The organism is Plesiomonas sp., assembly GCF_051652165.1.
Taxonomy (GTDB): domain Bacteria; phylum Pseudomonadota; class Gammaproteobacteria; order Enterobacterales; family CAMTGL01; genus Plesiomonas.
Map to the genome: position 1 here is coordinate 1 of NZ_JBOFTR010000018.1, position 45,764 is coordinate 45,764.

Genomic DNA, 45,764 nt, shown 5'->3' on the forward strand with positions numbered 1-45,764 from the left:
CCCATGCCGAACTCAGCAGTGAAACGCCGTAGCGCCGATGGTAGTGTGGGGTCTCCCCATGCGAGAGTAGGGAACTGCCAGGCATCAAATAAGTAGAGAGCCCATCCGAAAGGATGGGCTTTTTGCGTTTGGGGTTTTATATTGTTTAGTATCTTAACGTATTTTAGCCGTTTACTGATGATGTTAAATGAACAACCTGCTTGGTGTTAGTTCTTCTTGTTAGGATCACGTAGAATAGAATCATTATTTTTTTCTGAGCTTGGTTATACATGTCTTTACCTGAATGGTCTTCATTACAGCCTTATCATACTTTTGGATTACCTACTAAAGCTCGCTGGATAAAACCAGTGACGCAGGTAAGTGATTTGTTGTGTTTTACACAGTCTTCTGCTTATCAAGGATTGCCTCTTTTAGTATTAGGAGAAGGCAGTAATGTTCTTTTTACTAATAATTTTGCAGGAGTAGTGATCTTAAATCAGCTCAAAGGTATTGATATTCAAGAAGATGATATTGCATGGCATATACATGTAGGAGCCGGTGAGTCATGGCATGAGTTGGTTACATTTACCTTAGAACAAGGCATTGCTGGAATGGAAAATTTAGCATTGATCCCAGGTTGCTGTGGTTCAGCCCCAATTCAAAACATTGGAGCATATGGTGTTGAATTTGAACAACTGTGTGCATATGTTGATGTGCTTGAATTAAGTACAGGTATTTTGCTGCGTTTAAGTAAAGATGAGTGCCAGTTTGGTTATCGTGACAGTGTATTTAAACATCAGTATCAAAATGGCTATGTGATTATAGCGATAGGCTTATGTTTACCAAAACAGTGGCAAGCTGTGACTCACTATGGTGAATTAACGAAATTAACTGGGAGTAATATTACTCCGATGGCTATTTTTACGATGGTTTGTGATATTCGTAAGCGAAAATTGCCTGATCCTAAACAAGAAGGAAATGCAGGAAGTTTTTTTAAAAATCCACTCATTAGTGCATCACAGTCGATGCTGTTACAAGTTGATTTTCCACAGATCCCGTTATATTTACAGCCCTCTGGTGAATACAAAGTTGCTGCAGGATGGCTCATTGATCAGTGCGGATTAAAGGGGTATCAAATTGGCCAGGCTCGTGTGCATCCTCATCAAGCATTGGTTTTAGTGAATATGGGTAATGCGTGTGCAGACGATGTTTTGCAATTGGCTCAATATGTTCGTCGGTCAGTCTTTGCTCGCTTTTCTATTTGGCTCGATCCGGAAGTCCGTTTTATTGGCGATTTAGGTGAAATTGATGCGATACATGCACTGGAGCAAAAATGAAAAGCACAGAAACACCGTTGCAAATTATACATTGGTTAGCTGATGGGCAATTTCATTCCGGAGAACAACTTGGAAAACGTTTAGGTATTTCTCGCGCAGCGATCAGTAAACATATTCGAACGTTGCAAGATTGGGGATTGGATCTCTTTAGTGTTCCAGGAAAAGGGTACTGTTTGGCTGAACCTATCGAATTATTAACAGTTGATGCGATTAAAGCGATTACGCCTTCTAGTCAGTTTACATTGATCCCCATTATTGGTTCAACTAATCAGCATTTACTCGATAGAATTGGCCAATATCCTTCGGGTTATGCATGTATTGCTGAGTATCAGCAAGCTGGGCGTGGTCGACGGGGTCGGCCTTGGGTCTCTTTGTTTGGCGCTAATCTCTATTTATCAATGTACTGGCGTTTAGAACAAGGTCCGGCTGCGGCTGTTGGCTTAAGTTTGGCTATCGGCGTAATTGTTGCTGAGGTTCTACAGCAGTTAGGTACTGATGCTATTAGGCTTAAATGGCCAAATGATCTTTATTTAAATGATAAAAAAGTAGCCGGTATTTTAGTTGAGTTAACTGGACAAACAGGTGATGCCGCACATATCGTAATGGGAATGGGGATTAATGTCTCACTGCCTGAGTCTGTTCGTTGCCGTATTGACCAGCCAATTTCGTGTTTAAAAGATGTCTGTCCAACATTGCCGCGTAACCAACTTGCGGGATACTTATTAAAAGCATTAGAAAAAAATCTTCCGCTTTATGAGCAACAAGGTTTGTCGGCATTTTACGAGCGTTGGAACGCATTAGATAATTTTACCGGTAGGCCCGTACGATTGTTAATGGGTGAGCAGCAAATTGAAGGTGTTGCTTGCGGTATTGATTCACACGGCGCATTACGCTTACGTTTAGCAAGCGGTGAGCTAAAAAGTTTTGTGGGTGGTGAGATCTCACTGCGTCCACTTTAAGTCATCAAGTTATTTTCTTCATTATAAAAAAGGCCACCACAAATAGAATTATGGCGGCCTTTTTTAGATCAGAGCAATGAGTTGTGTGGTGTTATATTAAAATAACTCCTCTTTCGTGCCTGAATTATCAATAACCGTTGTTCCAACCTCACGTGTGGGTTGTTCAGTTGGCTGAGTACCTGGAATAAAATACTCTACGCGAGAGCGGCCTGAACCATCGGCTAACTTACCGGTTTTCATATCAATGGGAATACTTAAAATACCTTCAGGGATCTGTTTAGGTTGCTCAGGTATACCATTGAGTGCAGCTTGCATAAACGCATTCCATGCTGGTTGAGCTGATTTTGCACCACCTTCATAACCTGAAATGGTTTGGCTACTTAGGTTTGGATTTTGTGTCGAACGCCCAAGCTCACGGCGATGATCATCAAAGCCTACCCATACGGTGGTTACAGTATTAGGACCATATCCTGAATACCATGCATCTTTCGAATTGTTAGTCGTACCGGTTTTTCCACCAATATCGTGTCGTTTGAGCAATTTAGCTGCTCGCCAACCGGTACCTTGCCAACCCGCGCCAGGTTCTCCCCAAATAGCAGATTCGAGTGCATCACGAATTAAGAAAGCCAACTGTGAACTAATAACATGTGGTGCATAACCCTCAGATGCTTCTTTTTGCTCAAGCAGTGGTGTATCAATATGCTCAATCTGAGGCATAGGCACAGTACTGTCTTGTGGGGGAAGATCTTCAGTCAGTGCATTGTTCAATACTGCTGCTTTTGTGGTTGCACCATAGACAACAGGGGCATTACAGTTATTAGTACAAGCAACAAGCGGTTTCGCTTCTTCTAACAGCTTTCCATTTGAGTATTCTATTTTGCTAATAAAATAAGGTGTGATTAAATATCCACCATTAGCAAATACAGAATAACCACGTGCGAGTGCAAGTGGAGTAAAATCAGCAGCACCCAAGGCTAAAGAGTCATAACGCGAAATATTGGCAGGATTAAAACCAAAACGCTCAAGGAAATCAGCCGCAAAGTTCACACCAATAGCACGCAGTGCTCGAACCATCATCACGTTTTTGGATAAGCCTAAGCCAACACGTAATCGTAATGGACCATCATATACCGCCGGTGAGTTTTTCGGTCGCCAATTACTGCCTGCACCTGAATCCCAACGAGTGATAGGAGCATCATTAAGAATGGTCGCAAGTGAAAATCCCTTCTCTAACGCAGCTGCGTAAATAAATGGTTTAATATTAGAACCCACTTGGCGGATAGATTGTGTAACTCGGTTAAATTTACTTTGGTTATAACTAAAGCCCCCAACTAATGCTTTTACTGCACCATTTTCAGGGTTAAGTGAAACTAAAGCAGAGTTAACATCTGGAACTTGACCAAGCCACCAAACATCATCAAGCGATCTGACCCAAATTTGCTCACCTGTATTCAGTATTGTGTGTGCGTTTTTAGGCGATGGGCCTTGGCGTGTATCACTAATAAATGGACGGGCCCATTTCATGCCATCCCAATTGAGAGTAATACTTTGGCCGTTACCTAATACAGCGGTAGCACTCTGGTTTTGTACTGCAGTAACTACTGCCGCTTGGAATGGGCCATAAGTAGGTAGGTTTTTCAAACTATTGACAATTTTATTGGTATCCCATGCAGGTTGATCATTTGTCCATAGTTGGTTGGCAGGGCCTCGATAGCCATGGCGCATATCATAAGCAATGACATTATTTTGCAATGCATTATCTGCGGCAGCCTGTATGTTAGAGTCAACAGTGGTATAGACCTTAAAGCCGTCAGTATAGGCACTTTCACCAAAGCGGTTAAACATCTCTTGGCGCACCATTTCAGCCAGATAAGGAGCGTTAAGCTCAATTTCAGCACCATGGTAGCTTGCGACAATCGGTTGTTTAATGGTCTCTTGGTATTGGCTTTGCGTAATGTAGTGCTCTTCGAGCATTCGAGAAAGCACCACATTCCGACGATTTTCTGAACGACTCAATGAGTAAAGTGGATTGAGTGTTGATGGTGCTTTAGGCAAGCCAGCAATGACAGCCATCTCACTTAAGGTTAGCTGATCGACATCTTTACCAAAGTAAACACGTGCTGCTGCACCCACACCATAAGCCCGATATCCTAAGTAAATTTTATTTAGGTAGAGATTGAGAATTTCATCTTTAGTGAGCAGTTGTTCTATACGCAGCGCCAAAAAAACCTCTTTGACTTTACGCATAATTGTTTTTTCTGGGCTTAAGAAAAAGTTGCGAGCTAACTGCTGAGTAATGGTACTTGCACCCTGTTTTGCATGCCCGGCAGTTAAAGAAACAAAGGCAGCTCGCAACATTCCAATCGGATCAATGCCATCATGTTGATAAAAGCGGCTATCTTCTGTTGCAATAAAGGCATTTACCAGTTGAGGTGGAATTTGTTCGAGTGTTAAAGGAATGCGGCGCTTTTCGCCAAACTGAGAGATCAGTTTGCCGTCAGCACTGTAAACCTGCATAGGAGTTTGTAATCGGACATCACGCAACGTTGCAACATCGGGCAACTGAGGTTTGACGTAAACATATAAGCCATACACAGAAGCGCCCCCCAAAAGGATGCAACTAAGTGCAACGACAAAAAAATACTTTATGAGCTTCACCTGAGAATTCCCGCGATTAAAGCAGCTAACGGTTTATTAACAATAAGTGCGTAGTATAAAGGCATGGCGTAAAAGGGTAACCCCTTCGCTGTTTTTTTCTTCGCACTTTCGTCTGATTGCTTGGTTTTTTGAACTTTCGTCATAAACACATCAACAAGATGTATGGGAGAGTCATGTTTGCACGCTCTGTCAGTGTAGGGTTAGACATTGCCAGTGATGCGGTTCGGGTTGTGTGGTGCCGTTCGCGTCGACAAGGCTGGGAGCTGTTAGGGTGGCATAGTATTGTCTTACCTACAGGTACATTTCAAGGTGATCGTTTAGTGCAACCTGAATTACTGAGCAATGTGTTGCTTCAGGTGCATAAAATAGTGCCACGCCGTCGAGCTCGTCTTTGTATTGCATTACCTGGTGCTGCGGTGATGCAAAAAACGTTAATGGTCGATGCGTTTTTAACTGAGCAAGAGCGTCTATTTCGTGTTGAGGCTGAGTTACCCGCTCTATTTCCATTGCCGCCCCATGAATTGGCGTTCGATTTTTGTGTAGAAGGTGTACCTACTACGAATGGCCGAATCAAACTGGTGGTTACTGCAGCACGTCGTGAGTTGATGCATGAGTATCTCTCTATACTGACACAAAGCGGATTAACAGCCGATGTTGTGGATATTACCCCGTTGGCATTAAGACGCGCGATGAGTTTAGCGCGCAATGCATTACCTGCAGGTATTGAGTTTGAGCAACAATTACTCGTGCATTTATCACCCCGTAGCATTCTGGTCTCTTCAGTACCTGACTCACCCCTTTTTTTTCGTGATCAGCCATTAAGTATACCGCAGCAAGATGATACTACGCCGTTTTTGCCTGAGAACTTATTGCAAGAGCAGTGGCTCAATGAAGTGACTCGACAAATTAACTTAATTCGCCAGATGTACCACTCAACAGGCCGACAATCAAATGGGTTGCTCGTCAGTGGGCGGATTAATGAGAGTGATGCACGCTTGTTGAGTACTCAGCTTTCTATTCCTGTTCAAGGTTGGTCACCTTTTATGGGGCTCTCTTTAATTGTGGGCACACCACAACTTGAAGATGTTTGGCCCTTTACGTTGGCATGTGGCTTGGCGGTATGGGAGGCAAACGAGTGAAAGGAATTAATTTACTGCCATGGCGTGAACTAGAACGGCAACATAAACAGCAGCTATTTTTACAGCAAGTTTCTGTCTGGGTAGGTGTTTGGTGTGTGTTGTTGGCCGCCGTATGGTTTGGTATTTCGCAACTGACTAATACACAACAAGATCGCTTATTGCGCTTACAATCTGAAATTACGACTCTCGATACCAAATTGGCAGAATTACGTGATATCAAAGCAAAAGAAGAGTTGGTAAATAAGCGTATTGCGGCTGTTTCCGCGTTACAACGGCAACGTGATCAGGTTACTCGTCTATTTAACCTCTTGCCTCTGGTTGTTCCTACAGGCGTATATATTGACAAAATCACACTAAATGGTGAGCGTGTTGAGATTACGGGTCGTAGTGAGTCTAATGTGCGTCTCTCCTCGATGGTTCGACAGGTTGAATCCTCTTATTGGCTAGATGCAGTCTCAATTGATGCGATTGTCGCGAACAAAGAGGGCTCAAGTTTTGATGAGTTCAAAATGCGTTTTCAGTTGTTATCTGAAATGAAGCAAAAGCTAGGAGAGATCAAAGGATGAGCCAATGGAATGAACTTGATCTTGATCAGATAGCCTACTGGCCACGCAAAATGCAGTGGATATTTATCACATTAGTCACAGTGATTATATGTGTTGGTATGGCATGGTTCATTTTGTTACCTGACTGGCAAGAGTACCAAGATGCAAAAGCAAAAGAACAAGAGATGCTGCTGCAAATTCGCAGTAAAGCCAATCTCGCCGCTCAACTCCCCATTGCACGTGAGCGTTATCGCCTATTAGCCAATCAATTAGCACAACTGAGTCGTCAGCTTCCTTCACAAGATGAATTGGCCTCATTACTTGACTCTATCACGATGGTAGGAACACGTAATGGTATGCAGTTTGACCGTATTAACTGGATGACACCACAGCCACAAGGATTGCTACAGGCATTACCATTACAGTTAGAGCTCAAAGGTTCGTTTTCAGAACTCGGACAGTTTTCAAGTGATATTGCTTTATTACCGCGCATTATTACTCTTAGCGATCTGACATTAGAGCGTAAACAAGAAGAGCATTTGGGGTTTTCGGTACGCGCCACGACTTTTCGTTTATTGAGTGCAGATGAACTCAAAGCATTGCAGTCAACTGAGGTGAAGCCATGATGAGTCATCAGCACGGTCTTCACTGTATTGCACTGTTTGGTCTCAGCTTATTACTGGCAGGATGTGGAGATAACAGTGAGCAGCAAGATTTAGAGCAGGTATTGCAAGAGATCTATAGTGGTGTGCCGTTTGAAAAAATGACACCGCCAAAGGCACTTGAGCGTACCGGCCGCTTACTGTTTGTTGCCGCCCCGCTACGTAACCCGTTTATGACACCTCAGATGGAGGTGGCCGGTGATCGTGGATTTGATTGTGCGCAACCGAATACTGAACGTAAAAAAACAGCCTTAGAGCAGTATGGTCTGGAAAAACTCAAGTTTCGTGGTGTGATTGGTGATAAAGCGCAGTTATGGGCATTGGTAGAAACACCCGATGCCGAGTTAGTCCGTGTTGGCACAGGTGATTATCTTGGATTGAACTGGGGCAATATCAATAAAGTGAGTGCATCAGTCATTGAGCTGCATGAAATGGTTAGTGATGGTCGGGGTTGTTGGCAACAACGACAAGTTGCGTTGGCGCTGGATACATCGCCTTTTGGTCGCTGATAAGTTATACAACACACAGGATAGAATAATGATGAAGGGAGTCGTTCGTAGTATCGGGTACTGGTTAATGGCCGGAGCCTGTTTTAGCATTGATGCTAACGCCTGGGCTGCCACACTTGAAGATATTAAATTACGTCAGGAAGGCGATCGTCTTGCTGTCAATATGGTGTTTGATCAACCCGTTGCCACTCCTGCCCAGCAACGCGATATGCTGGCTAATACATTATCGTTAACATTTTCAGGTGTTGATAAAACCCGTGTTAGAAATAGCGTACGGGTGAATAATGCTTTGCTACGTACTATTGGTGTGAAAACATCCCATAATGGTACAGAGTTAGCTTTTGACCTCGGCCGCCAAGCACCGTATGAAATCAGGGCAGAGGGTAAAAGTTATGTGCTACTGCTGGGTAAACCAAGTGGTAATGCTGCGCAATCTTTGCAAAATAATCCCGCCTTAAAACCGACAGGTAGCACGCTGCTATCAATGGATTTTGTACCGCGTGGTGATGGTCAAGCTGAACTGAATCTAAATTTTGTACAACCACCGGCGGATTTGGCTATTCGGCAGAGCAGTGGCCGTTTAGTGATAGACTTGCCTCGTACACAGCTCTCAGGTGATCCCTATAAAATGGATGTCAGCCGCCGAGGCACGGCAGTGAAAAATATTCGCAGTGAGAGTACAGGGCAAAGTACACGGCTGATATTGGACCTGAAAGGGCCGGTGGATTACGATCAACAGCGGATTGGTCAGCAAGTAAAAGTGCAGATCCGGCGGGCCAACTCTGCGCGCGCCCAGACCAGTAATCCAGCGCAATACAGCAAACCTATCTCATTAAATTTCCAAAATGTACCGATTCGTACGGTGCTGCAGGTGATTGCCGATTATAACCAGTTCAACTTGGTGACGACTGACAGTGTGCAGGGTGAGATCACTTTGCGTTTAGATAATGTACCTTGGCAACAAGCGTTAGATATTATCTTGCGTGCAAAAGGGCTAGATAAACGCATTGATGGGAATGTGTTGCTGGTGGCCCCAAGCGATGTCTTAATTGATCGTGAACGTCGTGAAATGGAAGCCGATGTGCAGGTTAATGATCTCAAACCGTTGCTTACCGAGTATATCGACATTAACTTTGCCAAAGCCTCTGATATTGCTGCAATGTTGACCGCAGCCAATGGCCGGATGCTCTCTAGTCGCGGTTCTGTTTCTGTCGATGAGCGTACCAATACCTTACTGGTTCGTGATATTGATAACGTGCTTGATACCGTTCGCCAGATGGTTGCATCACTGGATAGGCCCGTTAGTCAGGTACAAATTGAAGCGCGCATTGTCACCATTAACGATGAAAGTTTAGATGAACTGGGTGTGCGCTGGGGAATGCTTGCACCACAAGGCCAGGGCGATGTAGGTGCATCACTCGAAGGGTTATCTGACTCTACAACGCCGCTAACAACCGAAAATTTCCTGAACGTGAATATGCCCGCGTCAGCAGGGGCAGCCTCTATTGCCTTCCAAATTGCTAAAATTAACGGCAAATTGCTGGATTTAGAGCTATCAGCGTTAGAGCGTGAAAACAATGTGGAAGTGGTTGCCAGCCCACGCTTACTGACTGCCAACAAAAAGCAAGCTAGTATCAAACAGGGTACTGAGTTGCCGTATGAAGTAGCCAGTTCCAGCGGTGCATCTACCATTGAATTTAAAGATGCGGTCCTCGGTTTGGATGTAACACCACAGATTACGCCTAATGGCCAAATTATTTTAGATCTAAAAGTTAGCCAAAACTCACCGGGTAAAGTATATAAGATAGGGAGAGGAGAAGCAGTTTCGGTGGATAAGCAAGAGGTTGAAACACAAGTTCTGGTTGATGATGGTGAAACAGTTGTACTTGGCGGCGTATTCCAGCACACTACTATCAAAGGTGTAGATAAGGTACCGGTACTGGGTGATATTCCTATCATGGGACATCTATTTAGACGTGATATGGATAAATCTGGCAAGCGTGAGTTAGTGATTTTTGTTACACCACGTGTTGTCCAGGGTAACATGAATCGTCCGGTCAGCACTGATCCTATCAGTGGTTAACCTCTCTCCTTGATGATTGCTTTCGGAAATTACCGCCGTAGTTTTCGAAAGCATGCCTTTATGCTGTTGCCAAACTAGCCCCACTCTTGAGATAATTTTCAGTCTGATCTCGTACTACGTTCTTATTGAGGATTCAGGTCATGTCTCGTCGTGGTGTTTTTTTTGACGGGGCGAGGTGTATTTAAACGTTGTTTTAAGCAAAAACCGAAAAACATGGCAGAGAAACGTAATATTTTCCTAATCGGCCCTATGGGTGCCGGTAAAAGTACTATCGGCAGATACCTTGCGCAGATGCTGAATATGGAATTCTTCGACTCCGATCAAGAAATTGAACGTCGTACCGGTGCGGATATTAGCTGGGTATTTGATGTTGAAGGTGAAGAGGGCTTCCGTGTTCGTGAAGAGAAAGTGATCAATGATCTGACTGAAAAGCAGGGCATTGTACTGGCGACGGGGGGCGGTTCTATCCAATCCCGTGAAACCCGTAACCGTCTTTCTGCGCGTGGTGTTGTTGTCTATTTAGAAACCACTATTGAAAAGCAATTAGCGCGAACACAACGCGATAAAAAGCGTCCGCTATTGCAAGGTGATGTTGAGCCACGTGAAGTGTTAGTTGATCTGGCCTCTGTACGTAATCCTCAGTATGAGGAAATTGCTGACATTACCATCCGCACCGATGATCAAGGCGCAAAAGTTGTTGCGACACAGATCATTGATATGTTGGAAAAGCAGTAAGCTATCGGGTAATAAACCATCAGGAAAGTTATGCCATGGAAAGGATTACCGTAGAACTCGCGGCGCGTAGCTACCCTATCACGATTCAAGCCGGACTGCTCATGCACCCGGCTTCTTTTCATCCGTTGTCTTCCGGTGACAAGGTGATGGTCGTGACGAATGAGACACTCGCTCCGCTGTACCTGAGCTGCGTCACTGCAACATTAAAAACGTTGGGGTGTCAGGTCGATACACTGATACTGCCTGACGGTGAGCAATATAAATCACTGACAGTGCTGGATCAGGTATTTTCGGCTCTGCTGCAGCACAATCATGGTCGGGATACGACCTTGATTGCGCTAGGTGGCGGAGTTATTGGTGATCTTACTGGTTTTGCCGCGGCGTGCTATCAGCGTGGAGTGGATTTTATCCAAATCCCAACAACGTTGTTAGCACAAGTAGATTCGTCAGTTGGCGGGAAAACGGCGGTAAACCATCCATTAGGCAAAAACATGATTGGTGCTTTTCATCAGCCCATCTCAGTGATTATTGATATTGAGAGTCTGCAAACCCTACCGGAAAGGGAGTTTGCAGCGGGGCTGGCGGAAGTGATTAAGTACGGTGTCATTATTGATGCTGATTTTTTTCAGTGGCTTGAACTCAATCTCGAACGTGTTCAAGCCCTTGAGCCACAAGCAATCACTTACTGTATTCAGCGATGCTGTGAGCTGAAAGCTCAGGTCGTAGCAGCGGATGAGACAGAGCAAGGGCAACGAGCCTTACTTAATTTAGGGCATACATTTGGCCATGCTATTGAAGCTGAAATGGGCTACGGTGTGTGGCTACACGGTGAAGCAGTTGCTGCTGGAATGATGATGGCTGCACAGACAGCGGTAAGACTAGGCCAGTGTTCAGTCGATGATGTTGCACGTTTGCGCGCGTTGTTACTGCGTGCAAAATTGCCAATCAGTGGCCCTGCAAGCATGTCACCAGAGAGCTATATCCCCCATATGATGCGGGATAAAAAAGTGCTAGCCGGCACATTACGGCTGGTGTTACCACAAGGTATTGGACAAGCTAACGTGGTCAGCGGTACTGAACCGCACCATGTATTGGCTGCAATTGGCGAATGCCGAGGTTAACAGACATGGAACATACGCCTTCCCGTTTTTGGGTTGAGCTTGATTCACAAACTCAGGTACTTTCACGTACACGTTTTCTAAGCCGTTTTGGTTCACCTTTTATCCATGTCAGTGCTCCACAAGGTGCGGGTAAAAGTTTTCTAGCCCAGCAACTGCTTGATGAACAAGATGCTGAACGGGTTCGTGCCGCACTGCTAGTGGGGCGGCAAGGGCAATCTGATGCACTGGTACGCTCATTATTGGTGCATCAATTAGTCGATAAAGCGGCTTATGATGACGCTATGTTGTTGGCTGATTTTCTACCGGAATTAGCACGTGCCGATCGTCGTGATCTGCTGATTATTGTTGATAATGCGGAGTTGTTGTCTGACGCGATGCTGATGGAGCTCTGGCATCTTGCAGGAACAAGTAAACAACAAGATAACCGCCGCTGTGCTGTTATTTTGTTTGCGCAGGCAGAGGTATTAACCGATCAGATTAAAGCGTTACCCGTGCAAGCGGGTGTTGCACCGATGACGATTGATATCCCATCATTGCCAAAAGAAGAAGCGTTAGCACTACTTAAAGCAGCATTAGTACGTGCAGGCCGACCAGCACAAGAGGCAGAGGCTCTGCTAGGAACCGTATTGCGTCCAGCAGCTATTTTGGCAAACGCAGAGAAGCCGTCTGTGCCTGTGCACGATGATGAGTCCGTTGTCGTACCAGTGGCACGTCGTCAAGATGAACCGCGCCCAGCGTGGGGGATGATCTCACTGGGTGTGATTGTTGCACTTGCAGTCGCTGCAGGAGGCTGGGTATGGTGGTCTGAACATGCAACCCCTTCTTCTGTCGATGTGGTTGCAGGTGATCGTGCGCCTTCTGTCAGCAGTGATGCCGGTAATGACAGTACTGATCACTCAACAGCAGTAACGTTACCATACGTTGAAGGAACAGCGTTGAATCCAAGACCTGATGTTCAAGGGCGCTTAGGAAATGGGGAAGTTGCACCCATTCAGGCAAATGAAAAATTTCGCCTGCATGAAAACAGTACAGTAACACAGTTATCAACGCCCGCAACGGCAGGCTCAACAACGCAGGCAGCTATTTTGCCTGAAAGTAATAAGCGTGTCGTTTTACCTGGAAATGTTGTTGATGCGCTGTTAACTGTCGATAAAACAGGAAATACGGTATCACCTCGCGCTGATCATCTTTCACCTGCATCTCATGCAACGGAGCAAGCGCCTACGGTAAAAAAGCACGAGCTAAACGCAGTTAAAGAGTCAGAGAAACAACAGGCGACAAATCGTCACGCCGCCCGTGAGCAAGATAAAAAAACCGTTGCAGAACAGACTAAAGAGAGAAACAAGAGTCGTGAGGCTGCACATAAATCCAGTGCTCGCGAACCGAGTACACGTGTTCAAACTGCACGCAAAACATCACATAAAACTGAGCTTGAAAAAATCTCACCACAACACTATACCGTGCAGTTATCTGGCTCACATTCATTGAGTGATGCTTGGAAACTTGTCGAAAAAAGTGGCCGAGCATCCACGCTGACAGTTTATGAAACGCGGCGTAACAATAAGCCTTGGTATGTGATCATCAGTGGTAATTATGCTAATGCAAATGCAGCAAAACAGGCTATTGCTGCCTTGCCTACAGTGCTGAAAAAAGAGCAACCGTGGGTAAAATCATACCGCTTGGTTCAAACTGAATTGAAACTGGCACAATAAGAGATGAAAGCGGCGCAGTAATCTCAATACAGTGCGCTGCTTTAACGCAGAACGAGAAGTGGCAAAAAATAGCATGAAGAAGTATCGCGCTTTTCTCAAATGGGCCGGTGGAAAATACAGCCTGGTTGATGAGATCCGCCGCCACTTACCATCAGGAAAGAGACTGATCGAACCGTTTGTAGGTGCAGGATCTGTTTTTTTAAATACTGATTTTGATGAATATTTACTCGCGGATATTAATAGCGATCTGATTAATCTCTACAATTTGGTCAAACAAGATGTAGAGCATTTTATTCTTGATGCACGCGTGTTATTTACCCCTGAGTATAATAATGCGCTGGCTTACTATGCATTACGTGAAGAGTTTAATGGCACGGTTGATCCCTATCGTCGTGCGGTGATTTTCCTCTATATGAATCGTCATGGGTTTAACGGTTTGTGCCGTTATAATCTAAAAGGAGGGTTCAATGTTCCTTTTGGTTCTTACAAAAAGCCCTATTTTCCAGAAGATGAGCTGCGCTATTTTTCCGAAAAAGCGAAACGAGCCACCTTTATCTGTGAAAGTTATACCGAGACATTAGCCAGAATTACCGCAGACAGTGTAGTGTATTGCGATCCACCCTACGCACCGCTCTCGACCACGGCAAATTTTACGACTTACCACAGCAATGGGTTTTCATTAGATGATCAGGCCACATTGGCTGAGTTAGCTGATCGTGCTGCGGCAATTCACCATATTCCTGTCTTGATCTCGAACCATGATACTGCGCTCACTCGCCGTTTATATCAGGGGGCTAAACTCAATGTGGTGCAAGTGAAGCGGACTATCAGTCGTAATGGTAGTGCGCGTAATAAAGTGGATGAGTTATTGGCACTGTTTCAGCCAATCAAGGTCAAACATAAGCGATAAACAGAACGCTTATCATGTAGCAAAAACGGTGTGTGATAACGTCATTATAAGCGATGTGACACATTGTAGGTATTTAAAGGCCACCTTACCGGTTGGCTGGTGAATAACAAGGTTCTTGGTTTCTTGATATCTTGCTGGAGAGTAACACATGAAGGATTACATCATTGCGCCATCAATTTTATCGGCTGATTTTGCCCGTTTAGGGGATGATGTGGCTCAGGTTCTGGCAGCAGGTGCAGATGTCGTGCATTTTGATGTAATGGATAACCATTATGTGCCGAACTTGACTATGGGCCCGATGGTTTGCCAAGCATTGCGTGATTATGGGATTACAGCACCGATTGATGTGCACCTGATGGTTAAGCCGGTTGACCGAATTATTCCTGATTTTGCCAAAGCAGGCGCCAGTTTTATCACGTTCCATCCTGAAGCCTCTGAGCATATTGACCGAACACTGCAATTGATTAAAGATCAGGGCTGTAAAGCCGGTTTGGTCTTTAATCCGGCAACACCACTGCACTACCTTGATTATGTTATGGATAAACTGGATGTCATTTTGCTGATGTCAGTTAACCCAGGGTTTGGTGGGCAGAAATTTATTCCGGGAACACTGGATAAACTGCGCGAAGCGCGTCGTCGTATCGATCAAAGCGGCCGTCAGATTCAGTTGGAAATTGATGGCGGTGTAACGGTAGACAACATTCGCCAGATTGCTGATGCTGGTGCCGATATGTTTGTCGCAGGTTCAGCTATTTTTAATCAGCCAGATTATCGTGCGGTGATCGAACAGATGCGCGCGGAGTTAACGCGATGAATCTGCTGACCGGTATTCGCGGTATTGCGTTTGATCTTGATGGTACGTTGGTTGATAGCGTACCTGATCTTACCGTTGCGATCGATTTAATGTTACACGATCTACAATATCCGAATGCGGGTGAAGCGCGTGTCCGCGAATGGATAGGTAATGGCGCAGATACGTTAGTCAAACGTGCATTGACTTGGGCACAAGAGGGTTTTGTGCCTGATATTGTGAAGGTGAGGGCAGCACGTGCACGTTTTGATCAGCACTATGCTGAGAATTTGTGTATCAATAGCCGCATTTATCCTGGCGTAATTGAGACATTATCTAGCCTAAAAGCGCAAGGGTTGTCTTTGGCCGTTGTGACCAATAAACCGACTGCGTTTGTTGCTCCGTTACTACAGGCTTTGCATCTTGATCTCTATTTTGCATTAGCCATTGGTGGTGATGATGTTGTTGTTCGCAAGCCACATCCTGCAGGTTTATATCAGGTACTTGGTACATTTGGTTTACGCCCACATGAATTGTTAGTGGTGGGTGATTCAGAAAACGACATTAACGCAGCAAAAGCGGCAGGTTGCCCAAGTGTCGGGCTGACATACGGCTATAACTACGACGAGCCCATTGCACACAGTGAACCTGATTGGGTCTTAGATCACCTTTCTGGTCTATTAAATGTGTTGAGTGTGACACACGGATTACCGTAAGTTGAGCGGGCTACACATTGATTTAGCCCAAATTGACTATTTTTAAGTAGTAATCATGTTTTAGTTTTTTGTTAAGCCATTGCTTTTAATGGTGAATACTACTTTTTAAGATGATCGTTGCTGCGCGATGATCATACAAGCACGATGGCGTGGATCTTGCGCAGAATACTCAGTGATTATCTATATTTTTAGGAAACGTTGTGATGAGTGAACCCACTGTAAATAAAAAACCGGTTGTCTTTAGCGGAGTACAGCCGTCTGGTGAACTGAGCATTGGTAACTACATGGGAGCTTTGCGCCAGTGGGTAAAGATGCAAGATGAGTATGACTGCCTATTTTGCATCGTTGATTTGCATGCCATTACTGTGCGCCAAGATCCAACAACACTGCGTAAAGCAACGCTTGATACGTTGGCGTTATATCTGGCCTGTGGTATTGATCCGGCGAAAAGCACTATTTTTGTGCAGTCACATGTGCCGGAACATACCCAGCTTGGTTGGGTATTGAACTGCTATGCCTATTTTGGCGAGCTTAGCCGCATGACCCAATTTAAAGATAAATCATCACGCTATGCGGAAAATATTACCGCCGGATTATTTGATTACCCTGCGCTGATGGCGGCCGATATTTTGTTGTATCAGACCGCACAAGTGCCAGTAGGGGAAGATCAAAAGCAGCATCTTGAACTGACGCGTGATATCGCACACCGCTTTAACACTCTGTACGGTGATATTTTCCGTATTCCGGAGCCATTTATTCCGAAAGTGGGCGCGCGCGTGATGTCTTTGCTTGAGCCGACCAAGAAAATGTCGAAATCCGATGACAACCGCAATAACGTGATTGGTTTGCTTGAAGATCCAAAATCAGTTACTAAAAAAATTAAGCGCGCGATGACCGACTCGGCCGAACCGCCGGTGGTGCGTTATGATGTGGCCGAAAAACCGGGTGTCTCGAATTTGCTGGATATTCTGTCTGGTGTCACCGGCAAGAGTATTAGCGAGTTAGAAGCTGAATTTGAAGGGAAAATGTACGGCCATCTGAAAGGTGCAGTGGCTGATGCAGTTTCCGGTATGCTGACGGAGCTGCAACAGCGTTTTGCAACATTCCGTGCTGATGAAGCCTACCTTGAGCAGGTGATGCGTGAAGGTGCGGAAAAAGCCTCAGCGCGTGCACAGGCAACACTTAGCAGCGTTTACCAAGCGGTCGGATTTGTCGCTCGCCCAAAATAAACGCAAATAAAATGAGTACGAGTAACAATCAGAATGGATAAAATCAGGGCTGGTTGCTCGTATTCTAAGCAAATTGACGGGCTGTGTTGATCAATACTGCCGTTTAGCTGCCTCAATATTTAAAAACCACCGTCATGCTTACCTGCTGCGGTGGTTTTTTTATGTAATACACTGAGTTAGCATTATTGTCTGGTTTTTACTGCTATTTGTCTGATGTAGAAAACAGACGAAAACGTTTGCGTTTTATTCTTAACGCTATAATATGCGGCAGATTTTTTTGGCCGGATGATGCGGGAGGGGTAATGGCAAGCGATAACAATTACAGTCTGGGGGTCGTCCCTCAGTCGGCGCGTAAAGGGGTCATGTCATTAACATTCGTTATGTTGGGGCTGACCTTTTTTTCTGCCAGTATGTGGACGGGCGGCACACTCGGCACCGGATTGGCTTTCAACGATTTTTTCCTCGCAGTACTCATCGGTAATCTTCTTCTCGGCATTTATACCTCCTTTCTTGGCTACATCGGTGCAGACACCGGCCTTTCGACCCACCTTCTCGCGCGTTACTCATTTGGCATTAAAGGTTCATGGCTACCTTCGGCACTGCTCGGCGGTACACAGGTTGGCTGGTTCGGTGTTGGTGTGGCAATGTTTGCTATTCCGGTCGGCAAAGCGACCGGGTGGGATGTGAATTTACTGATTGTGCTCTCCGGCCTGCTGATGACCGCTACCGTGATGTTCGGTATTTCAGCACTGATGATCTTGTCGGTTATCGCCGTACCTGCGATTGCCATTTTGGGCAGTTACTCGGTGTGGCTGGCAGTGAGTGGTGCAGGTGGGTTGACGGCGGTACAGGCCATTGTTCCGACTCAGCCGCTCTCATTTTCCACCGCACTGGCTTTGGTGGTGGGGTCATTTATCAGCGCAGGAAGTTTAACGGCTGATTTTGTCCGTTTCGGGCGTAGCGCAAAATCGGCTGTTTGGATCACCATGATTGCTTTTTTCATCGGCAACACCCTGATGTTTGTATTTGGTGCGGCAGGCGCTGCTGTGCTGGGTAAAGCGGATATCTCTGATGTGATGTTGGCACAGGGCTTACTGATCCCGGCCATTATTGTACTGGGGCTTAATATTTGGACCACGAATGATAATGCTCTGTATGCCTAGGGCTTAGGTTTTGCCAATATTACCGGTTGGTCGAGTAAAAAGCTGGCCATCGCAAACGGGCTGATTGGTACATTGTGCGCCCTCTGGTTGTATAACAACTTTGTTGGCTGGCTGACATTTTTATCGGCCGCCATTCCGCCGATTGGCGGCGTAATTATTACTGACTACCTGCTGCGCCGTAAGCACTATCAGGATTTTGCTACCGCGCATTTCTTGCAGGTGAACTGGGCGGCAATTGCAGCGGTTGCACTCGGTGTTGCGGCCGGTCATCTGTTGCCGGGTATTGTTCCGGTTAACGCGGTATTGGGCGGCGCACTGAGCTACTTAGTGCTGAACCCGTTAGTTAACCGCCAACTGTGTGCGCAATACGGTGTGTCATAGCGAGGGTACGCAAGCTAAAATCAGGCGGTGGCCAGATAACAGGATACCGAAATAATCGGTTTACTCTCTACAAACGGTGGCAGGTGGTATCAGCAATAAGCCAGACGGCCACCGTATCTACTTGTGATAGGCGACTCTTCGCTGTAAAAAAACAGAACACCCTAATTTGAGGCTAACCATGTTCATTCAGAATGCACGTCTCACTGACCGCGAAGGCTTGTGGCAGTTGGTAATTCATCAGCAAAAATTTCAGCATATTGTGCCGATGGAACAGGCAGTGCCAATCCCTGAGGGGGCAGAGGTACTGGATGCTGAAGGCGGATTAGCTTGTGCGCCATTTATCGAACCCCATATTCATCTGGATACAACTCAAACCGCCGGTGTTCCACGCTGGAATGACTCAGGCACACTGTTTGAAGGCATTGAGTGCTGGGCAGAGCGTAAAGCCTTTTTGACACATGAGGACGTCAAGCAGCGTGCATGGCAGACACTGAAATGGCAGATAGCCAACGGTATTCAGCATGTGCGTACCCATGTGGATGTGTCTGATCAGCAGTTGACTGCACTGAAAGCGATGCTGGAAGTGAAGCAGGAAGTCGCCGACTGGGTTGACTTGCAAATTGTTGCCTTCCCACAAGAGGGGATCCTCTCTTATCCGAACGGTGAGGCTCTGCTGGAAGAGGCGCTGCGTCTGGGTGCTGATGTGGTCGGGGCGATTCCGCACTTTGAATTTACCCGTGAGTATGGCGTTGAATCTCTGCATAAAATGATGGCGTTGGCCACTAAGTATGACCGCTTGGTGGATGTGCACTGTGATGAAATTGATGATGAACAGTCACGCTTTGTTGAGACGCTGGCTGCACTGGCACACCGAGAGGGGATGGGCGAACGAGTGACAGCCAGCCACACGACAGCGATGCACTCGTACAATGGCGCGTACGCTTCACGGTTGTTCCGGTTGCTGCGCATTTCAGGCATCAACTTTGTTGCCAATCCACTGGTGAATATTCACTTACAAGGGCGATTTGATACTTACCCTAAGCGCCGTGGTGTTACACGCGTGAAAGAGATGCTCGAGTCGGGCATTAATGTCTGTTTCGGGCATGATGATGTGTTTGACCCTTGGTATCCACTCGGTACTGCTAATATGTTGCAGGTGCTGCATATGGGCATGCACGTGTGTCAGTTGATGGGCTATGGTCAGCTTAATGATGGTTTGAAACTGATCTCTGACTACAGTGCGCGAACCCTGAATCTGCAGGATTATGGTCTTGACGTGGGTAAACGCGGCAGCGTGCTTATTCTTCCGGCCGAAAATGGGTTTGATGCGTTGCGCCGCCAAGTGCCGGTTCGTTATTCGGTACGTGATGGTAAGGTGATTGCAACAACACTGCCAGCACAGACGCATATCTATTTGCCTAAGGCCGAGAGCGTGACCTTTTCCCGCTAGTTGTATTTACCACCCACCTATTCGCCTTCATTAACCGAGATCGGTATTTGTGTTAACGAACACAATGCCCTCTCGGTTTTTTATTGTGCGGTGAACGTCAAGAATAATGTTAATTAATGTTGGTGATTGTGTTGTATTGTGGGTATGGTGCGTGAAGGTGACTCGTATTTTGTTGTATCACTGGGTTTTTATATTGCTGTATTCGTATGTTGCTGCAAACTAAATAAACCATATTTTCTTGCAATATCACCATGTATTGTACTGTTGTACCCGTAAAGTTAACGCCAATATTTTGCTGCTTGTTATAGATTGATACTGCGTATAGGCACTCCTATTTTATAGGGGGCAGGGTAAAGCAGAGGCTCAAAGGAAGTGTGCTTAATGTTCTCTTTACCACAAGGCGAACGCTTGAATAGCCGTGTTAGCCGCTTGAATCATCACTTATGTGAAGGCGTATACGAACGCCAAAATGCCTTTAAATTGAGCTTATTAGCCGCATTATCTGGTGAGAGTATTTTTTTACTTGGGCCACCAGGAATTGGAAAGAGCTTAATCGCCAAACGATTAATGTGTGCATTTAATGCTGCCAGCACCTTTGAATATTTGATGACCCGCTTTTCAACCCCTGAAGAGGTGTTTGGCCCACTCTCAATTTTGGCACTCAAAGAGCAGGGATTGTATGTACGCTTGACTGAGGGCTATCTTCCGGCTGCCCATATTGTTTTTTTAGATGAGATTTGGAAAGCCAGCCCTGCTATTTTAAATACGTTGTTGACCGTGCTGAACGAAAAACTGTTTCGTAATGGTACGCAAATGCTTAAATTGCCGATGCGCTTGCTGATAACGGCCTCAAATGAGTTACCTGATCCCAATGGGGGGCTTGATCCATTTTATGATCGCATGTTGCTGCGAGTATATGTGGGCAAAGTAGAGCAAAAAGAGAATTTTCGATCAATGGTGGTGGCGGCTGATGATGTCTACCGTGACCCTGTGCCAGATGACTTGAAAATTACAGAACAAGAGTATCTAGCATGGCAACAGCAGATCCCCCACGTTGATCTGCCTGATAGCTGCTTTGAAAAAATTTACTACATTAAAATGCAGTTAGAAGAGAAACAGCAGCAAGACCCAGAGATCGATCTGTATATCTCAGATCGGCGCTGGAAAAAATCCATTCATCTGCTGCGGGCGTGTGCGTTTTTTAACGGCCGTGCGCAGATCACCCCGACTGATCTGCTGATTTTGGTTAACTGCTTGTGGCGTGATCTGCCAACCCGTAAATTTGTTCGTACATTGATCAGTGATTATGCGGAAAACATGGCCTACGATCAGCATGAGTTTCGCGAGCAAATCGCCCATCTGCATGATCAGATTGTGGATCAATTGGCAACTCGCATGGCAGCTGTTCGGCCTTTATTGATCAAAAGCAATGGCTTGCGCGGTGAGCGTTATCAATTGGATTTGAGTTTAGCCACTGAATTTCGCCATAGGGCACACAAAGGGTTAATTTGCCTGATCCCGCTGGTGGCAGATCCGGTTTTAACGCGCACCATCTCTGAGCCTGTTTATCAGCTATTCGTTGATCCAACAGAGCTACAAAAGGTGTTGGCTAAAGGGCAAGGCACAATACCCGTATTTATTAATACTCAAACATGTTCACAGCATGTCAGCTTTGCGCTTGATAGCCAAATGCAACTGGTTGTACGAGACAGTGCTAATCACGATATTCCGCTTGGGATCTGTGGCGTTTGGCCGATCAGTGCACAGACTGAATTACAGTGGCAAGCGGCACTCATAACACTTGAGCAGCAACAGCATATGTTGGTTCAACGTTTGCAAGCACAGCGTGATCAGTTCTTAAAAACCGTACCACACCATTTTGTTGATCAGCAGTATATTGATCAGATCCAGCGTAGTTTAGATGCGCTATTAGATGATTTAGCACAAGTAAAAAAAGAACTTCAGACACTAGAAACCACATATCAGCGGATCAAACACCATGCCGGTGCGTGATCCTGACGTATTAAATGCCGCGCTCAAACAGGTTGAGCGAATTGTTGAGCATGCAGAAAAGCAGTGGTTACATGCTCCCCTGCTACAAGCACAAATAACCCGTCAGCCGTGGTTAAAAGGGGTACTACAGCGTGAAGCTGAACGCTGGAAAACGCGGATGAGTATGGTGATTTTGCACCAGAATTTATCACAAACGGCTATTCATTCTCTTGGTCTATTTCATAGCTATGAAACACTCGATATGGGGGAATTTCTGACCCATCTTGAAGCTTTACGATTACAAATCAAAGGTGTAGCCCTGCTTGAGAGTGCATTAAAACCCCTGATCAATGCTTACAAATCACACGGTTCTGAGAAAGGGTTAACCGAACTGCGTCGCGAGTTTATGGCGCGTTGGGAGCAGTATTTAGATCAAGATATATTGGCAGAACAAATTATCTGGCTAGATGAAGCGCGCGCAGTGCAATTGCACGCGTTATATCAGCAAATGCAGCGTACCGCACAGTTAGCACAACTTGTTCCTCTCGGAGAGCGTGAACAATCAGGCCGTCTGTGGGATATGGCCGATGCCACACTGAGCCGGCAAGAGATGACCGAACTGGCTGCACTCGCACAGTGGTTAAGTCGCCAATCGGCATTGAAAACTATTGCAGCCGAGCTTGGCCGCAAAGCTGCAGATGCCATTAGCGCACAGCAACGCCAACAGGCTGCACCACAACGTACAATACAAAAAATGCCTCAGCCTGAAGAGATTGCCGGTATTCGTTTTGGTCGCGATCTTGAGCGGTTACTGACCAGTTCAGCCATTATGCTCTCAGTAGATGAACTTGAATTTCTATTTTATAAGCAGCTCGCAGAGGGGCAACTGCTGAGTTATCAGTTAGATGGAAATACATCTGCGATTACGCCACAGCATCATCGTGTACCACAGTTGCAACCTGCAGGGTGGGTACGCGGTGGCCCGTTTATTATTTGCGTAGATACCTCAGGTTCGATGGCGGGTTATCCGGAACGCTGTGCAAAAGGGATGTGTTTGGCACTGATGCAACAAGCCATTGCACAAGGGCGTAGTTGTTATGTACTGATTTTTTCTACTCATGTTATCTGCTTTGAGCTAAATGGCGCACACGGTATGAGCCATGCAAAAGCGTTTTTATCGTATCGCTTTTTAGGGGGAACCGATTTAAATGCCTGTATTGCCCGTGCACTATTGTTACAAAAAGAGTCGGCTTATCATAATGCCGATCTGATTGTGTTATCTGATTTTATTACCCACCGTTTATCTGACTCGATTATTTATCAGCTTGCTCATTTGCATCAAGCCGGTAATCGTCTGCATGCAATTAGTCTCTCTAGGCATGGAAATCAATGCGTTATGCAATACTTTGATTATCATTGGCAAATTGATGCTTCACTGACTGGCCGAATGCTGCAACGGGTACGTTAATCGACAGCCTGATACATACTGTGCGTTATTGTTATTTTCTTACCGTTTCTTTCTTGTTGGTATTGTTAAACTTACCTCTGCTATCTCTTTTGTTGGGGAAGTAGGGGGTGATTGCTAAAAATAAATTTTACACACAGAAACTTCCCGAACTATTTTTATTAGGAGAGGAAATGGTAAAGATAAGACAGTCAGTGATGGGGTACCAACGGCATATAACCCCATAGACAATACAATAACAGACGTGAGGGTGGAGCATGATCGGGCATTTTGAGCTGAAAAAAGCCTCTGATGGGCAGTTTGTTTTTAATCTAAAGGCCAGTAACGGAGAGATTATTCTAAGTAGTGAGCGTTATACATCAAAAGCGGCTGCTCTAAATGGTATTGAATCAGTACAGAAAAATGCACCCGATGTGGCCCATTTTGAGTTAAAACATTCGAGCTCAAATAAGCCTTATTTTGTACTAAAAGCTCGTAATCATCAGATTATCGGTCAGAGCCAAATGTATGCGTCAGAGGCTTCAGCCCAGCACGGTATTCAATCGGTAATGAAAAACGGGTTAAGCACAGATATTCGTGATTTAACGTTACATGATAAGAGCTAAGATTGACTGACTCTGCAATATAATAACGCTCACCAATAAAGGGAGCGTTATTATCTCAGCATGTAATGGATACGCTTACTTAAACATGACCATGCGTTCGGTGTTGAGTGAATGCACCGAGTAATAAGGTAAATACAAACACCGCAACATAGAGGCTATTTGCTACCCATAGCGCAGTTTTAGTTCCAAACTGATGAATAATAGGGCTACTGATAATAAACGTCAGCATAGTACCTACAGTGCCACAAGTCAGAATAAAATTAACTAGCCGGGGTGATGCTGTTTTCGTTTGCTGTGAACCAAGCGTAATTAGTGAGGTATAAATAGCACTGGAAATAAAACCAAGCGCAATAATTGAAATATGCAGATAATGGCCAAGTGTATCACCGATAAACGTATACATGGCTATAGCCGCTAAAAGCGTCAGTACCAGAACTAAGCGATATAGCTCAAGTGCCTGCACGAGTAAGCTAAATATCCACATACCAATCATGTATGCCATCCAGAAACTGCCTACCAGCGTACCGGCTTTTTCAACGCTCATTGCAAAACTGTGCTCTACATAATCGGGCAACCAAGAGATAAAAATCATCTGCCCTAAGATATAGCACAGCGCAGCGCAAGCAATCAGGTAAACGCTAACCCCCCAGTGCTCTTTGAGTGAAGGTTTACTGTTTTGCTGTTTTTCCAGATGCAACGGTGGAAATTCAGAGGTCAGCGTGAGAATGAAAATCGCCAGATAAATCACCGCAATCAGTGCATATACCCAGTACCATTGGCAATGCATTGCCAGAATATAGCCTGCTGCGATAGGGAAAATCATACCTGCCATACTGAAAAAAGAGTCAGTAATCAGCAACATAGAACCGCGTTGGCGGCCATGATAAAGGTGGGTAATTAAATACGTGCCAATTGACATGGTAATACCACTGACAATGCCCAATACAAACATGCACAGTGAAAATAGCACTAAGCCTTGGCTAAACATTAACCCCAGAACACTGAGCAGCATCAGTACAAAACCAAAACTTAACTGCCGTTTGAGCGAGATAATATCAACCAACCACGCATTTAAAAATATTGCGACTAAAATACCGGTGTTTAGGCAGGTAAAGGTATTACCCATATTAGCCAGTGGAATCTGGAAAAAGTTAGCCACTGTGTTCATCACAATGCCTGTGACAACAATCAGAGCGCCGGTTAGCCCAAATGACAAAAAGCTAATCCAGGTTAATCGGATTCGGTTCATTGTGCTCATCGCAAGTTACCGTATTTGGAGTGAGGAAATAAAAGCGCGCAGTCTATGTAAAACGTTTGCGTGGTTTTGTGTGTTAGATCACTAAATCTTAGTTTTAAATCATACTAAATTGTATTTAAATGTGATCTCTGTATCGTTTTTTTCGCTTTTATTGTGGGAAAAACAGAGAAAATGCCACGAAATGTTAAAACAGGCGCTTACACACCTTGTATTGTGTGCGGCAGTTAAGCTGTGCATTATTGTTCATACCGCATACAAAATAGGAGAAAAGCGCATGGTAGCCAAATTAGGGGTTCGTATACCGCGTTTGCTGATTGTACTGTTAACATCAGCATCATTATTGACCGCGCCAGCGGCATTTTCAGCAAGCCGTATGACCAAAGGGGCTATGGTGGGTGCTGCTGTTGGCTTGATTTCTGGTCATGGTATTGATGGCATATTTAAAGGTGCAGCGTTAGGTGCAGGTGCAGGGGCTCTGACCGATAAAGGAAGACGAGGCCACGACTCACGTAAAGGTGCTGAAATTGGGGCCGTTGTGGGTGTTGCTGCAGGTTTGCTTTCAGGTAATGGCATTAACGGTGCACTTAAAGGTGCGGTTGTGGGTGGTGCTGGTGGCGCAATTCTTGGCCGTATTCGGTAATTTCTACTCAACCTTACCTTCTGTTTAATAAATATTATTTTGCTTTAATGGGATAAAAAATGAAAAAGATGGCATTGTTTGCTCTAGCACTAACCGCTGCACCTGCAGTATGGGCCGCTGCACCAGCAGGTTTACCGGCTGAAATGTATATGACCTGTGCTGAAGCTGGCGAAATGGCAAAAGCAAACAGTCAAGATGTTGCAAGCCTTGTGGCGATGATGGGTAATGCTAGCGTAGAGACCCGTGGCCTGAAAATTGCAAAATCTGCTGATGTTGATCACAAAGCCATTGCGAATTTGAATGCTTTTTGTGCAAAAGACCCACATATGCTGTTAGTGACAGCAATGGATAACGCAATGCGTGAACTGGCCGGCGAGAAAATCGCAAAATAAGTTGCCACGTTAGCGTGTTATCCGGCATACAGTCATTACTTTTTGTAAGCTGTGTGCCATAAAGAACCGTTCAATATGAATTAAGCTTACTATGTTGAGCTATTCTATTGTGCGGTTTTTTTTATTGTAGCGGTATGTAATTGAACGCACATTTCTTGATATTCGTGTTTGATCTGGGTATAACGCAAAGCATCTTTTGTTGTTTACCGTGGTGTTTTTGTACCACGGTATGATTCTGTTATTGCGGACATTTATGCTGCTGCTTATCGATAATTACGACTCTTTTACCTACAACTTGTACCAGTATTTTTGTGAGCTGGGGGTTGAGGTGTGCGTGCGGCGTAATGATAGCCTGACATTGGCGGATATTGAGCAGCTTGCCCCGCGTCATCTGGTGATATCTCCCGGCCCCTGTACACCAAATGAGGCCGGTATTTCACTGGCTGCAATCCGTCATTTTGCCGATCGTTTACCGATTTTAGGTGTCTGTTTAGGGCATCAGGCGATGGCGCAGGCATTTGGTGCCGATGTGGTCAGAGCCAGACAGGTGATGCACGGTAAAGTTTCAGCAATCAGGCATACCGGTCAGGGGGTGTTTGAGGGGCTGAATAACCCGCTGAAAGTGACCCGTTACCATTCGCTGGTGGTTGATCATACCAGCTTACCTGCTGAGTTTGAGATCACCGCATGGAGTGAGCGTGAAGGCCAGTTTGATGAGATTATGGGCATTCGTCACCGTACATTGCCGCTGCACGGCGTGCAGTTCCATCCGGAAAGTATTCTCAGTGAACAGGGGCATGCAATGCTGGCAAATTTTATTGCCGGATAATTTTATGTGTAAAAAGTCAGTGCTACCAACTCTTGCGCTGAGGCTAATGAGGCCTCGCTAAAACTGACATGCCGTTATGCTGCGGATCATTATTTTCTGTATAAAACCCAGATTATTGCTTTTTAGCTCGTCTTTTATGGCCGTACTTTTTTTACTATTTCAGCCAGAGGGTAGCATAAATACTCTGACGGTTTTGGTCCTAAACTGGTTGATATCATGCATGTTCCTTTTAATGATCTGGCGGCTGTGCGCGTGGTAATGAGCAGTCAAATCTGTGCAGTGATTGTTAAAGCTGTACAGGGGAAAGGGGACATTATTCCGGTTGACACTGCATTTTCGTACCAAGTAAAAAGCCCCTATAGCGAGGCTTATTGTGAGCGTTATCTCTAAGTAGGCATATGGGCTATAAATTTCGTGAGGTTACTGCAAGCCCAGATAATGCATACATTTCGTTTAAATGTGAGATGACCCGATAGAAGTGGTGATCAAGTGCGCTATGCTCTTCTGGTAGAGGTGGCATAGGCAATGCAGATAAACTGCTCTTGGCAATGGGGGTACGATGAGTGAGCTGTTGTTGACAGGCTTGAATCGCAAATTCAATAGCAGCCCGATACTGCTGCAATGCGTTCTCAGGTAAACTTGCGCCTTCACGGACTTCAACCGTCATGCTGTTGAGGTGTTCAACCACTTGCTGGCTGTGCGATTGCCACAATAAGATCTCTTTCAGGTATAAGCTATTATATCTAGGCTCTTGCAAGGCTTGGGTATAAGAGTTGTTCATATCCATTTGAGCCTGATTCATTGCGATACGCGAAAGGCTAAGATCTCCTGAGCTCACGGTTTGCTGCGCAAGAACATGGGTTAAACGGTTAACATGTTGCCAAACTGTGCCGAGTAGAGTATCGGCATAATTGAGTAAACGGGTACTTTGCCACTGTGGCCACAGTAACATAGTGCTAAGAAAGGCCAGCACACATCCTAATAGGGTATCTTCTAACCGAGCAACTAAGAAAGCAGCACTATTATGAGTGAGCAGTTGTAGCAAGCACACTACCATCACCGTCAGTAATACCACTGCCCAGCCATAGTGATTGTGTACCAGTGAAAAACCAATCAGCGTACCAAAAAACATAAACGCAAGTAGCCACGTTGCGGGAAGGTTTAGCATCAGTACACCTGTGCCAAGCACTAACCCAAATAGCGTACCGTACGCCCGATGCTGAATACGCACTTTGGTGGCGTTATAGCCACTTTGCATTACCAGTACAATCGTCAGTAACACCCAGTAAGCGCGCGGTAACGAGAGCAGAGCCCCAATTTCTGCGCCAATGGCTAAGGTTAACCCACTGCGAGCAGCCATACGTAATGAGGCGGATTGCCAGTTCAAATAATTACGAAGAGCGGTTAAGCGGGGTGGATTAGGAATACGTGGGCACAGATCGCGCTGGTACAGTGGATGTAATGCATTAAGAAGTTGCGCGATTCGGCTAAAATGATAATGGCAGAATGTCAGTACTTCACTGTCGGGTGAAGCCTGTTGCAACGTTGTGAGTTCATCGAGAGTGGCTTGCATTGCAAAAGGTGGGACGGTTTCATTGTATAAAATAGAGTCAGCCACTTGGCGTAAGCGTTGCACCATCAAAGAAACATTCCCCAAAATAATGGCATCAGCCTGATAAGTGCGGATCTCCTCTTGTACCCGTGCGGGCTGGTTTAAATTACTGGTAATATGCTCTTGCAGATCGAGCGCGGCTTGAAAGCGTTGCAGCATTTGCTGCCCACCATGCCAGTGTTGAGCATCAAGCTGTTGCAACATTTGGCTGCTTTGCGATAACAACTCCATCAACGTCTGTTGTTTACTGAGCAACTGTAAGCTGGCTTGTTCAGGGTCATGGGCACTGACTAAAATATGGTATTTTGCCTCTAAGTAATCGGCCAGTGCATTGAAGGTTTTATGTAAGCTATCGCGCAGTGGAACAAATTTCCACAGATGAATCCAGCAAAAGGTAAAGAGCCCAAACCAGAGTGCGCCGACAAAAAATACACCGGCTGCGCCCCAAAAAGGGAAGGTTTTTAACAATGCCAGGGTTAAGATCCCTGCCGCTAAACACGCAGGCATTAAGCGGGTATTTTGGCTACTTATCTCACGCACAACACCAAAAAGGAGTGCAAGCAGCAGCAAAATCAGCGGTTCAGGAACATGGACAGTGGTTAATATGCCGACAAACAAGCTTGCACCTAAAAACGTTAAGGCAACACGCAATACGCGTTGTAGATAGTTTTGTTGTGGTGCATCAAGGCCGGCAACGGTACAGCAGGGCACTGCCATAAACAACAATAGCCCTAATTCCATATGGTTAAACGCTAAAGCGATTAATACTGGAATAGCAACAATCAATGTTTGGCGTAGGCCAAAATTAAATTCAGGGTGGAGCAGTAGGCGTTTTAATGATCTCATGAATACTTCTCGGCATAACGGTTATGCAGGTCGGTAGCGTCTGATCAAAACACAAAAGGCGCTAAAAAGCGCCTTAAAACTGTGTGGGGAAACGTAACGAGTAATTAACGCGTACCGTAAACCACAATGGTTTTGCCGTGTGCAGAGATCAAATTTTGATCTTCTAGCATTTTTAAAATACGGCCTACGGTTTCACGTGAACATCCCACAATTTGACCAATTTCCTGACGGGTAATTTTAATTTGCATACCATCAGGGTGGGTCATCGCATCAGGCTGTTTTGCCAAATTAAGCAAGGTCTGAGCAATACGGCCGGTTACATCTAAAAAGGCTAAGTTCCCCACTTTTTGCGATGTAATTTGTAAACGAGAAGCCATTTGTGCGGATAAGCGCATCAGAATATCAGGATTAACCTGAATCAGTTGGCGGAACTTTTTATATGAAATTTCAGCCACTTCACACGCAGCTTTAGCGCGAACCCATGCAGTACGCTCTTGATCTTCTTCAAAAAGGCCTAACTCACCGATGAAGTCACCTTGGTTTAGGTAAGAGAGGATCATCTCTTTACCTTCTTCATCTTTAATTAAAACAGCAACGGAGCCTTTTACAATATAGTACAGCGTCTCTGCCTTTTCGCCTGCATGAATCAGCGTGCTCTTAGAGGGGTATTTATGAATATGACAATGAGACAAAAACCACTCAAGGGTAGGATCTGTTTGCGGTTTACCAAGAACCATTTCTTTTTCCTCTACATAGTCGCTTGATACGACAGGACTAGCAAAATTCCCTGTGTAACGCAGCCCAACAAGTGTGCAATTTCATTTTTGAGCCCTTTAAAAGAAGATTATTTCAGCATAAATGATAAGGGCTCAACTGCAAGGCTAACTCTAACGCGTTAGCATTCTAACTTGCTTATTGAATGATGCTTTGATTTTGCCCCAGCCTGTGGTGTACCGCACGTTTTTTATGTTTATTTCATAATAAAGCTGCAAGATCTTGTATCTATAGCATGAATTTATTAAATAAAAGTGTGCAAATATGTGCTCATGTCACATTAATCTATCGGATATATTCTCTTTTTGCAGTAAGGCTTTTACTGCGGGTGTTAAAATAAGATCCATAGCCAGTTCCATTTTACCGCCAGGGACAACCAGAGTATTCATGCGTGAGATAAATGCACCTTGGATCATAGTCAGTAAATACGGGAAATCAATCTGTACCGCCCCTCGAAAATGGATCACCACAAAGCTTTCATCCATACTCGGAATGCTGGTGGCTGAAAATGGATTTGATGTATCGACAGTGGGCACGCGCTGAAAATTAATGTGGGTACGCGAAAATTGCGGCGTAATAAAATGAATATAATCATCCATTGAGCGCACAATGGAGTGTGTAACTGCCTCGCGTGAGTGGCCACGTTGATTGGTATCGCGAACCAGTTTTTGAATCCACTCTAAATTGACAATCGGTACCATACCGATCAGCAGATCAACATGCTGTGCAACATCATTTTGCTCGGTAACTACGCCACCATGCAGCCCCTCATAAAATAACAGATCGGTATTGTTTGGCAGTGCTTGCCAGTCAGTAAATGTGCCAGGCAATTGGTTGTAAGGTACGGCTTCATCAAACGTATGCAGATATTTACGAAACTCACCATCACCGTGTTCGGCATAGCGTGAAAAACAGTGCTCTAACAAAGAGAAATCATTCGCTTCAGGGCCAAAATAGCTAATATGCCGCCCCTGTTCGCGGGCGCGCCGAATCGCACTGTCCATTTCTGGGCGGGTGTAACGGTGGAAGCTATCGCCTTCAACAAATGCAGCATTTAGGCGCATTTTTTTAAACATTTGGCGGAAAACTAAACTGGTGGTTGATGTTCCCGCCCCGCTTGAACCGGTCACTGCGATAATAGGGTGAGATGCAGACATGGGCACTCCTTGCTAGGTGTCTGATATACCGATTGAGTGAAGCGTAGCTTTGTTTATTGGTCAACCGTTATTCTACAGTTTTAAGTCACTCAGTATCGCCGTTGAAATCGCGTTTGAGCATAATATTCAAGCTCTCATGCAACTCAGACCACACCAGAACGATAATGCCGCTCTCAAGCTGGCGCTGGATCTGGGCCGTTTTTTCAGCCAACGAACACTCTTGTGCGCCATAATCAGTTCCCTCACGCAAAATAAATGCTTCAATTAAATTACTCAGAGTCTCAGGGTTAAGTTGTTGCCAAGGGATAATCATCTGCCTGTTTTCACCGTTTTTGATCAGATAATTACAGTGCAATAGTGCATTGCACTGTAGCAAAGTAAGCGTCAATTATTGTGTGCACGTAGAGTGAACACCTGCCATCAGCCTACTAATCATGCGCTCATGACTCACTGCTTGAGGCGTGATTGAGGGCTTGAGTCAATACTTCAAGCTCTTCTTGGGCTTCCATCCACCCCATCTCAACATCGTCAAGTTCAGATTTTGTTTTAATTTGTGCAGCGAGCAACTCACTGAGCTTGGCTTTTTGGTCAGCATCATACAGTGCTGAATCGCCCAACTGTGTTTCAATATCGCTTAAAGCGTGCGTGAGTTTTTCTAACTGAGTTTCTAGTTGGGTGATTTTTTTACGGAGTGGCTGAGTCTGTTGGCGGAACTCCGCATCACGCCGTTTTTGATCTTTACGGGCTTGTGCGCTGTTGGTGGGATCTTTTTCTACAGATGTCTCACCTGTACTCTGTGCATCTTGTTGTTCACGGCGCTGCTGATCACTGAGCCAGCGTTGGTAGTCATCTAAATCACCGCGGAACAGTTCAACATGACTATCATGCACTAAATAGAGGTCATCCGTTGTGGAACGCAGCAAATGCCTATCATGCGAAACCACCACCATTGCACCTTCAAAGTCAATCAGTGCTTCAGTCAGTGCTTGGCGCATATCCAAATCAAGGTGGTTGGTTGGCTCATCGAGCAGCAACAGATTCGGGCGTTGCCATACAATCAGTGCTAATACTAAACGGGCCTTTTCACCGCCTGAAAAGGGGGCTACCGGATCGGTGACTTTATCGCCACGAAAACCAAATCCACCTAAATAATCACGTAATTGCTGTTCTGTTTCACGTGGTGCAAGGCGTGCAAGGTGAACCAATGCACTCTCTTCAGGATGCAATGTCTCAAGCTGATGCTGAGCAAAGTAGCCCAGTTTAATCCCGCGTGATAGCTCAATTACACCATGAAGTGGCTGCATTTCACCGGCGAGCAACTTAATCAGTGTTGATTTCCCCGCACCATTACGCCCTAATAAACCAATGCGTGAACCGGGTACTAAATTGAGTTTGATTGACGCTAAAATCGTTTTATCACCATAACCGGCACTGACTTTCTCCATACTCAGCAGTGGATTTGGCAAGCTCTCTGGTATACGAAAACTAAAACGAAACGGATTATCAATGTGTGCCGGAGCGATAAGCTCCATACGTTCAAGGGCTTTCACCCGGCTTTGTGCTTGTTTGGCTTTAGATGCTTTTGCTTTAAAACGATCAATAAAAGATTGCAGATGTGCAACACGGGTCTGTTGGCTCTCATACATTGATTGTTGTTGTGCAAGTTTAGTGGCTCGCTGCACTTCAAATGCGCTGTAATTACCGGTGTATTCATCGATTCGTTGTTGTTCGATATGCAGAATTTTATCCACAATGGGATCGAGAAAATCGCGGTCATGCGAAATCAGTACCAGCGTACCGCGATAACTGTTGAGCCACTTCTCTAACCAGATTACCGCATCTAAATCTAAGTGGTTAGTTGGCTCATCGAGCAACAGTAAATCAGATCGGCATAATAACGCTTGCGCCAGATTCAGCCGCATCCGCCAACCACCGGAAAAACTTTTCACTGCCAGCGTAGTTTGTTCTGCCGAAAAGCCCAGACCGTACAGTAAACTGGCGGCACGGGCACGAATTGACCATGCATCAATGGCATCGAGTTTGCCATGTAACTCAGCAATACTATTACCGTCGTTTTTCTGATTAGCGATTTCCAGAGATTGCTCAAGTTGTCGATACTCACGATCGCCATCTATGACATACTCAATGGCAGGCATATCAAGCGCGGGAGTCTCTTGGTTTACCCAAGCCATCGCCCAGTGGTGTGGCACAGAAATTGAACCGGCATCAGTGCTAAGTTCCCCTTTAATCAATGCGATCAGCGTTGACTTACCACACCCATTTTTGCCAACCAGACCGACCTTTTGTCCAGGGTTAATCGTGGCACTGGCGTTATCGAGCAACATTTGATTGCCGCGGATTAACTGAATATTGGAAAATACAATCATTGCAGGCTGCCTTTAAACACAAAACGGGCACTAAACCCGCTAAAAATATGCGCAGCATGGTAACGGAAATTAAGGTCACTGACGACCTTCCGCTGATTTTATGCAGGAGTAATAGATGACAGAGCGGATAACGCCCCTAACAGCTCAGAATGTGTTGTTGATTGTGGCACACCCTGATCCACAAGAATCAGTTGCTAACCACGCATTGCTAAGACAAATCAGCACGCTTGGTAACGTCACCGTGCACGATTTATATGCAAAATACCCTGATTTTTTTATCGATGTGAAGCAAGAGCAGGCGTTGTTGAGGGAATATGAGCTGATCGTCTTTCAGCACCCGCTCTATATGTATAGCTGTCCGGCACTGCTCAAAGAGTGGATTGATCGCGTCTTGATCAAAGGTTTTGCTCATGGTGCACAAGGCGATGCATTGATTGGAAAACATTGGTGTTCAGTGATCACCGTCGGCGGACCAGAGCGCGCCTACTGTCGTACCGGATATAACCGTTATGCTATTGAAGAGATTTTGCGCCCGTTTGAGTTGACTGCTGCCCTGTGTCGCATGCAGTGGATAGCCCCTAAAATCATCTACTGGGCGCGCCATCTACAACCACATATTTTGCAAGGGCAAGCAGAGCAGTATCATCGTTGGTTGGCTAATCCACCTGAGTTACAACCCTTGCAACCAGACACCGAGCATCACTTGCCTGCACACCATACAACAAGCCATGCTAACGATCATACTTCTCCTGTCACACCGTTAAATACGAGGTCACACAATGTCTGAAGCCGGTACTATGCATGATGTGATCTTATTTTTAGCTGCTGCTGTAATAGCCGTGCCGTTAGCACGCAAAGCCGGCATCGGCGCAGTACTGGGCTATTTGCTGGCAGGAATGGCCATCGGCCCATGGGGGCTAAAACTGATCAGTGATGTCGATGCTGTGCTGCACTTCTCCGAATTGGGGGTTGTGCTGCTGTTGTTTATTATCGGTTTGGAGCTGAACCCCGGAAAACTCTGGCAGATGCGGAGGCCTATTTTCGGGCTGGGCTCACTGCAAGTGATGCTGACTGCCGGTTTGCTAATGTTACTGCTGCTCAAACTCGGCTTTAACTGGCAAAGTGCGCTGATCAGTGGCTTAGGATTAGCCATGTCATCAACGGCAATGGGCCTGCAACTCATGCGTGAATACGGCATGACCCGCAACGAAGGTGGGCAGTCTGGTTTTGCGATTTTGCTGTTTCAGGATATGGCCGTCGTTCCCGTACTGGCGCTGATCCCGCTGCTGACTGCAGGCGCAGCCGAAACCACCGATTGGTCAGTCATTGCCATTCGGGTTGGCGGGGTCGCCTTATTGCTGCTTGGCGGTAAATTTTTACTTCGGCCTCTGTTTCGCCTTATCGCCAACACCGGTGTACGAGAAGTGTTTACCGCAACCGCCTTATTGGTGGTGCTTGGCACCGCGTTTCTCATGCAAGCTATCGGTCTCTCGATGGCGCTCGGCACATTCATTGCGGGCGTATTACTGGCAGAGAGTGAATATCGGCATGAACTGGAAATTGCCATTGAACCATTCAAAGGGTTACTGCTCGGCCTGTTCTTTATCTCGGTCGGTATGGCCGTCAATCTGGGGATTTTGCTGACTGATCCACTGTGGGTTGCCTTGATAGTTATCGCGTTGGTTAGTATTAAAGCCGGCGTACTGTTTTTTGTCAGCTCCCTATTCAAACTGCGTCGTACCAGCCGTTTGCAACTTTCGGTAGTACTCAGCCAAGGGGGGGAGTTTGCCTTCGTCTTGTTCTCTGCTGCCGCCGCAAGTCAGGTGATCAATCAAAACCAACTGGCCTTGCTGCTGGTGAGCGTCAGTTTGTCGATGATGACCACCCCGTTATTAATGAAACTGATTGACCATTGGCTCAGTGTACAACTTAACAGCCAACAGCAAAGCGAAGAGCAACAGCATGTTGAGGATGATGAACCACAAGTTATCATCGTCGGTTTTGGGCGCTTTGGCCAAATCGTTGGGCGTTTACTGTATGCCAACAAAGTGCGTGTAACCGTACTTGAACGTGATCCGAATCAAGTTTCATTTCTGCGTCGTTATGGCTACAAAGTCTACTACGGCGATGCGACCCAACTGGAATTGCTACGAGCAGCTGGAGCAGAAAAAGCCGAGTCAATTGTGATTGCCTCTGATAATGCCGAAGAAAATATGCAAATTGTGCATCTTTGTCAGCAGCACTTCCCACAACTGCAAATTTTAGCCCGTGCTCGTGGCCGTGTTGAAGCGCATGCACTGCTCAGTGCCGGTGTCACCTTGTTTAGTCGTGAAACTTTTTCTAGTGCGCTTGAGTTAGGCAAAAAAGCACTGGTCAGTACAGGGATGCACCCACACAGAGCCTTTCGTGCCCAACAGCATTTTAAACGGCTCGATATGCACATGCTGCGTGAACTGATGCCAGAACATCAAGCCGATGTTACCGAGATCTCACGCGTGAAAGAAGCTCGGCGTGAACTTGATGATATTTTCGAGCGCGAGATGCAAAATGAGAGCCTACGTTATCAGGGATGGGATCTCGACGATGAATAAGCGCCGCCGTTTTATTGCTGCTGCCAAATGCCCGCAGTGTCAGGCTATTGATACTCTTGCACTGTATCAGCAAGATCAGGTTGAAGTGGTCGAATGCGTACAGTGTGGTCATCGGCAAACACAGGCCCAGCAACATATCGAAAAAGAAAAACGGCGAAATGAGCAAGTAATTGGCGTATTTCACCCTGATTAATGCATCACAAATTTCCGCCTTGCGTTGATTTCCGCTACAATCAGCGCGCAATTTTAAAATCCTATTTTCTACCAACGGCAGGAGTTGCCATGAAAATCACTAAAAACGCGGTAGTAAGCCTAGCCTACCAAGTGCGTACAGAAGATGGTGTGCTGGTTGATGAGTCACCGGTTACCGCACCACTTGATTACCTGCATGGTAACAACAACCTGATCACTGGTCTGGAAAATGCACTCGAAGGCCGTGAAGCAGGCGAAAGTTTTGAAATTAATATCCCTTCAGCAGAAGCCTACGGCGACTATGACGACAATCTGGTACAGCGCGTACCAAAAGATGTGTTCTTAGGCGTAGACGAAATTGAAGTTGGCATGCGTTTTTTAGCTGATACCGATCAAGGTCCAGTGCCAGTTGAAATCACCGAAGTTGACGGTGACCATGTTGTTGTTGATGGTAACCACATGTTAGCAGGCCAAGCTCTTCACTTTGCTGTTGAAGTGGTTGCAGTACGCGAAGCAACCGCAGAAGAGCTTGAGCACGGCCATGTTCACGGTGAGCACGCTCACGGTGAAGAGGGTGGTTGTTGCGGTGGCCACGGTCACGGTGATAACGAAGGCGGTTGCTGCGGCGGTCAAGGCCATGATCACGATCATGACCATGCGCACGAACACGGCCAGGGTGGTTGTGGCGGTCATGGTGGCTGCAAACACTAATCCTCATTGGCGCATCACGCACCATAACAGGAATGCACCCAAAAACAAAAGGGCGATAACGCCCTTTTGTTTTAGTCTGCATACGAAAAATCCCCAGAGATCGTACTGGTAACAAAAGATCTTAGGGTTAAACGATCATCGCGTTAACACGATCAATAGTGCGGAGGCGGTGTCTCTTCTGATTGTGCTGCAACCGGCGATGCATCTACTTCACGTAATTTCGTGACCGCAAAACGAACCTGAGTACGCAATTTTTCAATTTCAACTTGTTGTTGCACAATCACCTTATTTAGCTCTTCAATACTTAACTCCTGAAAAGCCTGACGACTTTCTAGAGTTTCTAACCTGTTTAATACAACAGACAACTCACTCATTGTCGGCCCTCTCATTAATTAATGTTGTTAGTAACCATATCGTTATTACACACATATTGAATCACATGATCAGCACAGTATGGCTGACCAACGTTAGCTTAACGGATCATAGCCGAAATATAATCTGTAGATTAAACCTGATTTACATGGAATTATCTGATTTTTCGACGGTCGAATAACGTAAGGTTTTATGTAACCATGATACGTTAGATCATCAGTAATGAAATTAACGGTTATTGATACAGATAAACCTCACAATTAATGAGTAGCCTCTTGATAAAATAACTCTCTATAATAGTTACTGTAACGTTATAGTATTGAAGACGTTGTTGAACTGAATTTTATCTGTTTCATTATTCAGTCACTGTGCCGTTAACATAAACATAAGTATATTGGCGCTACGCCATGAATAACTATCTGTGTGCGTAGGTCTATAGCGGGGGAGTCCCCGCACCATGGAGGAAGAATGAAACCAGCATTTAAAGCATCGTTTTTAGCTATCACTCTTGCGTTATCTTTAGGCAGTGGCGCTATCATGGCTGCTGAACAAGCGAAAGCGAAAACTGAAGTTGTCGCACCAAAGTCATCAGCATTTGCAAATGAAAACCAGCAAGCAGCTTATGCGATTGGCGCATCAATGGCGCGATATATCAGTGCTAACCTTGATGCTCAAAAAGAGATGGGTCTGAATCTAAGCCGTGAAGAGGTGATGACAGGCATTCAAGATGCCTTTGCCGGTAAATCAAAACTCGATGACACCCAAATTCAGCAAACCCTACAAGCACTTGATGCTCGTATCGGTAAAATGGCACAAGAAAAGCTCGCAAAAGAAGCAACAGCAAATGAAGCTGCTGGCAAAACATTCCGTGATGCCTTTGCGAAAGAAAAAGGTGTGAAAAGCCTAAAAGATGGCCTACTGTATCTTGTACAAAAAGAGGGGACAGGCCCAGCACCAAAAGCAACAGATACCGTTGTAGTGAACTACGTTGGTACACTCACTAATGGTACTAAGTTTGATAGCTCATACGATCGTAAAGAGCCAGCAACATTCCCACTTAATCGAGTGATCCCAGGTTGGACAGAAGGTCTGCAACAGGTGAAAGCAGGTGGGAAAATCAAACTGGTTATTCCACCGGCACTGGCCTATGGTGAGCAAGGCGCACCAGGTATTCCACCTAACTCAACACTCGTATTTGAAGTTGAGCTAGTTAAAATTGAACAACCTGCTGCAACACCTGCACCTGCCGCTAAACCTGCGCCGGCAACAAAATAAAAAACCTAAAAAAGCCGACATGAAGTCGGCTTTTTTTCTACAGTAGATTGCCCTTTCAATTATAACTTTCTGTTACAATCATCGCCAAATTACCACTAATCCCTCTACATGCGAGATAGCAATGTCGAACGAGCTTCTCTGTAATGAACAACCTACGGAGCACGATTTATTAGATCACCGCCCGTTTACCACACTCGATCATGACATCCTGCGTTCTTATGAAGCCGTCGTTGATGGTCTTGCTACGTTAATCGGCAACCACTGTGAAATTGTATTACACTCACTAGAAGACCTAAACCATTCAGCCGTACGTATTGCTAATGGTGATATTACAGGCCGTACCATTGGTTCACCGATCACTGATTTGGCATTACGCATGCTGCATGATATGGAAAATGCCAGTGTTTCACGCGCATATTTTACCCGCGCAAAAGGTGGTGGTGCACTGATGAAATCGATCACCATCGCCATTCGTAATCGTGATAACCGTGTCATTGGCTTATTGTGTATTAACATCAACCTTGATGCCCCGTTCTCACAAGTCCTCAAAGCCTTCATGCCTGAAGAGGCGCGTGAATCACCATCTAATGTCAATTTTGCCAGTTCAGTTGATGAACTCGTTGCACAAACACTTGAATACACCATAGAAGAAGTTAATGCTGATCGTAGCGTATCTAATAACGCCAAAAATCGGCAGATAGTACTCGCACTGTATGAGAAAGGAATTTTTGATATCAAAGATGCTATCAATCAAGTTGCCGATAGACTCAACATCTCTAAACATACCGTCTATCTTTATATCAGACAGTTTAAAAATGATGATATTTTGGCGGGAAGCGAATAATCATGAGCAGCTCAGTAAATACGCCTTTGCAGCCAAACCACAGCATACTCACCTATGCACTGCTGGTTACCGGCCCTGCGTATGGCACACAAACAGCCAGTAGCGCCTATCAATTTGCCCAAGCTGTATTGGCGCGGGGTCATACCTTAAGCCAAATATTCTTTTATCGGGAAGGTGTTGCCAATGCCAACGCATTCACCGCACCAGCCAGTGATGAACACCATCTGGTTGAGGCCTGGGCACAACTATCGGCTCAACATCAGATCCCATTAAATGTTTGTGTTTCTGCCGCGTTGCGTCGTGGCATCGTAGATACAGAGCAAGCTCAACAAGAACAACTGGCAAATTACAACCTGCATCCCGCCTTTAACCTGTCGGGGTTGGGAGAACTGGCACAAGCCACCCTTACCTGTGATCGTGTTGTTCAATTTTAGCCACAGATTCTAGTCAACTAACGTATTCCCGATCCTGAGCCCTGTTTATGAGCATGAAACGCATCGCTTTTATCTTTACTCAACCACCTCATGGAAATGCTGTTGGGCGTGAAGGGCTTGATGCCTTACTGGCGACCTCTGCTTACAGCGATAACCTAAGTGTATTTTTTATTGGAGATGGCGTTTTACAACTGTTACCAGAACAACAGCCTGAAATAATCTTAGCACGTAACTATATTGCCACCTTCAAACTCTTACCGCTGTATGACATTGAAAATATCTATATCAGCACAGAAAGCCTACAGCAGCGGGGCATCACAGAACAACATCTTCTTGTATTGGATGCAGAGCCACTTTGCTATTCCCAATTACAACAAAAACTGGCTGAATACGACACCATACTGACTTTCTAACCGCGTAATTAACAGACGGTTATTCACTTACCACCGAGTGCATTTATTGCCTAACGTGGTAATCACACAAAATATATTTGTGCTTGATTATCTGATACTTCTATTTGGCCAGTCTCAAGGTATCTTTATGCTCTATACCGTATCTCACTCACCGTATCAGAAAAATGTACTCGCACAACTACAACCACTGATATCGGAAAATGATGTCATTTTGCTTTGGGCAGATGGTGTTATTGCAAGTTTAGCGGGAACAGAAAGTACGGAACAACTGCTGCAACGCAGTGTCAAAATATACGCTTTACAACCAGATTGTTTAGCCAGGGGGCTTGTTACACGCTTACACCCCATGATTGAACAAATTAACTATGATGCATGGGTAAAACTTACCGAACAACATCCAACACAATATGCATGTTAATAATGGGGTTGCTAACAATCTGAATACACTAGAAATAGAACCTTTAAAGCACGAATCTCAGCATAGAACGATAACAAAATCACCTCAACATGGATTAACACCGCCAATATAGCTTGTGCAATCCGTTGTCAGGTAACAACAATAAACGTACGCACGTGACGTGCGCTTAGGGATGACGATCATCAAAAACTACAGTATACTAATACATTGCTTTGAGTGCATATGTTGTATATTTCTTGACACCCTCAAAGCACGATTCTAGAATGCTGCGTCCCCATACTCTGGGGAGGATTTTTCACGTGTTTACGAAGTAAAACCAGGAGCTATATTTAATGGCAACTATTAACCAGCTAGTACGCAAACCGCGTACCCAGAACGTTGAAAAGAGCAACGTTCCTGCGCTGCAAGCTTGTCCACAAAAGCGTGGCGTATGTACTCGTGTATATACTACCACTCCAAAAAAACCAAACTCTGCTCTGCGTAAAGTTTGTCGTGTACGTTTAACTAACGGTTTTGAAGTTACCTCCTACATCGGCGGTGAAGGTCATAACCTGCAAGAGCACTCCGTTGTGCTGATCCGTGGCGGTCGTGTTAAAGACTTGCCAGGTGTGCGTTACCACACCGTTCGCGGCGCACTCGACTGTGCAGGCGTTAAAGACCGTAAGCAATCTCGTTCCAAGTACGGTGTAAAACGTCCTAAGTCTTAATGGTTCTCCGTTAAGTAAGGCCAAACACCCCTATACAAATCAAAAACTCTTTGAGTTTTGGATAACCTGAAGTTTTAAACGGAGAATTCCTATGCCACGTCGTCGCGTGATTGGTCAACGTAAAATTCTGCCGGATCCAAAGTTCGGATCTGAGCTGTTGGCTAAATTCATTAACGTTGTGATGGTAGACGGTAAGAAGTCTACTGCTGAATCAATCGTATACACAGCGCTGGAAATCCTGGCCCAGCGTTCTGGTAAAGATCACCTGGTTGCTTTTGAAACTGCACTGGACAACATCCGTCCAACAGTGGAAGTTAAAGCTCGCCGTGTTGGTGGCTCTACTTACCAAGTACCTGTTGAAGTGCGTCCTGTGCGTCGTAACGCACTGGGTATGCGCTGGCTGGTCGATGCCGCTCGTAAGCGCGGTGAAAAATCCATGGCACAGCGTCTAGCGAATGAACTGTCTGATGCTGCAGACAACAAAGGTACTGCAGTTAAGAAACGTGAAGACGTTCACCGCATGGCCGAAGCCAACAAGGCGTTCGCTCACTACCGCTGGTAATACCGAAAAGTGCAGACTCTATTGGGGTCTGCACTTCCTTATTTTCCGACAGAAGAACGTCCTTAGTTCATAGAGGAAGACATTGTGGCTCGTACTACTCCTATCGAGCGCTACCGTAATATCGGTATTAGTGCTCACATTGATGCCGGTAAAACTACTACTACCGAACGTATTCTGTTCTACACCGGTGTAAACCACAAAATCGGTGAAGTTCATGACGGCGCAGCCACCATGGACTGGATGGAACAGGAACAAGAGCGTGGTATTACCATCACCTCCGCAGCGACTACTGCATTCTGGTCAGGTATGGCTAAGCAGTACGAACCGCATCGCGTAAACATCATCGACACCCCAGGGCACGTTGACTTCACCATCGAAGTAGAACGTTCGATGCGTGTACTGGACGGTGCGGTAATGGTTTACTGTGCGGTAGGTGGCGTTCAGCCACAGTCTGAGACCGTATGGCGTCAGGCTAACAAATATAAAGTACCTCGTATCGCGTTCGTTAACAAAATGGACCGTATGGGTGCTAACTTCCTGAAAGTTGTTGGCCAGATCAAAAGTCGTCTGGGCGCGAACCCTGTTCCGCTGCAATTGGCAATTGGTGCTGAAGACGGCTTCACCGGTGTTATCGATCTGGTGAAAATGAAAGCCATCAACTGGAACGATGAAGACCATGGTGTGACCTTCGAATACGAAGATATCCCAGCTGCAATGCAGGATCTGGCTGACGAATGGCACCAGAACCTGATCGAATCTGCTGCAGAAGCGTCTGAAGAGCTGATGGATAAATACCTGGGTGGTGAAGAACTGACTGAAGAAGAGATCAAAAAAGCTCTGCGTCAGCGCGTTCTAAACAACGAAATCATCCTGGTAACCTGTGGTTCTGCGTTTAAGAACAAAGGTGTTCAGGCGATGCTGGATGCGGTAGTTGACTACCTGCCATCCCCAGTTGACGTGCCTGCGATCAACGGCATCCTAGACGACGGTAAAGATACACCGGCAGAGCGTCAGGCAAGTGACAAAGAGCCATTTGCTGCACTGGCGTTCAAAATTGCTACCGACCCATTCGTGGGTAACCTGACCTTCTTCCGCGTTTACTCTGGTGTGGTTAACTCCGGTGACACCATCCTGAACTCTGTGAAGTCAGCACGTGAGCGTTTTGGCCGTATCGTACAGATGCACGCTAACAAACGTGAAGAGATCAAAGAAGTTCGTGCAGGCGACATCGCTGCCGCTATTGGTCTGAAAGACGTGACCACGGGTGACACTCTATGTGACCCAGCTCACCCAATCATTCTAGAGCGTATGGAATTCCCAGAGCCGGTAATTTCTATTGCAGTTGAACCAAAAACCAAAGCTGACCAAGAAAAAATGGGTCTAGCTCTGGGCCGTCTGGCAAAAGAAGACCCGTCTTTCCGCGTATGGACTGACGAAGAGTCTGGCCAGACTATCATCGCCGGTATGGGTGAATTGCACCTGGACATCATCGTTGACCGTATGAAGCGTGAATTCAACGTTGAAGCGAACGTAGGTAAACCTCAGGTTGCTTACCGCGAAGCGATTCGTGCGAAAGTTACTGATGTTGAAGGTAAACATGCTAAGCAGTCTGGTGGTCGTGGTCAGTATGGTCACGTTGTGATCGACATGTACCCACTGGAGCCAGGCTCTAACCCGAAAGGTTACGAGTTCATCAACGACATCAAAGGTGGTGTAATTCCTGGCGAATACATCCCAGCCGTTGATAAAGGCATCCAGGAACAGCTGAAAGTGGGCCCTCTGGCTGGCTATCCAGTTGTTGACATGGGTGTCCGTCTACATTTCGGTTCTTACCATGACGTTGACTCCTCTGAACTGGCGTTTAAACTGGCTGCATCTCTTGCCTTTAAAGAAGGCTTTAAGAGAGCAAACCCAGTTCTGCTTGAGCCAATCATGAAGGTTGAAGTAGAAACTCCTGAAGAGAACACTGGTGATGTTATCGGTGACTTGAGCCGTCGTCGCGGTTTACTGCGTGGTCAAGAATCCGATGTAACTGGCGTTAAGATCCATGCTGAAGTTCCGCTGTCTGAAATGTTCGGATATGCAACTCAGCTGCGTTCTCTGACTAAAGGTCGTGCATCATACACCATGGAATTCCTGAAGTATGATGATGCGCCTAACAACGTTGCTCAGGCCGTTATTGAAGCCCGTGGTAAGTAATCCACAGGATTAAAACCCAGGATTAAACCTAAGTCCCGTGCTCTCTCCAAAGGGAGAGCACTATAGTAAGGAATATAGCCGTGTCTAAAGAAAAATTTGAACGTACTAAACCGCACGTTAACGTTGGTACTATCGGCCACGTTGACCACGGTAAAACTACCCTGACCGCAGCAATCACTACCGTACTGTCAAAAGTATACGGTGGCCAGGCTCGTGCATTCGATCAAATCGATAACGCACCAGAAGAGAAAGCGCGTGGTATTACCATCAACACTTCTCACGTAGAGTACGACACCCCAACTCGTCACTACGCACACGTTGACTGCCCAGGTCATGCCGACTACGTGAAAAACATGATCACCGGTGCTGCTCAGATGGACGGCGCTATCCTGGTAGTTGCTGCAACTGATGGCCCAATGCCACAGACTCGTGAGCACATCCTGCTGGGTCGTCAAGTTGGCGTTCCTTACATCATCGTGTTCCTGAACAAGTGTGACATGGTTGATGACGAAGAGCTGCTGGAACTGGTAGAAATGGAAGTGCGTGAGCTGCTGTCTCAGTACGATTTCCCAGGTGATGACACTCCAATTGTTCGCGGTTCAGCACTGAAAGCACTGGAAGGCAACGCAGAGTGGGAAGAGAAGATTGTTGAGCTGGCAGGCTACCTGGACAGCTACATCCCACAACCAGAGCGTGCAATTGACAAGCCATTCCTGCTGCCAATCGAAGACGTATTCTCAATCTCTGGCCGTGGTACAGTTGTTACCGGTCGTGTAGAGCGCGGTATCGTTAAAGTGGGTGAAGAAGTTGAAATCGTAGGTATCAAAGAGACTACTAAGACAACTTGTACCGGCGTTGAAATGTTCCGTAAACTGCTTGACGAAGGCCGTGCAGGTGAGAACGTAGGTGTTCTTCTGCGTGGTACCAAGCGTGATGACGTAGAGCGTGGTCAAGTACTGGCTAAGCCAGGCTCAATCAAGCCACACACCAACTTCGTAGCAGAAGTTTATA

At 45.8% G+C, this 45,764-nt stretch carries 42 protein-coding genes, 1 rRNA gene and 2 pseudogenes; 37 read left to right on the forward strand and 8 right to left on the reverse strand.

The genetic code is table 11. The features are described 5' to 3' along the window. The 3 genes from rrf to birA all read left to right on the forward strand — a co-directional run. Positions 1 to 83 (forward strand): 5S ribosomal RNA (gene rrf / locus ACRC53_RS12770); the annotation flags it as partial. A gap of 186 nt (positions 84 to 269) precedes the next feature. After that, a complete protein-coding gene (gene murB, locus ACRC53_RS12775; RefSeq protein WP_438643771.1) occupies positions 270 to 1,316 on the forward strand; it encodes a UDP-N-acetylmuramate dehydrogenase in 1,047 nt (348 codons plus the stop codon). After that, a complete protein-coding gene (birA, locus tag ACRC53_RS12780; protein ID WP_438643772.1) occupies positions 1,313 to 2,275 on the forward strand; it encodes a bifunctional biotin--[acetyl-CoA-carboxylase] ligase/biotin operon repressor BirA in 963 nt (320 codons plus the stop codon). The genes murB and birA overlap by 4 nt, the downstream gene beginning before the upstream one ends. A 96-nt stretch (positions 2,276 to 2,371) precedes the next feature. Here the strand turns inward: birA and mrcA are convergent, their stop codons facing one another. Next, on the reverse strand, positions 2,372 to 4,933 hold the full coding sequence (gene mrcA, locus ACRC53_RS12785; protein ID WP_438643773.1) for a peptidoglycan glycosyltransferase/peptidoglycan DD-transpeptidase MrcA: 2,562 nt from the start codon (positions 4,931 to 4,933) through the stop codon (positions 2,372 to 2,374). A 173-nt stretch (positions 4,934 to 5,106) separates the two neighbouring features. On the opposite strand from mrcA, the gene pilM reads away from it, so the two are divergent. From pilM to ACRC53_RS12870, 17 genes and pseudogenes are all read left to right on the forward strand, one after another. Continuing rightward, positions 5,107 to 6,072: a type IV pilus biogenesis protein PilM gene (gene pilM / locus ACRC53_RS12790; protein WP_438643774.1), complete on the forward strand. Its 966-nt coding sequence runs from the start codon at positions 5,107 to 5,109 to the stop codon at positions 6,070 to 6,072. After that, entirely contained in the window at positions 6,069 to 6,638 is a 570-nt protein-coding gene (locus ACRC53_RS12795) for a PilN domain-containing protein (RefSeq protein ID WP_438643775.1), read from the forward strand. Before pilM ends, ACRC53_RS12795 begins: the two co-directional genes overlap by 4 nt. After that, positions 6,635 to 7,243, forward strand: coding sequence for a type 4a pilus biogenesis protein PilO (locus ACRC53_RS12800; RefSeq protein ID WP_438643776.1), 609 nt, complete (start codon positions 6,635 to 6,637; stop codon positions 7,241 to 7,243). Before ACRC53_RS12795 ends, ACRC53_RS12800 begins: the two co-directional genes overlap by 4 nt. Further along, positions 7,240 to 7,788, forward strand: a complete 549-nt coding sequence (locus tag ACRC53_RS12805; protein WP_438643777.1) for a pilus assembly protein PilP — start codon at positions 7,240 to 7,242, stop codon at positions 7,786 to 7,788. Before ACRC53_RS12800 ends, ACRC53_RS12805 begins: the two co-directional genes overlap by 4 nt. Positions 7,789 to 7,816: 28 nt before the next feature. After that, positions 7,817 to 9,871, forward strand: coding sequence for a type IV pilus secretin PilQ (locus ACRC53_RS12810; RefSeq protein ID WP_438643778.1), 2,055 nt, complete (start codon positions 7,817 to 7,819; stop codon positions 9,869 to 9,871). A 213-nt stretch (positions 9,872 to 10,084) separates the two neighbouring features. Continuing rightward, positions 10,085 to 10,606, forward strand: coding sequence for a shikimate kinase AroK (gene aroK, locus ACRC53_RS12815; RefSeq protein WP_438622877.1), 522 nt, complete (start codon positions 10,085 to 10,087; stop codon positions 10,604 to 10,606). Between the two features lie 35 nt (positions 10,607 to 10,641). Continuing rightward, positions 10,642 to 11,727 (forward strand): 3-dehydroquinate synthase, encoded by a 1,086-nt coding sequence (gene aroB, locus ACRC53_RS12820; protein WP_438643779.1) that lies wholly within the window; start codon positions 10,642 to 10,644, stop codon positions 11,725 to 11,727. Between the two features lie 5 nt (positions 11,728 to 11,732). Next, entirely contained in the window at positions 11,733 to 13,439 is a 1,707-nt protein-coding gene (locus ACRC53_RS12825) for an AAA family ATPase (RefSeq protein ID WP_438643780.1), read from the forward strand. 73 nt (positions 13,440 to 13,512) lie between these two features. Continuing rightward, positions 13,513 to 14,349 (forward strand): adenine-specific DNA-methyltransferase, encoded by an 837-nt coding sequence (gene dam, locus ACRC53_RS12830; RefSeq protein WP_438643781.1) that lies wholly within the window; start codon positions 13,513 to 13,515, stop codon positions 14,347 to 14,349. Between the two features lie 148 nt (positions 14,350 to 14,497). Further along, complete coding sequence (gene rpe, locus ACRC53_RS12835; RefSeq protein ID WP_438643782.1) at positions 14,498 to 15,163, forward strand: ribulose-phosphate 3-epimerase; 666 nt, start codon at positions 14,498 to 14,500, stop codon at positions 15,161 to 15,163. Beyond that, on the forward strand, positions 15,160 to 15,855 hold the full coding sequence (locus ACRC53_RS12840; RefSeq protein ID WP_438643783.1) for a phosphoglycolate phosphatase: 696 nt from the start codon (positions 15,160 to 15,162) through the stop codon (positions 15,853 to 15,855). The genes rpe and ACRC53_RS12840 overlap by 4 nt, the downstream gene beginning before the upstream one ends. A 203-nt stretch (positions 15,856 to 16,058) precedes the next feature. Beyond that, positions 16,059 to 17,084, forward strand: coding sequence for a tryptophan--tRNA ligase (gene trpS, locus ACRC53_RS12845; protein WP_438643784.1), 1,026 nt, complete (start codon positions 16,059 to 16,061; stop codon positions 17,082 to 17,084). Positions 17,085 to 17,386: 302 nt separating this feature from the next. Beyond that, positions 17,387 to 18,628 (forward strand): annotated as a pseudogene (gene codB / locus ACRC53_RS12850) (cytosine permease). A 178-nt stretch (positions 18,629 to 18,806) separates the two neighbouring features. After that, positions 18,807 to 20,078, forward strand: a complete 1,272-nt coding sequence (locus ACRC53_RS12855) for a cytosine deaminase (protein ID WP_438643785.1) — start codon at positions 18,807 to 18,809, stop codon at positions 20,076 to 20,078. Positions 20,079 to 20,459: 381 nt separating this feature from the next. Beyond that, positions 20,460 to 22,091 carry an AAA family ATPase gene (locus tag ACRC53_RS12860; RefSeq protein ID WP_438643786.1) on the forward strand — a complete coding sequence of 544 codons (1,632 nt, stop codon included), beginning with the start codon at positions 20,460 to 20,462 and terminating at the stop codon, positions 22,089 to 22,091. Then, the gene (locus ACRC53_RS12865; protein WP_438643787.1) at positions 22,078 to 23,538 is read left to right on the forward strand and encodes a VWA domain-containing protein; all 1,461 of its coding nucleotides are present in this window, start codon (positions 22,078 to 22,080) and stop codon (positions 23,536 to 23,538) included. Before ACRC53_RS12860 ends, ACRC53_RS12865 begins: the two co-directional genes overlap by 14 nt. 254 nt (positions 23,539 to 23,792) lie before the next feature. Beyond that, entirely contained in the window at positions 23,793 to 24,140 is a 348-nt protein-coding gene (locus tag ACRC53_RS12870; RefSeq protein WP_438643788.1) for a YegP family protein, read from the forward strand. A 79-nt stretch (positions 24,141 to 24,219) separates the two neighbouring features. Here the strand turns inward: ACRC53_RS12870 and tsgA are convergent, their stop codons facing one another. Further along, positions 24,220 to 25,398, reverse strand: a complete 1,179-nt coding sequence (gene tsgA, locus ACRC53_RS12875; RefSeq protein WP_438643789.1) for an MFS transporter TsgA — start codon at positions 25,396 to 25,398, stop codon at positions 24,220 to 24,222. Positions 25,399 to 25,672: 274 nt separating this feature from the next. On the opposite strand from tsgA, the gene ACRC53_RS12880 reads away from it, so the two are divergent. The 4 genes from ACRC53_RS12880 to ACRC53_RS12895 all read left to right on the forward strand — a co-directional run bounded on the left by ACRC53_RS12880 (position 25,673) and on the right by ACRC53_RS12895 (position 27,649). After that, the gene (locus tag ACRC53_RS12880; protein WP_438643790.1) at positions 25,673 to 26,038 is read left to right on the forward strand and encodes a glycine zipper family protein; all 366 of its coding nucleotides are present in this window, start codon (positions 25,673 to 25,675) and stop codon (positions 26,036 to 26,038) included. A 59-nt stretch (positions 26,039 to 26,097) separates the two neighbouring features. Continuing rightward, on the forward strand, positions 26,098 to 26,430 hold the full coding sequence (locus ACRC53_RS12885; protein WP_438643791.1) for a YmgD family protein: 333 nt from the start codon (positions 26,098 to 26,100) through the stop codon (positions 26,428 to 26,430). A 253-nt stretch (positions 26,431 to 26,683) separates the two neighbouring features. Continuing rightward, positions 26,684 to 27,259, forward strand: coding sequence for an aminodeoxychorismate synthase component II (locus ACRC53_RS12890; protein ID WP_438643792.1), 576 nt, complete (start codon positions 26,684 to 26,686; stop codon positions 27,257 to 27,259). A gap of 216 nt (positions 27,260 to 27,475) precedes the next feature. After that, positions 27,476 to 27,649, forward strand: a complete 174-nt coding sequence (locus tag ACRC53_RS12895; protein ID WP_438643793.1) for a hypothetical protein — start codon at positions 27,476 to 27,478, stop codon at positions 27,647 to 27,649. Between the two features lie 13 nt (positions 27,650 to 27,662). Here the strand turns inward: ACRC53_RS12895 and ACRC53_RS12900 are convergent, their stop codons facing one another. From ACRC53_RS12900 to ACRC53_RS12920, 5 genes are all read right to left on the reverse strand, one after another. Then, entirely contained in the window at positions 27,663 to 29,717 is a 2,055-nt protein-coding gene (locus ACRC53_RS12900) for an FUSC family membrane protein (protein ID WP_438643794.1), read from the reverse strand. A gap of 104 nt (positions 29,718 to 29,821) precedes the next feature. Further along, on the reverse strand, positions 29,822 to 30,454 hold the full coding sequence (crp, locus tag ACRC53_RS12905; RefSeq protein WP_438633315.1) for a cAMP-activated global transcriptional regulator CRP: 633 nt from the start codon (positions 30,452 to 30,454) through the stop codon (positions 29,822 to 29,824). A gap of 312 nt (positions 30,455 to 30,766) precedes the next feature. After that, positions 30,767 to 31,648: a phosphoribulokinase gene (locus ACRC53_RS12910; protein WP_438643795.1), complete on the reverse strand. Its 882-nt coding sequence runs from the start codon at positions 31,646 to 31,648 to the stop codon at positions 30,767 to 30,769. Positions 31,649 to 31,733: 85 nt separating this feature from the next. Further along, complete coding sequence (locus ACRC53_RS12915; protein WP_438643796.1) at positions 31,734 to 31,961, reverse strand: YheU family protein; 228 nt, start codon at positions 31,959 to 31,961, stop codon at positions 31,734 to 31,736. 127 nt (positions 31,962 to 32,088) lie between these two features. Continuing rightward, on the reverse strand, positions 32,089 to 34,035 hold the full coding sequence (locus tag ACRC53_RS12920) for an ABC transporter ATP-binding protein (protein WP_438643797.1): 1,947 nt from the start codon (positions 34,033 to 34,035) through the stop codon (positions 32,089 to 32,091). 115 nt (positions 34,036 to 34,150) lie between these two features. On the opposite strand from ACRC53_RS12920, the pseudogene kefG reads away from it, so the two are divergent. The 4 genes and pseudogenes from kefG to slyD form a co-directional block, all read left to right on the forward strand. Further along, a pseudogene (gene kefG / locus ACRC53_RS12925) lies at positions 34,151 to 34,699 on the forward strand (glutathione-regulated potassium-efflux system ancillary protein KefG); the annotation flags it as partial. A gap of 115 nt (positions 34,700 to 34,814) precedes the next feature. Then, a complete protein-coding gene (kefB, locus tag ACRC53_RS12930; protein ID WP_438643798.1) occupies positions 34,815 to 36,626 on the forward strand; it encodes a glutathione-regulated potassium-efflux system protein KefB in 1,812 nt (603 codons plus the stop codon). Next, positions 36,619 to 36,819: a YheV family putative zinc ribbon protein gene (locus ACRC53_RS12935; protein ID WP_438643799.1), complete on the forward strand. Its 201-nt coding sequence runs from the start codon at positions 36,619 to 36,621 to the stop codon at positions 36,817 to 36,819. Before kefB ends, ACRC53_RS12935 begins: the two co-directional genes overlap by 8 nt. A gap of 89 nt (positions 36,820 to 36,908) precedes the next feature. Next, a complete protein-coding gene (gene slyD / locus ACRC53_RS12940; RefSeq protein ID WP_438643800.1) occupies positions 36,909 to 37,529 on the forward strand; it encodes a peptidylprolyl isomerase in 621 nt (206 codons plus the stop codon). Between the two features lie 152 nt (positions 37,530 to 37,681). Here the strand turns inward: slyD and ACRC53_RS12945 are convergent, their stop codons facing one another. Next, positions 37,682 to 37,903, reverse strand: coding sequence for a SlyX family protein (locus ACRC53_RS12945; RefSeq protein WP_438643801.1), 222 nt, complete (start codon positions 37,901 to 37,903; stop codon positions 37,682 to 37,684). A gap of 466 nt (positions 37,904 to 38,369) precedes the next feature. On the opposite strand from ACRC53_RS12945, the gene fkpA reads away from it, so the two are divergent. From fkpA to tuf, 9 genes are all read left to right on the forward strand, one after another. Further along, positions 38,370 to 39,176 (forward strand): FKBP-type peptidyl-prolyl cis-trans isomerase, encoded by an 807-nt coding sequence (gene fkpA, locus ACRC53_RS12950; RefSeq protein WP_438643802.1) that lies wholly within the window; start codon positions 38,370 to 38,372, stop codon positions 39,174 to 39,176. A gap of 121 nt (positions 39,177 to 39,297) precedes the next feature. Beyond that, positions 39,298 to 40,020: a helix-turn-helix transcriptional regulator gene (locus ACRC53_RS12955; protein ID WP_438643803.1), complete on the forward strand. Its 723-nt coding sequence runs from the start codon at positions 39,298 to 39,300 to the stop codon at positions 40,018 to 40,020. Between the two features lie 2 nt (positions 40,021 to 40,022). Further along, positions 40,023 to 40,454, forward strand: coding sequence for a sulfurtransferase complex subunit TusD (gene tusD, locus ACRC53_RS12960; RefSeq protein WP_438643804.1), 432 nt, complete (start codon positions 40,023 to 40,025; stop codon positions 40,452 to 40,454). A gap of 47 nt (positions 40,455 to 40,501) precedes the next feature. Further along, positions 40,502 to 40,867: a sulfurtransferase complex subunit TusC gene (tusC, locus tag ACRC53_RS12965; protein WP_438643805.1), complete on the forward strand. Its 366-nt coding sequence runs from the start codon at positions 40,502 to 40,504 to the stop codon at positions 40,865 to 40,867. A 127-nt stretch (positions 40,868 to 40,994) separates the two neighbouring features. Continuing rightward, complete coding sequence (gene tusB, locus ACRC53_RS12970) at positions 40,995 to 41,285, forward strand: sulfurtransferase complex subunit TusB (RefSeq protein WP_438643806.1); 291 nt, start codon at positions 40,995 to 40,997, stop codon at positions 41,283 to 41,285. Between the two features lie 332 nt (positions 41,286 to 41,617). Further along, positions 41,618 to 41,992, forward strand: a complete 375-nt coding sequence (gene rpsL, locus ACRC53_RS12975; RefSeq protein WP_010862737.1) for a 30S ribosomal protein S12 — start codon at positions 41,618 to 41,620, stop codon at positions 41,990 to 41,992. A gap of 91 nt (positions 41,993 to 42,083) precedes the next feature. Beyond that, positions 42,084 to 42,554 (forward strand): 30S ribosomal protein S7, encoded by a 471-nt coding sequence (gene rpsG / locus ACRC53_RS12980; RefSeq protein ID WP_438622910.1) that lies wholly within the window; start codon positions 42,084 to 42,086, stop codon positions 42,552 to 42,554. A gap of 84 nt (positions 42,555 to 42,638) precedes the next feature. Next, positions 42,639 to 44,753 carry an elongation factor G gene (gene fusA, locus ACRC53_RS12985; protein WP_438643807.1) on the forward strand — a complete coding sequence of 705 codons (2,115 nt, stop codon included), beginning with the start codon at positions 42,639 to 42,641 and terminating at the stop codon, positions 44,751 to 44,753. Between the two features lie 80 nt (positions 44,754 to 44,833). Next, a partial coding sequence (tuf, locus tag ACRC53_RS12990; protein ID WP_438643808.1) for an elongation factor Tu occupies positions 44,834 to 45,764 on the forward strand: 931 nt, incomplete at its 3' end.

Bases quoted from the DNA above. Each gene is read 5' to 3' on its own strand.
- fkpA (WP_438643802.1), top strand. From the start codon at position 38,370: ATGAAACCAGCATTTAAAGCATCGTTTTTAGCTATCACTCTTGCGTTA.
- ACRC53_RS12945 (WP_438643801.1), bottom strand. From the start codon at position 37,903: ATGAGTGAGTTGTCTGTTGTATTAAACAGGTTAGAAACTCTAGAAAGT.
- ACRC53_RS12895 (WP_438643793.1), top strand. From the start codon at position 27,476: ATGCATGTTCCTTTTAATGATCTGGCGGCTGTGCGCGTGGTAATGAGC.
- ACRC53_RS12885 (WP_438643791.1), top strand. From the start codon at position 26,098: ATGAAAAAGATGGCATTGTTTGCTCTAGCACTAACCGCTGCACCTGCA.
- ACRC53_RS12920 (WP_438643797.1), bottom strand. From the start codon at position 34,035: ATGATTGTATTTTCCAATATTCAGTTAATCCGCGGCAATCAAATGTTG.
- ACRC53_RS12810 (WP_438643778.1), top strand. From the start codon at position 7,817: ATGATGAAGGGAGTCGTTCGTAGTATCGGGTACTGGTTAATGGCCGGA.
- crp (WP_438633315.1), bottom strand. From the start codon at position 30,454: ATGGTTCTTGGTAAACCGCAAACAGATCCTACCCTTGAGTGGTTTTTG.
- dam (WP_438643781.1), top strand. From the start codon at position 13,513: ATGAAGAAGTATCGCGCTTTTCTCAAATGGGCCGGTGGAAAATACAGC.
- aroB (WP_438643779.1), top strand. From the start codon at position 10,642: ATGGAAAGGATTACCGTAGAACTCGCGGCGCGTAGCTACCCTATCACG.
- ACRC53_RS12840 (WP_438643783.1), top strand. From the start codon at position 15,160: ATGAATCTGCTGACCGGTATTCGCGGTATTGCGTTTGATCTTGATGGT.
- ACRC53_RS12800 (WP_438643776.1), top strand. From the start codon at position 6,635: ATGAGCCAATGGAATGAACTTGATCTTGATCAGATAGCCTACTGGCCA.
- ACRC53_RS12915 (WP_438643796.1), bottom strand. From the start codon at position 31,961: ATGATTATCCCTTGGCAACAACTTAACCCTGAGACTCTGAGTAATTTA.
- ACRC53_RS12825 (WP_438643780.1), top strand. From the start codon at position 11,733: ATGGAACATACGCCTTCCCGTTTTTGGGTTGAGCTTGATTCACAAACT.
- ACRC53_RS12860 (WP_438643786.1), top strand. From the start codon at position 20,460: ATGTTCTCTTTACCACAAGGCGAACGCTTGAATAGCCGTGTTAGCCGC.
- ACRC53_RS12935 (WP_438643799.1), top strand. From the start codon at position 36,619: ATGAATAAGCGCCGCCGTTTTATTGCTGCTGCCAAATGCCCGCAGTGT.
- kefB (WP_438643798.1), top strand. From the start codon at position 34,815: ATGTCTGAAGCCGGTACTATGCATGATGTGATCTTATTTTTAGCTGCT.
- ACRC53_RS12805 (WP_438643777.1), top strand. From the start codon at position 7,240: ATGATGAGTCATCAGCACGGTCTTCACTGTATTGCACTGTTTGGTCTC.
- rpsG (WP_438622910.1), top strand. From the start codon at position 42,084: ATGCCACGTCGTCGCGTGATTGGTCAACGTAAAATTCTGCCGGATCCA.
- slyD (WP_438643800.1), top strand. From the start codon at position 36,909: ATGAAAATCACTAAAAACGCGGTAGTAAGCCTAGCCTACCAAGTGCGT.
- ACRC53_RS12880 (WP_438643790.1), top strand. From the start codon at position 25,673: ATGGTAGCCAAATTAGGGGTTCGTATACCGCGTTTGCTGATTGTACTG.
- trpS (WP_438643784.1), top strand. From the start codon at position 16,059: ATGAGTGAACCCACTGTAAATAAAAAACCGGTTGTCTTTAGCGGAGTA.
- tsgA (WP_438643789.1), bottom strand. From the start codon at position 25,398: ATGAGCACAATGAACCGAATCCGATTAACCTGGATTAGCTTTTTGTCA.
- tusC (WP_438643805.1), top strand. From the start codon at position 40,502: ATGAGCATGAAACGCATCGCTTTTATCTTTACTCAACCACCTCATGGA.
- murB (WP_438643771.1), top strand. From the start codon at position 270: ATGTCTTTACCTGAATGGTCTTCATTACAGCCTTATCATACTTTTGGA.
- tusD (WP_438643804.1), top strand. From the start codon at position 40,023: ATGAGCAGCTCAGTAAATACGCCTTTGCAGCCAAACCACAGCATACTC.
- ACRC53_RS12955 (WP_438643803.1), top strand. From the start codon at position 39,298: ATGTCGAACGAGCTTCTCTGTAATGAACAACCTACGGAGCACGATTTA.
- rpsL (WP_010862737.1), top strand. From the start codon at position 41,618: ATGGCAACTATTAACCAGCTAGTACGCAAACCGCGTACCCAGAACGTT.
- ACRC53_RS12855 (WP_438643785.1), top strand. From the start codon at position 18,807: ATGTTCATTCAGAATGCACGTCTCACTGACCGCGAAGGCTTGTGGCAG.
- aroK (WP_438622877.1), top strand. From the start codon at position 10,085: ATGGCAGAGAAACGTAATATTTTCCTAATCGGCCCTATGGGTGCCGGT.
- rpe (WP_438643782.1), top strand. From the start codon at position 14,498: ATGAAGGATTACATCATTGCGCCATCAATTTTATCGGCTGATTTTGCC.
- birA (WP_438643772.1), top strand. From the start codon at position 1,313: ATGAAAAGCACAGAAACACCGTTGCAAATTATACATTGGTTAGCTGAT.
- pilM (WP_438643774.1), top strand. From the start codon at position 5,107: ATGTTTGCACGCTCTGTCAGTGTAGGGTTAGACATTGCCAGTGATGCG.
- ACRC53_RS12870 (WP_438643788.1), top strand. From the start codon at position 23,793: ATGATCGGGCATTTTGAGCTGAAAAAAGCCTCTGATGGGCAGTTTGTT.
- tusB (WP_438643806.1), top strand. From the start codon at position 40,995: ATGCTCTATACCGTATCTCACTCACCGTATCAGAAAAATGTACTCGCA.
- ACRC53_RS12900 (WP_438643794.1), bottom strand. From the start codon at position 29,717: ATGAGATCATTAAAACGCCTACTGCTCCACCCTGAATTTAATTTTGGC.
- ACRC53_RS12910 (WP_438643795.1), bottom strand. From the start codon at position 31,648: ATGTCTGCATCTCACCCTATTATCGCAGTGACCGGTTCAAGCGGGGCG.
- ACRC53_RS12865 (WP_438643787.1), top strand. From the start codon at position 22,078: ATGCCGGTGCGTGATCCTGACGTATTAAATGCCGCGCTCAAACAGGTT.
- ACRC53_RS12890 (WP_438643792.1), top strand. From the start codon at position 26,684: ATGCTGCTGCTTATCGATAATTACGACTCTTTTACCTACAACTTGTAC.